Annotated in this window: 37 protein-coding genes and 1 tRNA gene (1 of these 38 cut by a window edge); 12 read left to right on the top strand and 26 right to left on the bottom strand. The window is 70.0% G+C overall.

All coding sequences use genetic code 11. From position 1 onward, the window contains the following. From guaA to guaB, 4 genes are all read right to left on the bottom strand, one after another. Nucleotides 1-1529 (bottom strand): glutamine-hydrolyzing GMP synthase (gene guaA / locus VKQ35_RS14150; protein WP_324362676.1); only part of this gene is annotated, 1529 nt, incomplete at its 3' end. 9 nt (nt 1530-1538) lie between these two features. After that, a complete protein-coding gene (locus VKQ35_RS14145) occupies nt 1539-2816 on the bottom strand; it encodes an RsmB/NOP family class I SAM-dependent RNA methyltransferase (RefSeq protein ID WP_324362675.1) in 1278 nt (425 codons plus the stop codon). Between the two features lie 6 nt (nt 2817-2822). Then, nucleotides 2823-3227, bottom strand: coding sequence for an MAPEG family protein (locus VKQ35_RS14140; RefSeq protein ID WP_324362673.1), 405 nt, complete (start codon nt 3225-3227; stop codon nt 2823-2825). A 69-nt stretch (nt 3228-3296) separates the two neighbouring features. After that, the gene (guaB, locus tag VKQ35_RS14135; protein ID WP_324362671.1) at nt 3297-4757 is read right to left on the bottom strand and encodes an IMP dehydrogenase; all 1461 of its coding nucleotides are present in this window, start codon (nt 4755-4757) and stop codon (nt 3297-3299) included. A 343-nt stretch (nt 4758-5100) separates the two neighbouring features. Between guaB and VKQ35_RS14130 the strand changes: the two genes are divergently transcribed. Continuing rightward, complete coding sequence (locus tag VKQ35_RS14130) at nt 5101-6018, top strand: LysR family transcriptional regulator (RefSeq protein ID WP_324362669.1); 918 nt, start codon at nt 5101-5103, stop codon at nt 6016-6018. Here VKQ35_RS14130 and VKQ35_RS22060 read toward each other — a convergent pair. The 4 genes from VKQ35_RS22060 to VKQ35_RS14115 form a co-directional block, all read right to left on the bottom strand. Next, nucleotides 5992-6315 carry a type II toxin-antitoxin system RelE/ParE family toxin gene (locus VKQ35_RS22060; RefSeq protein WP_414692346.1) on the bottom strand — a complete coding sequence of 108 codons (324 nt, stop codon included), beginning with the start codon at nt 6313-6315 and terminating at the stop codon, nt 5992-5994. The two genes, VKQ35_RS14130 and VKQ35_RS22060, sit on opposite strands and share 27 nt — an antisense overlap. Continuing rightward, a complete protein-coding gene (locus VKQ35_RS14125; RefSeq protein WP_324362668.1) occupies nt 6299-6577 on the bottom strand; it encodes a type II toxin-antitoxin system ParD family antitoxin in 279 nt (92 codons plus the stop codon). Before VKQ35_RS14125 ends, VKQ35_RS22060 begins: the two co-directional genes overlap by 17 nt. A 435-nt stretch (nt 6578-7012) precedes the next feature. Next, nucleotides 7013-7735, bottom strand: a complete 723-nt coding sequence (locus tag VKQ35_RS14120; protein ID WP_324362666.1) for an RlmE family RNA methyltransferase — start codon at nt 7733-7735, stop codon at nt 7013-7015. Then, a complete protein-coding gene (locus tag VKQ35_RS14115) occupies nt 7732-8820 on the bottom strand; it encodes a Ppx/GppA phosphatase family protein (RefSeq protein ID WP_324362664.1) in 1089 nt (362 codons plus the stop codon). Before VKQ35_RS14115 ends, VKQ35_RS14120 begins: the two co-directional genes overlap by 4 nt. A gap of 179 nt (nt 8821-8999) precedes the next feature. On the opposite strand from VKQ35_RS14115, the gene hspQ reads away from it, so the two are divergent. Continuing rightward, complete coding sequence (gene hspQ / locus VKQ35_RS14110; RefSeq protein WP_324362661.1) at nt 9000-9329, top strand: heat shock protein HspQ; 330 nt, start codon at nt 9000-9002, stop codon at nt 9327-9329. 3 nt (nt 9330-9332) lie between these two features. Here the strand turns inward: hspQ and VKQ35_RS14105 are convergent, their stop codons facing one another. Continuing rightward, nucleotides 9333-10208, bottom strand: a complete 876-nt coding sequence (locus VKQ35_RS14105) for a tetratricopeptide repeat protein (protein WP_324362659.1) — start codon at nt 10206-10208, stop codon at nt 9333-9335. Continuing rightward, nucleotides 10205-11656, bottom strand: coding sequence for a pitrilysin family protein (locus tag VKQ35_RS14100; protein WP_324362657.1), 1452 nt, complete (start codon nt 11654-11656; stop codon nt 10205-10207). The genes VKQ35_RS14105 and VKQ35_RS14100 overlap by 4 nt, the downstream gene beginning before the upstream one ends. A gap of 224 nt (nt 11657-11880) precedes the next feature. Between VKQ35_RS14100 and phhA the strand changes: the two genes are divergently transcribed. Continuing rightward, the gene (gene phhA, locus VKQ35_RS14095) at nt 11881-12747 is read left to right on the top strand and encodes a phenylalanine 4-monooxygenase (protein WP_324362655.1); all 867 of its coding nucleotides are present in this window, start codon (nt 11881-11883) and stop codon (nt 12745-12747) included. On the opposite strand, the gene VKQ35_RS14090 is transcribed toward phhA, so the two are convergent. Together VKQ35_RS14090 and VKQ35_RS14085 are read right to left on the bottom strand one after the other, a co-directional pair. Continuing rightward, complete coding sequence (locus VKQ35_RS14090; protein ID WP_324362653.1) at nt 12741-16826, bottom strand: translocation/assembly module TamB domain-containing protein; 4086 nt, start codon at nt 16824-16826, stop codon at nt 12741-12743. The two genes, phhA and VKQ35_RS14090, sit on opposite strands and share 7 nt — an antisense overlap. 62 nt (nt 16827-16888) lie before the next feature. Beyond that, complete coding sequence (locus VKQ35_RS14085; RefSeq protein WP_324362651.1) at nt 16889-18649, bottom strand: autotransporter assembly complex family protein; 1761 nt, start codon at nt 18647-18649, stop codon at nt 16889-16891. Nucleotides 18650-18966: 317 nt separating this feature from the next. Here VKQ35_RS14085 and VKQ35_RS14080 point away from each other — a divergent pair, with 317 nt between their 5' ends. The 3 genes from VKQ35_RS14080 to VKQ35_RS14070 are packed head-to-tail and all read left to right on the top strand — an operon-like array spanning nt 18967 to nt 22356. Beyond that, the gene (locus VKQ35_RS14080; protein ID WP_324362682.1) at nt 18967-20376 is read left to right on the top strand and encodes a circularly permuted type 2 ATP-grasp protein; all 1410 of its coding nucleotides are present in this window, start codon (nt 18967-18969) and stop codon (nt 20374-20376) included. 31 nt (nt 20377-20407) lie between these two features. Beyond that, nucleotides 20408-21355, top strand: a complete 948-nt coding sequence (locus VKQ35_RS14075; RefSeq protein WP_324362648.1) for an alpha-E domain-containing protein — start codon at nt 20408-20410, stop codon at nt 21353-21355. Between the two features lie 14 nt (nt 21356-21369). Beyond that, nucleotides 21370-22356, top strand: a complete 987-nt coding sequence (locus tag VKQ35_RS14070) for a transglutaminase family protein (protein WP_324362647.1) — start codon at nt 21370-21372, stop codon at nt 22354-22356. Between the two features lie 7 nt (nt 22357-22363). On the opposite strand, the gene VKQ35_RS14065 is transcribed toward VKQ35_RS14070, so the two are convergent. Further along, nucleotides 22364-22981, bottom strand: coding sequence for a YiiX/YebB-like N1pC/P60 family cysteine hydrolase (locus VKQ35_RS14065; protein ID WP_324362644.1), 618 nt, complete (start codon nt 22979-22981; stop codon nt 22364-22366). Between the two features lie 248 nt (nt 22982-23229). On the opposite strand from VKQ35_RS14065, the gene VKQ35_RS14060 reads away from it, so the two are divergent. Continuing rightward, complete coding sequence (locus VKQ35_RS14060) at nt 23230-24330, top strand: alkaline phosphatase family protein (RefSeq protein ID WP_324362642.1); 1101 nt, start codon at nt 23230-23232, stop codon at nt 24328-24330. Nucleotides 24331-24342: 12 nt separating this feature from the next. On the opposite strand, the gene VKQ35_RS14055 is transcribed toward VKQ35_RS14060, so the two are convergent. Beyond that, nucleotides 24343-24417 (bottom strand) — tRNA-Lys (locus VKQ35_RS14055). A gap of 119 nt (nt 24418-24536) precedes the next feature. Between VKQ35_RS14055 and VKQ35_RS14050 the strand changes: the two genes are divergently transcribed. After that, nucleotides 24537-25151, top strand: coding sequence for a hypothetical protein (locus VKQ35_RS14050; RefSeq protein ID WP_324362641.1), 615 nt, complete (start codon nt 24537-24539; stop codon nt 25149-25151). Here the strand turns inward: VKQ35_RS14050 and VKQ35_RS14045 are convergent. From VKQ35_RS14045 to queA, 3 genes are read right to left on the bottom strand one after another with little or no spacing between them, the layout of a single operon-like run. Continuing rightward, complete coding sequence (locus tag VKQ35_RS14045; RefSeq protein ID WP_324362638.1) at nt 25105-26451, bottom strand: hypothetical protein; 1347 nt, start codon at nt 26449-26451, stop codon at nt 25105-25107. The two genes, VKQ35_RS14050 and VKQ35_RS14045, sit on opposite strands and share 47 nt — an antisense overlap. After that, on the bottom strand, nt 26448-27563 hold the full coding sequence (gene tgt / locus VKQ35_RS14040; protein WP_324362636.1) for a tRNA guanosine(34) transglycosylase Tgt: 1116 nt from the start codon (nt 27561-27563) through the stop codon (nt 26448-26450). The genes VKQ35_RS14045 and tgt overlap by 4 nt, the downstream gene beginning before the upstream one ends. Beyond that, nucleotides 27563-28654, bottom strand: a complete 1092-nt coding sequence (gene queA / locus VKQ35_RS14035; protein ID WP_324362634.1) for a tRNA preQ1(34) S-adenosylmethionine ribosyltransferase-isomerase QueA — start codon at nt 28652-28654, stop codon at nt 27563-27565. Before queA ends, tgt begins: the two co-directional genes overlap by 1 nt. A gap of 62 nt (nt 28655-28716) precedes the next feature. Between queA and VKQ35_RS14030 the strand changes: the two genes are divergently transcribed. Continuing rightward, nucleotides 28717-29679: an endonuclease/exonuclease/phosphatase family protein gene (locus tag VKQ35_RS14030; protein WP_324362632.1), complete on the top strand. Its 963-nt coding sequence runs from the start codon at nt 28717-28719 to the stop codon at nt 29677-29679. On the opposite strand, the gene VKQ35_RS14025 is transcribed toward VKQ35_RS14030, so the two are convergent. From VKQ35_RS14025 to gyrA, 5 genes are all read right to left on the bottom strand, one after another. Beyond that, entirely contained in the window at nt 29676-30203 is a 528-nt protein-coding gene (locus VKQ35_RS14025; protein ID WP_324362630.1) for a peptidylprolyl isomerase, read from the bottom strand. The genes VKQ35_RS14030 and VKQ35_RS14025 overlap by 4 nt on opposite strands. Continuing rightward, nucleotides 30203-31093 (bottom strand): peptidylprolyl isomerase, encoded by an 891-nt coding sequence (locus tag VKQ35_RS14020; RefSeq protein ID WP_324362628.1) that lies wholly within the window; start codon nt 31091-31093, stop codon nt 30203-30205. Before VKQ35_RS14020 ends, VKQ35_RS14025 begins: the two co-directional genes overlap by 1 nt. 62 nt (nt 31094-31155) lie before the next feature. Continuing rightward, the gene (gene coaD / locus VKQ35_RS14015) at nt 31156-31650 is read right to left on the bottom strand and encodes a pantetheine-phosphate adenylyltransferase (RefSeq protein WP_324362626.1); all 495 of its coding nucleotides are present in this window, start codon (nt 31648-31650) and stop codon (nt 31156-31158) included. A gap of 128 nt (nt 31651-31778) precedes the next feature. Then, nucleotides 31779-32516 (bottom strand): methanethiol S-methyltransferase, encoded by a 738-nt coding sequence (gene mddA, locus VKQ35_RS14010; RefSeq protein WP_324362624.1) that lies wholly within the window; start codon nt 32514-32516, stop codon nt 31779-31781. Between the two features lie 94 nt (nt 32517-32610). Next, the gene (gyrA, locus tag VKQ35_RS14005) at nt 32611-35439 is read right to left on the bottom strand and encodes a DNA gyrase subunit A (RefSeq protein ID WP_324362622.1); all 2829 of its coding nucleotides are present in this window, start codon (nt 35437-35439) and stop codon (nt 32611-32613) included. A gap of 262 nt (nt 35440-35701) precedes the next feature. Here gyrA and VKQ35_RS14000 point away from each other — a divergent pair, with 262 nt between their 5' ends. From VKQ35_RS14000 to VKQ35_RS13990, 3 genes are all read left to right on the top strand, one after another. Further along, entirely contained in the window at nt 35702-36772 is a 1071-nt protein-coding gene (locus VKQ35_RS14000; RefSeq protein ID WP_324362620.1) for a 2OG-Fe(II) oxygenase, read from the top strand. Continuing rightward, complete coding sequence (locus tag VKQ35_RS13995; protein WP_324362618.1) at nt 36772-37860, top strand: 2OG-Fe(II) oxygenase; 1089 nt, start codon at nt 36772-36774, stop codon at nt 37858-37860. The genes VKQ35_RS14000 and VKQ35_RS13995 overlap by 1 nt, the downstream gene beginning before the upstream one ends. Before the next feature lie 74 nt (nt 37861-37934). Beyond that, nucleotides 37935-38399 carry a DUF3617 domain-containing protein gene (locus VKQ35_RS13990; RefSeq protein ID WP_324362616.1) on the top strand — a complete coding sequence of 155 codons (465 nt, stop codon included), beginning with the start codon at nt 37935-37937 and terminating at the stop codon, nt 38397-38399. A gap of 18 nt (nt 38400-38417) precedes the next feature. Here the strand turns inward: VKQ35_RS13990 and ssb are convergent, their stop codons facing one another. The 4 genes from ssb to VKQ35_RS13970 all read right to left on the bottom strand — a co-directional run. After that, the gene (ssb, locus tag VKQ35_RS13985; RefSeq protein WP_324362614.1) at nt 38418-38897 is read right to left on the bottom strand and encodes a single-stranded DNA-binding protein; all 480 of its coding nucleotides are present in this window, start codon (nt 38895-38897) and stop codon (nt 38418-38420) included. Between the two features lie 142 nt (nt 38898-39039). After that, nucleotides 39040-39426, bottom strand: a complete 387-nt coding sequence (locus tag VKQ35_RS13980; RefSeq protein ID WP_324362612.1) for a hypothetical protein — start codon at nt 39424-39426, stop codon at nt 39040-39042. Nucleotides 39427-39492: 66 nt separating this feature from the next. Then, nucleotides 39493-40170: a hypothetical protein gene (locus tag VKQ35_RS13975; RefSeq protein ID WP_324362610.1), complete on the bottom strand. Its 678-nt coding sequence runs from the start codon at nt 40168-40170 to the stop codon at nt 39493-39495. A 48-nt stretch (nt 40171-40218) separates the two neighbouring features. After that, nucleotides 40219-42639: the 3' portion of a hypothetical protein gene (locus VKQ35_RS13970; protein ID WP_324362608.1), read on the bottom strand. 462 nt of this gene lie beyond the right edge of the window; the window shows 2421 of its 2883 coding nt (coding positions 463-2883); the start codon falls outside the window, past its right edge; its stop codon occupies nt 40219-40221.

The raw sequence follows: 42639 nt of genomic DNA, 5'->3' as shown, positions 1-42639 counted from the left end.
TAGACCACGCGGTTCACGCCCTTCACCTCGTTGATGATGCGGGTGGCGCAGCGGCCCAGCACGTCCCAGGGAAATTCGAAGAAGTCGGCGGTCATGCCGTCGGTGTAGGTGACGGCGCGAAGCGCCAGCACGTCCTCGTAGGTGCGCGCATCGCCCATCACGCCGACGGTCTTCACCGGCAGCAGGACGGCGAAGGCCTGCCAGATGGAGTCGTAGAGGCCGGCCTTGCGGATCTCGTCGAGGTAGATGGCGTCGGCCTGCTGCAGCACGGCGACCTTTTCGCGGGTGATCTCGCCGGGGATGCGGATGGCGAGGCCGGGGCCTGGGAACGGGTGGCGGCCGACGAAGGCGGGGGCCAGGCCGAGCTCGACGCCCAGCGCGCGGACCTCGTCCTTGAAGAGTTCGCGTAAGGGTTCGACCAGCTTCAGCTTCATGTAGTCCGGCAGGCCGCCGACGTTGTGGTGGCTCTTGATCACCGCCGAGGGGCCGCCGCGGGCCGAGACGCTTTCGATGACGTCGGGATAGAGCGTGCCCTGGGCGAGGAACTGCGCGCCCTCGACCATGGAAGCCTGGTGGTCGAAGACCTCGATGAAGACGCGGCCGATGATCTTGCGCTTGGTCTCGGGGTCGGAAACGCCGGCGAGCGCGCCGAGGAATTCCTTTGAGGCGTCAACGTGTATCAGCGGGATGTTGTAGTGATCTCTGAAGAGGGTCACGACCTGCTCGGCTTCGTTCAGTCTCAACAGGCCGGTGTCGACGAAGACGCAGGTGAGCTGTTCGCCGATGGCCTCGTGGATCAGGACGGCGGCCACCGAGGAATCGACACCGCCGGAGAGGCCGCAGATCACCCGGCCCTTGCCGACCTGGGCGCGGATCTTGGCGACCATCTCCTGGCGGAAGGAGGCCATGGTCCAGTCGCCCGAGAGACCGGCGATCCTGTGGGTGAAGTTGCGCAGCATCAGCGCGCCGCGTGGGGTGTGGGCGACTTCGGGGTGGAACTGGATGCCGTAGAAGCGGCGGCCCTCGTCGGCGATGACGGCGTAGGGCGAGCCCTCGGAGGCGGCCACCACCTCGAAGCCCAGCGGTATGGCGGTGATCTTGTCGCCGTGGCTCATCCAGACGGGCTCCTGGGCGCCCGGTTCGCCCAGGCCCTCCAGCAGGGGCGAGAGCTTTTCGATGAGGATCTCGGCGCGGCCGAACTCGCGGGCGTGGCCGCCCTCCACCGCCCCGCCCAGTTGGGCGCACATGGTCATTTCGCCGTAGCAGATGCCGAGCACCGGCACCCCGAGCTCGAAGATCTTCTGGGGCGCCGAGGGGCTTTCCGCCTCGTGCACGCTGGCCGGACCGCCGGACAGGATCACCGCCTTGGGCGCGAAGGCGTCCAGCATCGCCTCCACCTTGTCGTAGGGGTGGATCTCGCAATAGACGCCGGCCTCGCGCAGCCGGCGCGCGATCAGCTGGGTCACCTGGCTGCCGAAATCGACGATCAGGACGCGTTCATGATCGGGAGCGTGAGCGGGCGTGGACATGGGGCTCCGTTAGCGGGGTTTCTCCAGCACGGCGACGAAGAAGCCGTCGGTGCCGGCGGTAAGTGGGGACAGGCGCAAAAAACCGTCAGGGGTGAGGTATCGGGTGAGCTTGTCGTCGGCGCTGGCCGGCGTCGGGGCGAACCCCGGCGTGCGGGCCAGGAAGGCGGCGACGCGGTCCTCGTCCTCTTCCGGCAGCACCGAGCAGGTGACGTAGACCATGCGGCCGCCGGGCTTCACGTAGGTCGCGCCGGCGTCGAGGACGGCGTCCTGGTCGGCCATGCGCTTTTCCAGGGTGTCGGGCGTCAGCCGCCATTTGGTGTCGGGGTGGCGCCGCCACGAGCCCGTGCCGGAACAGGGGGCGTCGATGAAAACGACGTCCATCTTGCCTTCGAGCCCCTTGAGCGGCTCGGGGTTCACCGGCGAGCGGACCTGCAGGTTGCGGACGCCCGCCCGGTCGCCGCGGCGGATGGTGTCGGCCAGGCGCCGCGCATCGCTGTCGTAGGCGTAGATCTGGCCGGAGTTGCCCATGGCTGAGGCCAGCGCCAGCGTCTTGCCGCCGCCGCCGGCGCAGAGGTCGAGGACCTGCTTGCCCTTCACCTCGCCGGCGCAGGCCGCCGCGATCTGCGAGCCCAGGTCCTGCACCTCGAACCAGCCCTTGGAGAACTGCGGGATGGTCTCGACGGCGCCGCTGCGGGTCATGGGGTCGAGCGCGGGCATGCGGAGCGCCGTCGGCAAGAGGTCGACCGGCTCGGCGGCCAGCGACGTCAGGGCCTTCAGGGTCCGCTCGGGATCCGACTTCAGCAGATTGACCCGCAGGTCCACCGGCGCCCGCTCGGAGAGCGCCGCGCCCTCCTCGCCCCTGGCGTCGCCGAAGGCGCGCGCGAAAGACGCGTCGAGCCAATCGGGATAGTCGCCGCGCACCGGCGGTGGCGCTTCGGCGAGGTTGCGGGGCGCCGTGAGCGCCGCCCGCTCAGCGTCCGTCAGGGGGCCCGGGCCGTGGGGTTCCTCGCCGGCCGCTTCGGCGACCCGCTCCAGCGGCCAGCCCCAGACGAACGCCAGCGCGCCGAGCGCGGCGGCGCGCAGGCTGTCGTCGCCCATCCGCCAGCTGAGCGACCGGCGGCGGCGCAGAACATCGAGGACCAGGCCGGACACGAAGGCCCGGTCCTTCGACCCTGCGTAACGCGCGGACTCCCCCCAGTTTTTCAGCGCCATCCGCACAGGGCGATGCCGCTCGTCGATCTGGGTCAGGACTTCGATTGCCGCCGCGAGGCGTCCGGCGTCACGCAAGGGACCTCACTGGAAGAACGCCACGATCACCATGATCAGGCCGATCAAACTGGCGGCCCAGATCAAGGTCCGCACCATCGAAATGCCCGCAGCGTAGACCGGCACATAGAGGGCGCGGGCGGCCACGTACAGGGCCGATCCGTAGAGCGTGAGCGACCCTAGCTTGCCGGCCGCCAGGCAGGCCAGCAGGGCGGCCGCGAACAGCGGGAAGGTCTCCAGGAAATTCTTCAGCGCCCGGTCGAGCCGGCCGGCCACCGTGCCCACCGGCCGCGGATCGTCCCTGGGCCCCGAAAGCCACGCGAAATCGCGCTCACCGCCGCTGCCGGCGGCGGCGGCCCAGACGATCTGGACCAGGCCGATGATCACGGCCGCCAGCAACAGCTTCAACTCCATCGGAACAGATGCACCCATAGTCGCCTCCCCCGTTTCGCCGCCGGCTCGGGATCGGCCGGCTGGCGTTAGAGCCTGCGGCGAGCCCGGTTAGACCGGGCTCGGATAGTTGGGCGCCTCGCGGGTGATCATCACGTCGTGGACGTGGCTCTCCCGGAGGCCCGCGCCGGTGATGCGGATGAACCGGGCGCGGTTGCGGAACTCGACCAGGTTGGCGGCGCCGACATAGCCCATGGCGGCGCGCAGGCCGCCGACCATCTGGTGCAGGATCGGCGCGATGGGGCCCTTGTAGGGCACCTGCCCCTCGATCCCTTCCGGCACCAGCTTGAGCGCGTCGGTGACGTCCTTCTGGAAATAGCGGTCGGCGGAGCCGCGGGACATCGCCCCGAGCGAGCCCATGCCGCGGTAGGTCTTGTAGGAGCGGCCCTGGTAGAGGAACACCTCGCCCGGCCCCTCGTCGACCCCGGCGAACACCGAGCCCATCATGGCGACCGAGGCCCCCATGGCCAGCGCCTTGGCCAGGTCGCCGGAGTATTTGATCCCGCCGTCGGCGATGACCGGCACGTCGGTCCCCTCGGCGGCGCGCACCGCGTCGGCGATGGCGGTGAGCTGCGGCACACCGACGCCGGCGACGATGCGGGTGGTGCAGATGGAGCCCGGGCCGATGCCGACCTTCACCGCGTCGGCGCCGGCGTCGATCAGCGCGCGGGCGCCGTCGTAGGTGGCCACATTGCCGGCGACGATCTGCACGCGGTTGGTCTCGCGCTTGATGCGCCCGACCGCCTTGGCGACGTCGATGTTGTGGCCGTGGGCGGTGTCGATCACCACCACGTCGACGCCGGCGTCGACCAGCGCCATGGAGCGCTCGAAGCCGTTGTCGCCGACCGTGGACGCCGCGCCGACCAGCAGGCGGCCTTGGGCGTCCTTGGCGGCGTTGGGATGGGCCTCGGACTTCTCCATGTCCTTGACGGTGATCAGGCCGACGGCGCGGTAGTCGTCGTCGACGACGATCAGCCGCTCGATCTTGTTGCGGCGAAGCAGCTCACGGGCCTCGGCCTGGCTGACGCCTTCCTTCACCGTGATCAGGTTCTCGTGCGTCATCAGCGCCTTGGCGGGCACCTCGGCGCTGCCTTCGAAGCGCATGTCGCGGTTGGTCAGGATGCCGACCAGCTTGCCCTTGTCGTCGACCACCGGGAAGCCGGAGATCTTGCGGCGCGCCTTGATCTCGCGGACTTCGCTGAGCGGGGTGTCCGGATGGATGGTCAGCGGGTTGATGACCATGCCGCTTTCGTAGCGCTTCACCTCGCGGACCTGATCGGCCTGCTCCTCGACGGTGAAGTTGCGGTGCAGGATGCCCAAACCGCCGTTCTGGGCCATGGCGATGGCCAGCCGGCTTTCGGTGACGGTGTCCATGGCGGCGGACACCAGCGGGATGTTCAGTGCGATCTCTTTCGTGAACCGGGTCGCGACATCCACCTGGGTGGGCATCACATCGGACGGGCCGGGTTCAAGCAAAACATCGTCGAAGGTGAGCCCTTCGCGAATCTCCATGGGAGTACCTCGTTTTGCGGGTTGGCTATACGCGTCAGAGGCCGCCAGGGGCAAGGGCTGGTGGAGGGTCATGGGAGTCTCCGGGAGGATTTGTGGTGGCGCGGGCTGAGCGCGCCCGAATAGACGGCGTAGCTGTGCCAGGCTTCCTCGCGTGGCCGAGCGCCGGCGGCCTCCCGCGCACGGCGGCCGAGCGTCATGGCGAGCAGTGAGGTGAAGAGCCGGTCGGCGGCGGCCGCAACGCCTTCACGGCGGAGGCTGAAGGGCTGCTGCAAGGTGAGGGACCGCTCCATATCCGTGCATGCCGCAATTGCAGTTGCGCGGAAATCGACATATTTACCCGAACATGTTCGATAATCTCACATCAAAGGCCCTGCCCTCGCTGAATGCGCTGCGGGCCTTCGAGGCCATGGCGCGGACCGGACGCGCGACCCTGGCGGCCGAGGAGCTGAACGTTACGCACAGCGCCGTCAGCCGGCAGGTGAAGGCGCTGGAGGCCCATCTGGGCGTGCGGCTGTTCCAGGGGCCCAAGCACCGCCTGACGCTGACCCCGGCCGGCCAGGAGCTGCTGCCGGCGCTGACCGGAGCCTTCGACGGCATCGCCGCGGCGGTGCGCCGGCTGAAGAGCGATGGCGAGGACCTGCACGTGGCGGTCAATGCCAGCCTCTCGGTGAAGTGGCTGATCCCACGCCTGGGCGATTTCGCCCAGCGCCATCCGGAGATCCGCCTGCACCTGGAGGAGTTGCCGTCGCAGGCGACCTCGCACCGGGGCGCCGACGCGGTGGTGCGCATCGCGCTGGCCGCCCGACTCGCCGACCCGCTGGTCACCCCGTTCATTCAGAACTTCACCGGCCCTGTGATGACACCGGCGCTCGCCGAGCGCTTCGCCGGCGACCCGCTGTCCGCGCCACGCCTGGGCTCGCAGTCGCACCCGCAGGGCTGGGCCATCTGGGCCGCGGTGGCCGGCTTCGAGCTCGCGCCCGCCCCGGAGCAGCCCTTCGCCCACATCCACTACGCCCTCGACGCGGCGATCGCGGGCCTGGGCGTCGCCATCATGTCCTGGCCAATGGTCGCCGACGAGATCGCCGAGGGCCGGCTGGTCGCCCCGCTCGGGTTTCGGCGGGCGGAGAGCGCATTTGCGCTGCTGGCCGCGCCGGGCGCCGAAAGCCGGGCGCTGGGGGTGTTTCGGCGATGGCTGGTGGAACAGGGGGCGAAGACGCCGGAGCCGCCCACGAGCTCAAGCGTCGTGCGGGTCTTGGCCTAGCGTCGCTTCGACGTCACGACCGCCGTAGAGCACCCGAACGATCTGAACGTCATCGCCCAGCAAGCGGAAGACAATGGTCGCCCGTCGTTCGAAGCCGATTATTCTCAAGTCGCCGCCGGGCGTTTCCAGGCGAGTCCCACGGATCGGAAAGTCCGCCAACCCGAGGCAAGCCGTTTCTATTCTTTCGATATAGCGACCCGCCACCGCGCCACCGGATCGGTCAGCGATGTAGTCATGAAGCGCGAGGAGATCGCCCCGCGCCTCAGGTCTGAATCTGACCCTATTTGCGCTCGGCATCGACCGCGCGCCGAGCCGCGTTGCGAGCTCGGAGTTCGGCGAAGACCTCTTCCGCCGGGATGTCCGGGCGGGGATCGTTCAAAGACTCCTCGATCTTTGCACGCATCCAGTCATCCACCGCCGCCTCCTGGCGCTCCAACGCCCGAAGGCCGGCGCGCACGACTTCGCTGGCCGAGGCGTAGTTTCCCCGCTCGACCTGTTGATCGACGAATTGCCTGAGCGGACCAAGGGTCACCGTAACGGGTTGGCTCATGCGCGGCATGGCGAGTCTCCTTCGGCCCGCAAAGTATGACTTTGTCATACGCCCAGCAAGTCCCACCTGCCCCGCTCAACCATGTGGCCCGGCGGGCCTAACTCCTAGGCTTACAGGGCACTCCATAGCCGGGAATGAGGCTCACGCCGAAGACATGCCGTTGCTGTCGAAGCAACATCGCATCTCCGACCGCGCACCCCTTTGCGGCCAACGGGCTGAGAACTGTCGCCGTGCCATTGATGTCGACAGTCACAAGCTGCCGCTCGTACCGGCCCCAGCCATTGTAGGGAGCGATCTTGAGGATCACGCCGCGAACCGTCGTGGCCGGGCCTAGCGGAACCCACTCGACGACGCTCCACACGAGGCCGATGACCACAAGGACCGCGAGCACGGGCAACAGAGGATGAACATCGGCCCAGGTCTCTTTCGATCCAAGGCCCTCGCTCACTTCCCCTTGAACCCCGTCGCCACCAGATAGAGCTCCGAGGAGTCCGACCGGCTGGCCTTGGGTTTCAGCGTCTTCACGCTGGCGAAGTGGCGCTTCAGCGTCGCGATCACCTCGGCGGTCTCACCGCCCTGGAAGGCCTTGGCGATGAAGACGCCATTGGGCTTCAGGACCTCGATGGCGAAGTCGGCGGCGGCCTCGATCAGGCCGACGATGCGCAGGTGGTCGGTCTGGCGGTGGCCGACGGTGTTGGGGGCGATGTCCGACATCACCAGATCCGGCGCGCCGCCCAGGAGGCGGATCAGCTCCGGGCCGCAGGCGGGGTCGGTGAAATCCATCTCAAGGATCGTCGCCGGCGGCAGGGGGTCGACCGGCAAGAGGTCGACGCCGACGATCCGGGTCACGCCGCGCTCGATGGCGACCTGGGTCCAGCCGCCGGGCGCCGCGCCCAGGTCGATCACCCGCGCGCCCGGCTTCAGCAAGCGCAGCTTGTCGTCGAGTTCAGTCAGCTTGTAGGCGGCCCGGGACCGGTAGCCGTGGGCGCGGGCCTTGGCGGCGAAGGGGTCGTTGATCTGGCGGTTCAGCCAGGCCTGTTGCGAGGGCGTGCGCTTCCAGGCGGTCTTCAGCCGCTCGGGCACGACGCGGCCGGACTCGGTCCCGCCAGTGGGTGGCTTGACCATCCGCTTGCGCACAGGTTTTTCGGGCGGCGGCTTGTCGTTCATTCGGCAGCCGCCGCGGTTGGCCGGGGACCCCGGCGGCGGCGCCGGCGATGGCGGCCGCCGCGCTCGGACATCAGGGACAACAGGATGCCTTCGCGCAGGCCCCGGTCGGCGACGCGGACGCGGCTGCACGGCCACAGCTCCTGCACCGCCTGCAGGATCGCCGCGCCCGCCAGCACCAGGTCGGCGCGGTCGGGGCCGATGCAGGGCTGTAGCGCGCGCTCCTGGGCGTTCAGCACCAGCAGGCGCCCGGCGGCGGCGTCGCAGTCGTCGCGGGTCATCCAGATGCCGTCGACCTGGTTGCGGTCATAGCGCGGCAGGTTGAGGTGCAGGCCGGCCAGGCTGGTGATGGCGCCGGAGGTGCCGATCAGGTGGGCGCGGTCGGCGTCGAACACCTCGCGCAGGCCGTCGGCGCGGCGGAAGGCGGCGATCTCGGTCTTGACCGTCTCGACCATGGCGCGGAACCAGGGGTCGGTCGCCGTCTCGCCCTCCGGGAAGCGTTCGGCCAGCGTCACCACGCCGATCGGGATCGACAGCCAGGCGCGCAGCGGCGGCATGCCGGTGGGCGGCGCGCCCTTCAGGTCGACCCAGGAAAGTTCCGTCGAGCCGCCGCCGACGTCCACCACCAGGGCCGCGTCGGCGGTCCGGTCGATCAGGTTCAGGCAGCCGGCGACCGACAGCCTGGCCTCCTCCTGCGGCGGGATGATCTGCAGGCGCAGGCCGGTTTCGGCGAACACCGCGTCGAGGAATTCCTGGCCGTTCTCGGCCATGCGGCAGGCCTGCGTCGCGATGGCGCGCAGGCGCGCGACGCGGCGGCGGCGCAGCTTCTCGGCGCTGACCTTCAGCGCCGCCATGGCGCGGTCCATGGCCTCTTCCGAGAGGCGGCCAGACGCGGCCAGGCCCTCGCCCAGGCGCACGATCCGCGAATAGGCCTCGATCACCCGGAAGCCGCCCGGCCCCTGGGGCGTGGCGATCAGCAGGCGGCAATTGTTGGTGCCCAGGTCCAGCGCGCCGTAGCACGGCGGCTCTCCTACAGGTCTCTCCCGGCCGCTTGTGGCGGCTGCGGGCGCGCGCGGCGCCTCGGTCATGGACTGCTACCCGTCCTTCGCAGGCGCAGGCCGAACGCGGCGCGCCTCACTTGGGCCCGAGCTTAGCAAGCCCACTCGCCTCTCGGAAGGCTTGGCCCCGAAGAAGTGTGGGCCTTGAACGGAAGGTATTGAACGCTACGTTCACCTCCCGGTTAGGAGAAAGGGGGTAGATTCGGACCATGGATATGCACAGCGCCAAATTCGCGATCGGCCAGGTTGTGCGTCACCGGATCTATCCGTTCCGCGGCGTGATCTTCGACGTCGACCCCACTTTCTCGAACACCGAGGAATACTGGCTGTCGATTCCGGAGAACATCCGGCCGCACAAGGACCAGCCGTTCTACCATCTGCTCGCCGAGAACGACGAGAGCTCCTACGTGGCCTATGTCTCCGAGCAGAACCTGGTGCCGGACGACACCGGCCAGCCGATCGGCCACCCGCAGGCCTCGATGCTGTTCGAGTCGTTCCGCGAGGGGCAGTACAAGCTGCGGCCGCGGATTTCGCACTAGGCCCTAAGGCGGCGGCTCGACCGAGGGGTCGATCTTCTTGGCCTGGGCCTTGTCGGCCTCGCCGCCGGGTCCATCGCCGAGCGCGATGCGGATCTCGCCCCGCGCCTCCAACGAAATCGCGTTCCTCGGATCGGCCTTCAGGGCCGCATCGTAGAACTCGCGGGCCAGCAACAGGTCGCCGAGCTGGCGGTAGGCGTCGCCCTTGGCGGCCAGCGTCATCGGGTCGCCCGGCGTCAGCCGCAGCACCGAATTGAAGTCGCGCAGCGCCCGGTCGTACTTGTTGAGCTGCTTCCAGGCCATGCCGCGGTTGAACAGGATCACGTCGTCGTTCGGATTGGCGCTGAGCGCCTTGTCGAAGTCGGCGATCGCCAGTTCGGGTTTCAGGGTCGCCAGGTAGAAGTCGCCGCGGGCGTTCAGAGCGCCGCTGTCGGTGGGCTTGATGGCCAGGGCGGCGTTGAAGTCGGCGAGCGCGGCGCCGGCCTTCTTGCCCTTGCCCTCGGCGACCCAGCTGTGGCCGCGCGCAGTCAGGGCGTCGACGTCGCGCGGGTTTTGCGAGAGCGCGCGGTCGAAGTCCTTGCGGCCCTCGTCGAAGCGGCCCTGGCGCACCAGCAGCCGGCCGTGGTCGACGAGCGCGCGGTGCGTGTCGCCGGGCCCGCGCAGGCCGCGCTCGTACTCCGCCATGGCCCCCGCCGCGTCGCCGAGCGCCTCAAGCGTCTCGCCGAGCGCGGCGTGGACGTCCGGCTGGTTCGGGTTGGCCTGCAGCTGGGCGCGGTAGGCCTGGGCGGCGCGGGTCAGCTCGTCGCGGGTCTCGGCGTGCGCGGCGCCGGCGAGGGCCATGAGCGCGAGGACGGCGGCGACGGCGCGCGAGGGCCGGCTCATTTGGCCCCCGTGGACTTGTATTCGTCGCTGGTCATCGCGGTGCGCACGGTCTCCTGCGCCAGCGCCTTGGGCGAACTGACCGGGGCCAGCGGGCCCCAGCCGGACCAGTCGCGGGCGAAGGCGGCGCGGACCGTGGCGGGCCGGGTGTCCTCCATCAGGATGTCGAAGGCGCGCAGGCCCTCGCGGGGCGTCAGCCGGGCCAGGTTGTCCAGGCCTCGGGTCAGGATCTCGGCGGCCTGGTCGCGGGAGTCGTGGCTGGTGGAGGCGATGGCCCCGCGCACCGAGGCGCGGACCTGCTCCAGGCCGGCGTCGGTCTCCTCCTCGGTCGGCCCCTCGGCGGCGAAGCGGCGAATCTCGGCCTCGATCATGCCCACCGCGCGGACCTCCTGGCCCGGCTGCGGGATGACGCCGAAGCAGGTCTTGAGCGAATCCGGCCGCACCTCGTCGTTCAGGGTCGCCTCGATGAAGGGCGCGTCCTTGCGGGATTTGAGCGTGTTGATCCGCGCCTGCAGGATCGCTTCCCAGAGGCCGCGCAGCAGCAGCGCGTGCAGCCGCTGGTCCGGCGCGGCGCTGACGTCGTCGGGGGCGGCGACACGGCAGATGCCGGCGATGGCCGGCAGGCTCGCCTCGGTCAGCACCAGGGCCTCCGCAGAGCGGCTCGAGGTCGGCGGCGTGCGGGGCGCGCGGACGCCGGCCGGGCCGCGCGGCGCCCAGTCGCCGAAGGTCGCCTTGACCTTCTGCTCCAGCACATCGATCGGCAGGTCGCCGACCATCACCACGACGGCGTTATCGGGCCGGTACCAGCGGTCGTAGAAGCTCTGCAGCCGGGCCGGCGTGAGCGCGGCCAGGCTCTCGGGCGTGCCGATCGGCAGGCGCGCGGCGGAGCGCAGGTCGCCGTCCTCGAAGGCGTCCATCTTGGCCCTAAGCGCCCGCAGGGTGTCGGCGGCCCGGCCCCGGCGCTCGCTCTCCATGGCGGCGCGTTCGCGAGCCACGGCGGCGTCGGCGAAGGCGAGGCCCTCAGCCACATCGCTCAGCCATTTGGTGGCGATTGAAAGCTCGCTGGCGTCGGTGCTGGGGAGGTCCAGCTGATAGATCGTCGCCTTCAGGTCGCTGGTGGCGGTGCGGTCGCGGGCCCAGGCCACGTGCAGCGGCGCGAAGATCAGGTCGAGCTGGTGCTCCGGGAACGAGCGGGCGCCGTCGAAGGCCAGGTGCTCGATCATGTGCGCGGCGCCGCGCTCGTCGTCGGCCTCGTCGAAGCTGCCGACCCCGATGCCCAGGCGCAGCGCCACCCCGCCCTTCGGCAGCGCGTTGTGCTGCACCGCGTAGCGCAGGCCGTTGGGGAGCACGCCGTAGCGGATCGACGGGTCCCAGCGCAGCAGGTTCGGATCGGCGGCCAGGCCGACCGCGGCCGGCTGGGCGTAGGCGGCGCCGGCAAGGCTGAACGCCACGGCGATCGCCGCCGGAAAATGTCTTCGTCTAAGCAACAAGGGCCCTCGTCCGCCGAGCCTTAGTCTGGAAGGTCCGACAGTGGCAATTGCGAGGCGCGGCCGGGCCGGCATGTGGGCGAATTATGCGCGACCGCGTCCCTGCGGAGACGATCCTTCCGCCGACCCCGGCTTTCGCGGCGAACTCAGAACGGAACTTCCCCGCGAAGGCGGCCATTCTCCCGCTCATGAGCGCCGACGGCTTTACGAGCGGCCCGCCCGCGGGGGCGAGAGCCGACTGGACGATCGACCAGGACTGGGCTGGCTATAGCGAGGCCGAGCACCAGGTCTGGATCACCCTCTATGAGCGCCAGGCCGCCCTGCTGGAGGGCCGCGCCTGCGCGCCGTTCCTCAGGGGTCTGGAGGCGCTGGACCTGCACCGCTCCGGCATCCCCGATTTCGCGCGGATCAACGCCGAGCTGAACCGGCTGACCGGCTGGAGCGTCGTCGCCGTGCCGGGCCTGGTTCCCGACGAGGTGTTCTTCGACCACCTGGCCAACCGCCGCTTCCCGGCCGGGCGCTTCATCCGCAAGCCGCAGGAGCTCGACTACCTGCAGGAGCCGGACATCTTCCACGACGTGTTCGGCCACGTGCCGATGCTGACCGACCCGGTGTTCGCCGACTACATGGCGGCCTACGGGCGCGGCGGCCTGCGGGCGATGCAGCGCGGCCAGCTCGCGAACCTGGCGCGGCTCTATTGGTACACGGTCGAGTTCGGCCTGTTGCAGACCCCGCAAGGCGTGCGGATCTACGGCGCGGGCATCGTGTCGAGCCGGGCGGAGTCGATCTTCGCGCTCGACGATCCCTCGCCCAATCGCCTCGCCTTCGACCTGGAGCGGGTGATGCGCACGCCCTATCGGATCGACGACTTCCAGCAGGTCTATTTCGTGATCCCGTCCCTGCAGGCCCTGCTCGACGCCACCCTGCAGGACTTCGCCCCGATCTATGAACGGCTGGAAGGCGCGCGCGACGTGCCGATCGCCGAGATCCTGCCGAGCGATGGGGTGATCACCCGGGGCACCCAGGCCTACGCCAGCGCCAAGGCCGCTCAGTAGTCCTTGCGCCAGCGGACGGCGAGGCGTCCGTCGCCCTGGCCGCCGATCCGACTGAGAATGGAGAGGCTCTTCTTCACCCGCCATTCCACCTGCGCGGCGCCGCCGTCGCGACCGCCGCCGGTCAGTTCCAGATAGACGTCGTTGGTCAGGTACTTGCCGCCGGAGATGCTGGCCGCGCCGGAAACGGCGTCGCCGCCGCCGAGCGCCAGCCGGTCGAGGCCGGCGAAGGTTCTAAGGTTGCCGATCACGTCGAGCCCGCCGCCGCCGGCCAGCGAGGAGAGGGCCGAGGCAAGCTGGGCGGCCTCCAGCGGCGAGAGCTGCGAGGCGGTGCGCCCGAACAGCACCTGGCTCAGCACCTCGTCGTTGGGGAGGCTGGGCGTCGAGGTCAGGGTGATCTGCGGCTTGGCGGCGGTGCCGCGGATGCGCACCGAGGCGGTGAGCGTCGGGTCGTCGCGGGTGGCGGTGAGGTCGAGGCGCACCTGCTCGGCCTTGGTGGACAGATAGACCACGCTGGCGGAGTCGAACTCGAACCGCTTGCCGGCGAAATCGTAGTCGCCGCGCACCACCCGCGCCGTGCCGGTGAGGTCCGGATGCGCCGTCGTGCCGGTGACCCGCGCGTCCAGCGACAGCTCGGTGTCGAGGCCGTGGCCTTTCAGGAACACGCCGCGCGGGGCCTTCAGCGTCACGTCGAGCGCCCAGCCGCCGCCCACGCTAGGCGGCGGCAGCGAGGCGGGCAGGTCGAGCGGGCGGTTCTTCTCCACGACGTCCATCGCCACCACGCCCGACGGCGTCGGCAGGCGGGCGGCCACGTCGGCGCGGTCGAGCCGCAGCGCGCCGGAGAGCCGCACCTTGCCGTCGGCGGTACGGTCGATGGTCGCCTGGCCGGTCGCCGACGCGGTGGCCAGGTCGTTGTCGATCAGCCGGAAGCCCTTGAGGTCCAGGCGGAAGCTGGAACTGCCCTCCCGCGCCAGGCTGATGCGGCCGGTTCCGCTCACCGAGCCGCCATGGCCGTCGACGCCATTGGCCTCGGAAACGTTCACCGCCTCCTGGGCGAAATCGGCCTTGAGCGCCACATTGCGGAGCGAGAGCCCCGTCGCCCCGTCGTCGAAACGGCCGCCCTGCACCGCGATCTGGCCGGCGGCGTTGGGCCTGTCCAGGCTGCCGCCGAGCGTGCCCTGCGCCGTCACCTGGCCGGCCAGGCTGCGCTCGCCGCCGATCAGCAGGTCCCACAGCGGCCGGACCTCGCCGGACGCGGCGAATGTCCCACGCATGGCCTTCTGGCGGGCGATGGCGATGCGGAAGGGCGCGGCCGAGCTCTCGGCGGGCAGGACCACGCTGGCGTTGGCCTTGAGCCCCTGGGCGTTGGCGGCAGTGAGGTCGAGCGTCAGCGCGCCGTCGCCGAGCCGGCCGCGCACGGTCCCGTCGATGCCGGAGGCGGCCGGCGCGCCGCGTCCGCGCGCGCCGCTGAGTTTCGCCTCCAGGATCCCGTCGAGCCGCGCGCCCGCGCCCCGCAGGCTGAGCGTGGCGTCGGTCTTGCCGGTCAGGTCCTCGTCCAGCAGGCCCAGCGTCAGGCCGGTGAGCTGGGCGCGGATGTCGGTCCCGGCGTCGGAGAGCCGGCCGTCGAGGTCGACGCGCCCGCCGTCAGAGGCCGCGAGCTTCAGGCGCGCGCTCTGCTCGGGCCCGCCGAAGCGGATCTGGGCGGTCTCGAGAGTGCGCAGTTCGCGGCCGCCCAGCCGGCCCTGCCCGTCGAAGCTCGCCGCATAGCCGGGCCTGGCTTCGGCGAAGCTCCCGCGCCCGTTGAAGCCCCAGGCGCCGCCGTCGGAAACGCCGGTCGCCTGGGCCGCGTAGGGCAGCCGCGCCATGGGCCCCTCGGCGGTCAGCTTGCCGGCGCGGACGGTGAAGGCCGCGCCGAGCGGCCGCGCGTTCTCGGCGGTCAGGTTGAGCGCGGCGCGCGGGCCGCCCGCCGCCTCGGCGAGGCGCACGGTCCCGGCGACCTTGCCGCCGTCCAGGAAGGCGCCACGGGTGACGGCGAGCTGCAGGTCGGCGGCCGAGGGCGAATTGCGGCGCAGCGACAGTGATCCGGACGCCTGGACGCCGCCCGCGTCCAGCGACAGGGCGGTCAGGTCGATCCCGCCCTCAGGGAAGCGGAAGTCCGAGCGCGCCCGGGCCGGGCCATAGGCGCTGGTCGCGGTGAGCGCGAAGGCGCCGCTTGAGCCGTCCGGCTTGCGGGCGAAGCTCAGCGTCAGGTGCGCGTCCTTGAGCGGCAGGCGCGGCACGTCGATGGCGGCCAGGTCGGCGGTCAGGTCGGCGCGGGGTGCGCTGAGCGCGCCGGCGATGGCGCCGGAGCCCTTGGCCTTGCCGGCGATCTCGATGGGGCCGGCCTGGAACGGCCCCTCGGCGCTCCAGTCGACCTTGAAGGCGAGGCCGCCGTCGGGGGCCAGCGCGCCCGCCGTCGTGGCGTTGAGCGCCGCGCCGTTGAGGCTGGCCTGCGCGACGGTCAGGCGGCGGGCCAGCAGGCTCGCCTGGGCCTTCAGCTGCGGCTTGGGCCCCAGCAGGCGATCGAGTTCCGGATAGCCGGTGGCGAAACGGTCGCCGCGGGCGTCGAGGCTGAAGGTCCAGGGCTGGCCAGCCCTGCCCTGCCCCGCCGACCAGTCCGCCTGAGCCGACCCCGTTGCGCCCGTGTGGGCCTGGGCCAGGTTGGAGATGGCCGCCTTGCCCTTGAAGGTCAGGCCGCCCAGCAGGCCGCGCCCGCCGGTGGCGTCGAGCTTCAACCCCGCGCCGGCGACCTGCAGTTCGCGCATCAAGAGGCGGCCATCGGCGAGCCGGCTCCCATCGAAGCTCGCCCGCGGCGACGCGCCCAGCAGGGCCGCCACATAGCCGCCGCCCCGGCCGCCGGCCCCGGTGAGCCTCGTCTTGATGTCCCACTGACCGGCGGCCTCGGCGATTTCCAGCGGGCCGGACGCCTGGGCGAGCGCGTAGTCGCCGACGCCCGCCTTCGACACCGCCGCCGAGCCCGCAAACCGCCAGCCTGCCTTGGCCTGGGTGATCCGGCCCTCGATCCGCGCCGGCCCCATCTGCGGACCGCCCGTGATGCGCGACAGCGCCGCGGTCTCCGCCGTGACGCTCAGCCCCTGCGGGCCCAGCGTGCGCCGGCCGAGGTCGCCGAAGCCCACCGCCCGCAGCGTCAGGTTCTCCGAGGCTGCGCGGCCGTCCAGGGCGAAGAGGTCCGGCCCCGCGCGCCGCCCGGCCAGCACGAAGCTCGCCCGCGGCCCGAAGCGCTGGGCGTAGGGCGCGGTCAGCGCGGACGCGGTGAGCAGGACCGCGCCATGGGCGTCGCCGCCGTCCTTGCTCCAGGCGCCCTCAAGTCGCAGCGGCTGGACCGCGCCGGAGTTGGCGAAGGCGGTGAATTGGCCGGCCGACAGCTTGCCGCCCGCGGTCACCTCCACCAGGAACGGCTGTTTCGCCGACAGGCCGATGGCGCCGGCGAGCGCGCCGCCCTGCGCCTCCTCGCCGTCGATGCGCAGCATCAGGGGCCGGGCCTTCGCCAGGTCGTAGTCGACGTTCAGATAGTCGCCGGGATGCAGCACGCTGGCGACGCGCGCCTGGCCGCGCATGTCGTTGTTGCGCTCGACGTCGAGGTTCAAGCCAACATCGTAGACGCCGCGCTCATAGCTGAAGGCCGGGGCCAGCTCGACGCGGGCGTTGGCGCGGTCGATGTGGAAGGAGAGCGGAAGACCGGTGTCCTCGCCCTTCTTGGTGAGCGTCGGGCGGCGCAGCACTTTCAGCGCCTGAACATCGATGCGGCTGGCATGGAAATTCCGCCGCAGGAGTTGCAGGTAAGTCCATGTCATATGGACGTTATCCGCCTCCAGCCAGACGCCGTTCTCGTCGCGCACGGTGAGGCGGCGCACCGAGACGTCGCGCCAGATGTCGCCGCTCAGCCCCTCGATCTTCAGCCGCCCGAAACGGCCGACCTTCAGCCCGTCGGCGCCGGCCTCGATCAAGAGCCGCGTCTGCGGCAGCAGCACCCCGAACCGCGCGCCGGCCAGGAACAGGCCGACCAGCGCGACCGCGATCAAGGCCCCTATTCCCAGGGTCCGCGCCCGGCGCGCCCGGCGCAGAGGAAGGGGCGTTTCCTCGGTCAAAAGCTCTGTCCGATGCTGACGTAGACCTGCAGCGGCGCCTCGCCCCTGCGGCTGGTGACCGGGGTCGCCAGGTCCACGCGGATCGGGCCGAAGCCCAGGTTGTAGCGCACGCCAAGGCCCGCCCCGACGCTGAGCTCGCGGAAGCTCGGAAACTGGGCGCCGCCCACCGTGCCGGCGTCGACGAAGGCCACCAGCCCCCACTTCTCCGTGAGCCGGTGGCGCAGCTCCACCGAGGTCTCGGCGAGCGAGAGACCGCCCTCCGGCGTGTTGTCGGCGAGCCTTGGCCCCACCTCCTGGAAACCGAAGCCGCGCACCGAGCCGCCGCCGCCGGCGTAGAACCGCTGCGGCGCCGGGATATCGCCCAGCGAGCCGTCGGTGATGCTGCCCAGGCGGACGCGGGCCGCCAGCACCGTGTCGCCCCGCACGTCGAACGGCAGATAGCCGGAGACCTGGCCTTGCAGCTTCACATAGGGCAGCACGCCGTCGCCGGTGAGCAGGGTGGGCTCGATCCGGGCGCTGATCCGCCAGCCGCGCCGGGGATCCAGCGGATTGTCCGAACGGTCCAGAGCCATGTCGGCGAGCGCGGCGAAGGTCACCAGATCGCGGCCCAGGGGCGTCAGCGTCTGAAGGCCCAGCTCATCGACCCGGCTGGCGTCGATCGAGCCGCCCCAGGTGAAATAGGTCCCGGTCAGGCCGAAGGTGGCGTCCTGGCCCCAGCGGTGGGTGACGTCGAAGCTGGCCATGACGCCCTGCTGGTCATAGGCCGGCGTATTGCTGCGGTAGACGGCGGCGCGCAGCGAAAGCGTCTGTTTCGGCGTGTCCCAGTGCGGCAGGCTGAGGTCGAGCTGCAGGCGGGAATCCAGGTTGGAGTAGCGGCCGAGCACCGAGAAGGTGTCGGCGCGGCCCAGCCAGTTGTAGCGCGTCCACTTGGCGTCGACGCCGACCCCGTCGGTGGTGTCGTAGCTGGCGCCCGCCTCGATGGTCCGCTTCTGCCGCTCCGCCAGGCTGACGACCACCGGCCGCAGGCCGTCGGGGGTGACGTCGCTGGCCGGGGCCAAGGCCACGGTCACCGACTCGTAGACCGCGGTGTCCAGCAGCCGCCGCTCCAGCTCCGCCACATCGTCGGGATCGTAGGCCTGCCCGTGCTTCCAGGGCGCCAGATGCTGCAGCCATTCGGGATGGGTGCGGCCCTTGCTGTCGAGCTGGATGGAATCCAGGTGGACCAGCGGCCCCGCCTCGATCCGGTAGTCAGGGTTCACGGTGTTGTCGGCGTGGTCGACGGTGACCTCGCGCGGCTGGGCCTTCACGTCGGCGTATCCGCGCTTCTGCACGGCGGCGACCACGCGGCCCTCGGCGGCGACCACGTCGGCGGCGCGGCCGGGGTCGCCGGGCCTCAGCGCCATGGCGGCCTGGGCGGCGGCCAGGGCGGCGGGGTCCGGGAGGGCGCCGATCCAGTCGAGCTTCGCCTGGCCCAGCTTGAAACGCGGCCCAGGGGCGATCCTCACCAGCGCCTTGGGCGCGTCGCCCTCGCCCACGTCGGGTTGGACGTCGTAGGCGTAGTAGCCTTCGGAGCGCAGGACGGTGATGGCGTCCTCGGCGGCCTCGCGGGCGCGGCGGCGGGCCTCGAAGCGGTTCTCGATCGGCCGCTCGGCGGCGCCCACGGCGCGGGTGACCGCGGCCCGCAGGTCGGCGGGCAAGTCGCCTTCGATCTGGGCCTTCGGCTCAGCGGCCAAGGCGGCGGAAGGCAGGCCCTGCAAGCAAAGGGCGGCTCCAGCCGTCACCGCGTAGAAAAGACGAGCCAAGCTCTCGAATCCTCGCGCCCCTGTCCGGATGTACCGGCGGCCCTCCTGGCTGTCACCTACGGGCCAGTACTTAGGCGCCCAAAGCCTGGGCGCCCGGCGCTGCGACGGCGTTCGACGGACGAATGGCCGCGCCCACCTTTCAGCGAAGCCTTAAGGGTCTTAAGGATCGTTGGGTGGGAAAAGGAAGATCGCGCGTGAGTGTGGAGGCCATTCAGGCCGAAGCGGCCAGCCGGGGCGGGGAAATCCGCGGCCCCGCCCTGCCCTATGACGAAATGCGCGACGGCAAGGGCGGCGTGCGGCCGCATTACGCGGCGCTGGCCGAACGCATCGACACCCTGAGCGCCGACGAATTGGCCGAGCGGCAGAAGACGCTGGAGCGCTTCTTCCTGCTGCAGGGCATCACCTTCACCGTCTACGGCGCGGAGAGCACCACCGAGCGGATCATCCCCACCGACCTGTTGCCGCGGATCATCGCGGCCGAGGAGTGGAAGGTCATCGAAGCCGGACTGACCCAGCGGCTGAAGGCGCTGAACATGTTCCTGGCCGACATCTATTCCGGCCAGCAGATCCTGATGGACGGCGTGGTGCCCCGCGACCTCGTGCTGAGCGCGCCCTCCTACCGGCGCGAGATGCAGAACCTCTATGTGCCGCACGGCGCCTACGCCAACGTCTGCGGCTCGGACCTGATCCGCCAGGAGGACGGCCAGTTCGCCGTCCTGGAGGACAATCTGCGGGTGCCGTCCGGCGTCTCCTACATGCTGGCCAACCGCGAGGCGTCCAAGCGGGTGTTCCCGGGCACGTTCCGGGGGGCTGGGGTTCGGCCGATCGACCGCTATCCGGACCTGCTCCTGACCACGCTGAAGTCCATGGCGGCGGACTGGCGGCCGAATCCGCAGGTCGTGGTGCTGACGCCCGGCGTCTACAACTCCGCCTATTTCGAGCACGCCTATCTGGCGCGGCTGATGGGCGTGCCGCTGGTCGAGGGCCGCGACCTCGTGGTGCACGACAACATGGTCTACATGCGCACGACCACCGGTCTGCGCCGGATCGACATCGTCTATCGCCGTGTCGACGACGACTTCATCGACCCCCTCACGTTCCGGCGGGACAGCGGCCTGGGGTCGGCCGGCCTGTTCAACGCCTACCGCGCCGGCAATGTGGTCATCTGCAATGCGCCGGGCACCGGGGTCGCCGACGACAAGGCGGTCTACGCCTACGTGCCGGAGATCATCCGCTATTACCTGGGCGAAGACGCCATCCTGCCCAATATCGAGACCTTCCTCTGCCGCGAGCCCGCGCAGCTCAGCCACGTGCTGGCCAATCTCGACAAGTTCGTGGTCAAGGCGGTAGGCGCGTCGGGGGGCTACGGCATGCTGGTCGGCCCGCACTCCACCAAGGCCCAGCAGGACGAGTTCGCCGCGGCCCTGAAGGCCGACCCCAACAACTACATCGCCCAGCCGACCATCCAGCTCTCCACCGCCCCCTGCCTGATCGACCATGAGATCGATTCCCGGCACGTCGATCTGCGGCCCTTCATCCTGTCCGGCGAAAAGATCGCGGTGACGCCGGGCGCGCTGACGCGGGTGGCGCTGCGCAAGGGTTCGCTGGTGGTCAACTCCAGCCAGGGCGGCGGGTCGAAGGACACCTGGGTGCTGACCGACAAGAAAGATCTGCAGCCATGATGTTGGGCATGGTTGCCGGGAAGATGCTCGCATGATGCTCGCTCGGGTGGCGGACAGCCTCTACTGGATCGGCCGCTATGTGGAGCGGGCCGAGCACCTGTGCCGGCTCTCCGACGTCATGCTGACCGCGACGCTGGACCGCACGGAATCGGCCACCCAGATCGCCCGCATCGCGCTGGCCGCCGTGGGCGATCCCGACGACGCCGGCAAGGCGCGCAACCCCTACGAGGCGGCGCTGGCGCTGGTGCTGGACCGCGACGATCCAGGGTCGGTCGCCAGTTCGCTGGGGCTGGCGCGGGAGAACGCGCGGCAGGTGCGCGACCAGATCACCACCGAGACCTGGGAACGGCTGAACCTGGTCCACCTGCGGATGAGCGACGCCCAAGCCGGCCGCGCCTTCGCCGACGGCAGCCAGGCTTTCCTGCACGAGACCATCGCCGACCTGCACCTGTTCAAGGGGGCGGCCGACGCCACCATGAGCCACGGCGAGGGTTGGCGGTTCCTGCTGCTGGGCGTCTATCTGGAGCGCGCCCAGCTGATCGGGGCCCTGCTGGAGGTCTGTTTCGGCGACCGGCGCCGCCGTCCGATCACCGATCACTCGGCGCTGACCAGCCTCTTGCGGATGAGTTGCGCGCTGGAGCCGTACCTGCGGGTCTACACCGCCGACATGCAGCCGCGCTTCATCCTGGAATTCCTGCTGCTCGACGAGGACTTCCCGCGCTCGGTGCGCTTCTGCACCGCGCGCATCGAGGAGCACCTGACCTCGATCAGCCGCCATGTGGAGGCGGCCGGCGTCTCCGGCCCCGACCGTCTGGCCGGGCGCCTGCGCGCGCGCCTGCAGTACGCCGACATCGGCGAGGTGCAGGCCGGCGGCGCCAGCGCCTTCCTGGGCGCGGTGCTGGACGAGTGCGCCGCGGTGCACCGCCAAGTCTACGAGACCTTCGTCGCCTATACCCTCGAACAGCGTCTGCCGGCGTAAGGACCCAAAACCCCGTGCTCCTCTCCGTCCGCCACTCGACCCGCTACCAGTACGACCAGCCGGTGCGCGAGAGCGTCATGGAGCTGTGGATGCAGCCGCAGAAGCGGGCCAATCAGCGGCTGGTCAGCTTCGACCTCGACATCGACCCGGCCGCCCAGCTGTTCTCCTACGCCGACACTTTCGGCAACGCGGTCTATCACTTCGACATCCCCCAGCCGCACGAGCGGCTGAACATCACCGCGCGCTCGGCGGTGGAGACCGAACCGCTGGCCGACCTGCCCGCCCAGCTCGACCGCGGCGAGTGGGACCGGCTGAAGTCCGACTTCGTGGTCGGCGAGCACTTCGACTTCCTGCACGCCCACGGCTTCACCGGCCCGACGCAGGCCCTGCGCGCCTTCATCGCCGAGCGGAACCTGGAGGAACTGCGGGTGCGCGACCCGTTGCGCGCGGTGATGGACCTCAACCAGGTGATCTACGAGGCCTTCGCCTATGAGGCGGGCGTCACCCGCGCCGACAGCCCCATCGACGACGTGCTGAAGGCCCGCAAGGGCGTCTGCCAGGACTTCGCGCACGTGATGCTGGCGATCTGCCGCGGCTGGGGCATCCCGGCGCGCTATGTCTCCGGCTACCTGTTCACCGACCGCAAGGCCGGCGACCGCTCCGACCCCGACGCCACCCACGCCTGGGTGGAGGTGTTCCTGCCGAGCCTGCGCTGGGTGGGCTTCGACCCGACCAACAACATCATGTGCGCCGAGCGCCACATCGTCTGCGCGGTGGGCCGCGACTATTCCGACGTGCCGCCGTCGCGCGGCGTCTACAAGGGCGACGCGGAGAGCGAACTCGCGGTCGGCGTCACCGTGCGCAAGGCCCGCGCCGCGGTCTCCGAGCCGGAGTTCCTGCGCATCTCGCAGCCGGCGCCCAAGCCCGGCCAGCGCCGCGCCCAGTACTCGGGCCTGGCCTACGACCAGCAGCGCCAGCAGCAGCAACAGCAGCAGCAATAGCCGCCGGTCAGGTCTTGATCTGAGCCACCGCCTCGACGCGCGGATCGAGGGCGAAGTCGCAGGGGGCGATGAAGCCTAGACCGTCCCAGGGGATCTCCAGATCCAGCTCCTTGAAGCAGCGGGCGACGTATTCCGAGCAGATGAACGCGTTCCGGGCGCCCAGGCTGCGCGGCATCCTGCGCTCGAAGCGGCCGAACGCGATGCGCAGCGCGATCCTGGCCATGTCGCGGGTGGAGAACTTGTCGCCCAGCCGGCCGAAGGCGAATTTCGCCATCTTCTTCATGGGTTGCCGGCGGGACTTCGCCGACATGCCCTTGTGGCGGGCCAGCAGGATCTGTCCCGGATAGGGGCTGACGCCGCTGCTGGTGCGGCTGATGAAGCTGGACAGCGGCACGGCGCGCACGCCGATCTTCTCGACGCTCTCCAGCACGATCACCCGGTCGATCTCCTCCAGGCGGTAGGCGATGGCGACGTGGCTCCACGGGCTCTTGGTCGCCCAGCGGATCAGCCGCGAAAAGCCGTCGGTCGCCGAGCAGAGCAATAGGTCGCCGTCGCGCACGGTCTCGCGCACCTCGGCGTAGGGCCTGGGCGCCAACGCGCTCAGGATGTTGGGATCGATGGTCATCGCCAGCCTAACGCAAAGCCAAGCTCTAGGCTCAACGGCCTGGCGCGGAACAAGGCGCTGCGGCGGGAAGGCGTTCTTGCGACGACGCCCTGACCCTCCGTCCAAACGGGGCCGAGATGGCGCACCGGAGGGCCGTCGTAGCCCGCCGCAGCCCGGTTATTCTAGGCGCAGAGGCGCAGCGCAACAAACTTGCCACGCAAGGGGTGCATAGGGCGGGGAAAGGGCGACTTTCGGGGAGTGAGTGGATGATGTCATTTCGGATCTTGGCGGCGACGGCGCTTTCCGCGGCCCTGGCCTTGCCGGCTGCGGCCGCACCGCCGATGGCGTCCGGCGCGTTGGAAGGCGTGCCGCGCTACGACCACGTCTTCGTCATCGTCGAGGAGAACAAGGACTACAGCCAGATCCTCAATCCCGCCGCGGCGCCCAACATCGCGGGCCTGGCCGCCAAATACGGCGACGCCGCGCAGTTCTTCGGCGAAGGCCATCCGAGCGAGGGCAACTATGTGGCGCTCCTGGGCGGCGACAATCTGGGCATGCATGACGACGACGCCTTCTACTGCACGCCCGGCTCGACCCAGCCCTACTGCGGCGGCGCGGCCAAGCCCGGCTACCGCGACCACACCGCCCACACCCCGCACCTGGGCGACCAGCTGGCCGCCGCCGGCCTGACCTGGAAGGGCTACTACGAGAACCTGCCGGAGCCCGGCTCACTGGCCATCGTGGCGGGCGACCCCAAGTCGACCAACAGCATGAAGACCGCCTCGCTCTACGCGGCCAAGCACACCGGCTTCACCAACTTCGAGAGCACGCAGAAGGACCCCCATCGGGCCGAGCGCCTGGTGGATTTCGGGCAGTTGGACCGCGACCTCGCCGCCGACGCCCTGCCCAGCTTCGCGCTCATCGTGCCCAACCAGTGCAACGAGATGCACGGCCTGGGCGTCCCCGATGCGCCGGCCGATTGCCAGAGCGGCAACACCGCGGGCCTAATCCGCCGGGGCGACGCGGTGACGGGCGAGCTGGTCCGCCGCCTGCAGGCGACGAAGGCCTGGAAGGGCGCCGGCAACGTCGCCATCGTCATCACCTTCGACGAAGGCGTCGGCGGCTCGCACGAAGGCTGTTGCGACGGCGCGCCCGCCGGGACCAGCCTGGGCGGCGGCCACATCCCGACCATCGTCATCACCAACCACGGCCCGCGCGGCCTGCAGGATCAGACGGCCTACAACCACTATTCGCTGCTCAGAACCCTCGAGGACGCCTTCGGGATCGCCGAGCACCTGAGCCACGCGGCCGACACCGCCAAGGGCGTGCGGCCGATGACGGCCTTGTTCGCGGTCAAGGACGCCCGCTAGCGATCGGAAGATTGGTAGGCCGGGTGAGGTTCGAACTCACGACCATTCGATTAAAAGTCGAATGCTCTACCACTGAGCTACCGGCCCACATTCGCATGGCTCTGATGGCCCGGGCGAAGCGGCGCGGACCTTAGGCGCCGCACCCTCTCGACGCAAGGCGCCAAGGCGCCCAGAACTCGCCAGGATTTCGGTTAAGCTGGCCGCCGATGCGTTACGCGACCATCCTTGCCAGCTGCGCCGCGGCTTTTGTGCTGCCGGCCCTCATGCTGGCCGCCTGCGTGACCGCGCCTGAAAACGGCTCGCCGAAGGTGCAGACCACCGCCGAGGCCGACCGCGAGGGCGTCAAGGGCGTCGCGGAATCGCCGCTGCGCGACCTCAACGTGCTGCGCACCAAGATCCCCGAGGTGCTGCTGCAGGCGATGGCCGATCCCTACGAGCGCCCGGCGGGCGGCCGCTGCATCGACCTGGTCGCGCGGCTGAACCCGCTGAACGACGCGCTCGGCGACGATCTCGACCTCACCGCCAAGGCCGCTGAGGATGGGATGATGGCCAAGGGCAAGACCACGGCGTTGACCCTGGCCTCGGGCGCCGCCAGCGACGTGATCCCGTTCCGCGGCTGGATCCGCAAGCTTTCGGGCGCCGAACAGCACGACAAATACGTCCAGGCGGCGATCACCGCAGGCGCGGTGCGGCGCGCCTATCTGAAGGGCCTGGGCGAGGCCAAGGGCTGCAATCCGCCCGCCACGCCGTCGCACGAACTGGCCGGCGCGCCGATCATCGACCAGGCGATGAAGCCGAAGTACCCGATCCGCCAGCAGTAGGCGGATCGCGCCGCAGTTCGCGCTGATAGCGGCCTTCGCGGCGCAGCTGCGCCGCCTGCGCCGCGCGCAGGGCAAGATCCGGCCCGATGGCCGTCAGCATGGCCGGGCTGCGTCGGCCCTCGCGGAAGTCGGCCACGACGCGCAAATTGATGTCGGCGGTGCGGACGGCGAAGAGGCCCATCAAGCCCTGGTGCCCGAGCATGGCGACCGCGACCGCGATCACTGCGGCGTCCCTGGCGCGCGGGCGGCGGGCCCGGAACCTGCGCATATACGGCAAGGCCAGAACCCAGAGGCCGACATGCAATGGGATCATGAAGGCCGCGTAGCGCATGGGCACAAGGCTCGGCGCGGTGGCGCCGGTCCTCGCCAGACCGGCCATGGCGGCGGTGCCCAGCGAGAACAGGATCAGGGCGCCGGCGATCCGCGCTGTCCCCTGCGCCTCCTGCCGGAAGGCGCCGGCCAACGCCACCAGCGACACCGCCAGCACGACGACGCCCAGCGGCAGCCCAGCCGCCGGAACCGCCCTCACCCACGGCAGGGCCAGATAGTTCAGGATCAGCTCGACCGACTGCAGCCCCCCGCCGTGCACCGCCAGGCCGCTGGTCGCATAGCTCTGGCCGAACAGGTAGATGGCGGCGAAGCTCACGCTCATGGACGCCAGCGGCAGCACGTGGCGCGGCTTGTCCGACCGCCAGAACACAAACAGCAAGGCGGGCCAGACCGCGAGACCGGCGGCGCTGCCCAGGCCGGCGGCCGGCGCACAGACCAGGAAGCTGAGGAAGAGCCTCCACCTGCGCCATCGGACCTGCCTTTGCACCAGCAGGATCGCGGCGACCGCGAAGAGCAGGGCCTGGACGTAGGTGATGTTGATGTCGGCCGTGGCGTCGAGGATGTCGCAGCCCATCAGGCTGAGCGCAAGCGCCACGCCGCCGCCGATCAGCCCCAGGCCAGGGCCGGCCGCGCGGCTTGCGAACCGCGCCAGCATCGCCGCGGTCGCGGCCAGGCAGATGACGCCGACCGCGAGGAACAGGTAGCCGCTGGCCCCGAACGCCCGGATGTCGAGCGCCAGCACCGTGAAGGTCCAGACCAGGTGGTGGAAGTTGTGCGGCGCCCAGAGGTAGCGGCCCAGGTTCCCGTCGGCCTGCCAGGCCCGCCAGCGCGCCAGCCAGTCGTACATGTCCGAATAGGGCTCGAGGATCGAAGTCCGCCAGACCAGCCAACCCGCAACCCCCAAATAGATCGCCAGCGCGCCCGCGAAGGCCGCCCGCGCCGGTCGGCTCAGGCGCTGGCCTTCGCTCAAGGCCTGGCCTGCCGCGCGTGGAAGTCTTTGCGGAAGGCCTCCAGCCTCCCTTCGCCGATGGCGGCGCGCAGGGCGGCCATCAGCTGCTGGAAGAAGGCCAGGTTGTGCCAGGAGAGCAGCACCTGGCCGAGGATCTCCTCCGACTTCACCAGGTGGTGCAGATAGGCCTTGGAATAGTCGCGGCTGGCCGGGCAGGCGCTTATGGGATCGAGCGGCGCCTCGTCGTCGGTGAAGCGGGCGTTCTTCAGGTTGATCGAGCCCTCCCAGGTCCAGGCCTGGCCGTGCCGGCCAGATCGGGTTGGCAGCACGCAGTCGAACATGTCGACGCCGCGGGCGACAGCTTCCACGATGTCGATGGGCTTGCCGACCCCCATCAGATAGCGCGGGCGATCCGCCGGCAGCATGCCCGGCGCATAGTCCAGCACCTCCACCATGCCGGCGTGCCCCTCGCCAACCGCCAGGCCGCCGATGGCGTAGCCGTCGAAGCCGGTTTCGGTCAGCCGCTCAGCGGACTCGCGACGCAGCGCTTCCGACATGCCACCCTGCTGGATGCCGAACAGCGCCTGGGTCTCGCGCTCGCCGAACGCCGCCTTCGAGCGCTCGCCCCAGCGGGCCGAGCGGCGCATGGCGTCGGCGGCGCGATCCTCGGTGGTCGGCAGGGACACCAGTTCGTCCAGCTGCATGACGATGTCGGACCCCAGCAAGTCGGCCTGGATCTCGATGGAGCGTTCCGGGGTCAGCACATGCTTGGAGCCGTCGATGTGGCTCTGGAAGGTGACCGCGGCCTCGGTGACCTTGGAGATCTTCGACAGGCTCATGACCTGGAAGCCGCCGCTGTCGGTGAGGATCGGCTTTTCCCAACGCATGAACCGGTGCAGGCCGCCCAGCCGCGCCACCCGCTCCGCCGTCGGCCGCAGCATCAGGTGATAGGTGTTGCCGAGCAGGATGTCGGCGCCGGTCTGGGCCACCTGTTCCACGGTCAGGGCCTTGACCGTCCCGGCCGTGCCCACCGGCATGAAGGCGGGCGTGCGGATCTCGCCGCGCGGGGTGGCGAGCAGGCCGGTGCGCGCCTTGCCGTCGGTGGCGGCGATGGTGAAGGGAAAGGCCGCCATCAGGCCGCCCGCCCCAAATCTGCACGCCACAGCAGGCTGGAGTCGCCGTAGGAATAGAACCGGTAGCCGGTGGCGATGGCGTGCTCATAGGCCGCGCGCATGGCCGTCTGGCCGGCGAAGGCGCTCACCAGCATGAACAGCGTCGAGCGCGGCAGGTGGAAGTTGGTCATCAGGCCATCGGCGGCGCGGAACCGGTAGCCGGGGGTGATGAAGATTGCCGTCTCGTCCATGAACGGGCGGATCACCCCGTCCTCGCCGGTCGCCGACTCCAGCAGGCGCAGCGAGGTGGTGCCGACGCAGACGATGCGCCCGCCCGCGCGGCGAATAGCGTTCAGACGATCCGCCGTCGCGGCGTCCACCTCGCCCCATTCCGGGTGCATGCGGTGCTCCGCCACCACCTGCGTCTTCACCGGCAGGAAGGTGCCGGCGCCCACATGCAGGGTGACGAACGCGGTCTCGACCCCTGCCGCCGCCAGCCGGTCGAACAGCTGCGGCGTGAAATGCAGGCCCGCCGTGGGCGCGGCGACCGAGCCGTCCACCTCAGCGTAGACCGTCTGGTAGTCGGCCCTGTCCCGCTCGTCCTGCGCCCGCTTGGCGGCGATGTAGGGCGGCAGCGGCATGGCCCCGCGCTCAGCGATGGCGGCGTCCAGGTCAGGGCCGGAGAGGTCGAAGCTCAGCGTCACCTCGCCGCCCTCGCCCTTGGCGGTGATCGCGGCGTCCAGCGCGCCCAGCAGGCAGGCCCGGTCGGAACTCTCGCCGAACACCACCCGGTCGCCGACCGCCAACCGCTTGCCGGGCCGCATGAAGGCGGTCCACTGATGCGGCGAAAGCCGGCGGTGCAGCGTCGCTTCGCAGATCAGCCGGTGTTCGCCGCGATGGCGCATACCTTTCAGCCGCGCCGGGATCACCCTGGTGTCGTTCAGCACCAGCACGTCGCCCGCCCGCAGCAGGCCCGGCAGGTCGCGGACGCTGAGGTCGCGCATCGCCTCCCCCGGCGTCACCAACAGCAGGCGCGCCGCGTCGCGAGGGCTCACCGGCCGCAACGCAATGTTTGCGTCGGGAAGATGGAAATCAAAATCGCTTAGCTGCATGAAGGCCCGGTGAAGCGCATGCGACTGGGCGCGCGTCAAGCAGGGCTCGCGGAATGCGCCTGATGCAAAGGATCCTCGGCGGCTGCGGAGTTTTGCTGGCGGGCGTCTGCGCGGCGCTTGCGCTGCTGGCCCAGGGCGGCCGGTTCAGCGCCACGCTGGACCTGATCACCCACGTCGCTCCGCTGTTGCTGGCCGCTGCCGTTGTCGCAGCCCTCCTTTCGACCCTCGGGGTCGACCGGACCCGCCGGACCGGTCTCGTCCTCGCCGCCGTAGGCGTGGTCGCGGCCGGTGCGTTGATCCTGCCCGAATTCCTGCGTTCGACCGGTCCGGTCGCCCCTCCGGACGCGCCTAATCAGATCAAGGTCATCGAGTTCAACGCCTGGCAGGAAAACCGCAACCCGAAGGCCGTCGTCGACTGGCTGCAGCGTGAAAACCCCGACTTCTTCTTCCTGACCGAACCGACCCCCGTGCTGCTCAATCTGATCAGGGTCCGGACCGGCTGGAAGACCATGGGGTCGCAGAGCAACACCATCGGCTTCGCGCATGACCGCTACCTGATCATGGACCGCCCCATCGAGCCGCCGAAGGGCGTGACCTTCGTCAACGCCACCTTCCCCAACGCCACCGGGCCCATCGAAATGGTGATCACTCACCTCAGGTGGCCCACCGAAGTTCGTCTCCATGCGCTGGGCGACGCCACCTTGCGCGATGTTTTGGCCCAGCGGCCGCGAGATCGGATGGTTCTGGCCGGCGATTTCAATTCGACGCCCTGGTCCTTCGCGCGGCGGCGCGACGACACGGCCTACGGCCTGATCCGCCGCGACCGGGCGCTCGCCACCTGGCCGACCGGACACGCGGGCCCCTGGCCCTTGCCCGCGCCCTTCCCTTTCCTGCCGATCGACCACGTCTACGCCGGTCCGGGCTGGGCGACGGTCAGCGTGAAGCGCGGCCCGCCGCTAGGGTCCGATCACTATCCGATCGTGGTGATGCTGGCGCCCGTGGCGCCGCGCCCAGCCGCGCCCTAGGCGTCCGCGGCGACCTTCATCGAGACGATGTGGCCGGGATCGCGCGGCGGCTCGCCCTTGGGCAGGGCGTCGACGTGCTCCATGCCCTCGGTCACCTCGCCCCAGACGGTGTATTTGCCGTCGAGGAAGCGGGCGTCGTCGAAGCAGATGAAGAACTGGCTGTTGGCCGAGTTCTCGCTGGCGCTGCGGGCCATGGAGCAGACGCCGCGCACATGCGGCTCGCGCGAAAACTCCGCCGGCAGGTTCGGCTTCTTGGAGCCGCCCATGCCGGTGCCGGTCGGGTCGCCGCCCTGGGCCATGAAGGCCGGGATCACGCGGTGGAAGACCACGCCATCGTAGAAGCCCTCGCGCGCCAGTTCCTTGATTCGCGCCACATGCAGCGGGGCCAGATCCGGGCGCAGCTTGATGGTCACGAGACCCGTCGAGAGCTGCAGCAGCAGGGTGTCTTCGCCCCCTTTGGGCTTGGCCGGGGCCTTGCTGGCGGTCTTGGCGGTCGCGGCTTTCGCCTTGGCTTTGGGAGCCATCATTTCACCTCTACTGGAATGTCGACGTCGCAGGCCGTGAAGTCGGAGCCCTTGGCCGCGCGCACGCGGTCGATCTGCGCCCTGAACCACGGCCCCTTGGGATCGATGACCCGCACCTTCGGCCGGGTCGCCTCGGGCAAATCGGCGAGCAGGCGGACGTGTTCCATATAGTCCTGCGGCTGCTCGACCGGCTCGCCGGTCTTGATCGCGCGCACCACGTCCTCACCGGCGATCACCCGGCCCCAGGCGGTGTATTTCCGCTCCAGCGAGGGATAGGGGTAGCGCATCAGGAAGAACTGGCTGTTGCCGCTGTCGGGGTTCTCGTCGCGGGCCATGCCCATCACGCCCTGGCAATAGAGCGCCCAGGCGGTGACCTTCTGGTCCTTGGTCATGGCGGCGAGTTGCATCGACTGGCTCTCCACCGGCAGCGACTTGGTGAAGCCGATCTCGGCGACCGTCTGGTCGACCGCCAGCACGAACGGCAGGTCGGCGCCGCGGCGGAAGGTGAACTCGGCGGGGATGTTCGGCTTGGACGAACCGCCCTGGCCGTTGTTCTGCGGATCGCCCGTCTGGGCCATGAACCTGTCGATGACCCGGAAGAATTTCAGGCCGTCGTAGAACCCTTCGTGCGCCAGCGCGCGCACCTGGGCGACGTGCTGCGGCGCGACCTCGCCGACCATCTCGACCAGAATCCGGCCCTTGTTGGTGTCGATCACCAGGACGTCGTTCGGGTCGGGGGTGCGCCAATCGGCGGGACCGGGGCCGCCGGGCGCAGCGGGCTGGGCCGCTGCGGCGGGCGCCGCGGCCGGCGGGGCCTTGGGCTTGGGCGCGGCCGAGGCGGTGACGGCGACGGCCGCGGCGCAGGCGGCGAGCAAGAGCGTGCGGTTCATGCAAATCCTCGTAGCGGGCCTCAGGCCCGGACGCCAGCGCTCGGTCGAGCCGCCGGGCGCGCTCAGCCGCGGCCCGCCTTGGCCATCAGGCGATCCTTGACGCTGGGGCTGACGAAGCGGGTCACGTCGCCGCCCAGGATCGCGATCTCCTTCACCAGCTTGGAGGCGATGGCCAGGTGGCGCGGGTCGGCCATCAGGAACACCGTCTCGATGTCCCGGTCGAGCTGCTGATTCATGGCGGTGATCGAGAACTCGAACTCGAAGTCCGACACGGCGCGCAGGCCCCGCACCATGATTCCCGCGCCGATCTCGCGGGCGAAATGGGTGGTCAGCCCCTTGTAGGGCTGCACGACGATCTCGGTGGAGGCGCGGAACGGCGCCACAGCCTCCTCGACCATCGCCACCCGCTCCTCAAGAGCGAACATCGGGCTCTTGCCGGTGTCGATCGCGACGCCCAGCACCAGCTTGTCGACCAGTTTCACCGCGCGGCCGATGATGTCGGTATGGCCGTTGTGGATCGGATCGAAGCTGCCCGGATAGAGCCCGACACGGGTCATGCGGCTTGGTCCCCAAACAACCGAGCTTCGCCTTTCGCCGCCGGACGCGGTTCTGGCAAGGGGAAATCGCCGCAAGCCTCTGAAATTGGGGCGGCCGAACTCAGGCCCGCGGACTCAGGCCCGCGAACTCAGGTTCCGGACCCTGGAATCCACGGCAGGATCATCGACACCCGCTTCTGGTAGCCGCGGTAGGTGTCGCCGAACACGCCGATCAGGTCGTGCTCCTCGAACTGGATGGCGATCAGGATGTAGCCGGTCGTGGCGACGGCGAACACCAGGTGGCCGAGGCTCATGGTCGGCGCCGCCCAGAAGGCGACGATGAAGCCGGCGTAGAGCGGATGGCGCACGACGCGGTAGAACAGCGGGGTGTGGAACTCCGGCGGCGGGATCTCCTTGCCCGAGGCGTAGGCGAAAACCTGCCGCAGGCCGAACAGGTCGAAGTGGTTGATCAGGAAGGTGCTGGTGAGCACGATCAGCCAGCCCAGGCCGCTCAGCGCCAGGAGCGCGGTCGCCGCCGTCCCGCTGGTCGCCCAGATCGCCGGCGTCGGAATGGGACGCCACTGCCAGCAGATCAGGATCAGCGCGAGCGACGAGAGCAGCACATAGGTCGACCGCTCGGCGGCCGGCGGGACGATCCTGGTCCACCAGGCCTTGAAGGCCGGGCGCGCCATGACGCTGTGCTGGAGCGCGAAGACTCCGAGCAGCAGGGCGTCGACGATCAGGCTCGGGACGAGTGGGCCGGCCGCGCCGGAATCGATGGTCTTAGGAACCACCAGGCCGTCGACGAAGCCGATGGCGTAGAGGAACGCGCCGAAAAAGATGAAATAGCTCACCACGCCGTACAGAACGGTGACGATCTTGCTCATGGCTTCCCCCCGGAAATTCCGGGCGGGAACCTGAACGCCAGCAGGCAGTCTGTCAAACGGAGCTGACAGCGTTCACCGGACCGTGTTTTTCAAACTAGGTCTCGGGTGGAGTCTCTGGCGGAGTCTCTGGCGGGGCCTCATCGCTGCCTGCGCCGCCCTCGTCCGCCTGATCGGCGGCGGTGTCGTCAGCCTCATCCTCGCCGGTGTCGGCCAGCCGCTCGACCGAGACCACGTGCTCTTCGTCGGAGGTGCGGAAGATGATCACGCCCTGGGTGTTGCGGCTGGCGATGCGCACCTGGCTGACCGGGGTGCGGATAAGCTGGCCCTGGTCGGTGACCAGCAGGATCTGGTCGCTGTCCTCCACCGGGAACGAGGCGGCCAGACGGCCGCCGCGCTTGCTGAGGTCCTGGGCCAGCAGGCCCTGGCCGCCGCGCCCGGTGCGCCGGAAGTCGTAGGCCGACGAGCGCTTGCCGTAGCCCTCGGTGGAGACCGTCAGGATGAACTCCTCGGCGCCGCCCAGTTCGGCGATCCGTTCGACGCTGAGCGTCACGGTCTCGTCGGCCTCGGCATCGTCCTCTTCCGGCGGCGCGGCGGCTGTGTCCTCGCCCTCGCCCGGTTCGCCGTTGGCGGCGGCGCGCATGGCGGTGGCGTGCTTCAGGTACGCGCTGCGTTCGGCCGGCGTCGCATCCACCGAGCGCAGGATGGCCATGGAGATCACCCGATCGCCCTCGGCCAGGCGAACGCCGCGCACGCCGGTGGAATCGCGGCCGGCGAACACCCGCACCTCTTCGGTCGCGAAGCGGATGCAGCGGCCCAGCGCCGTCGTCAGCAGGATGTCGTTGACGCCGGCGTTGCAGGCGCCCACGCCGATGATCGAATCGCCCTCGTCCAGCTTCATGGCGATCTTGCCGTTGCGGCGGACGTCGACGAAATCGCTGAGCTTGTTGCGTCTTACGCCACCCGAGCGGGTCGCGAACATGATGTCGAACTGTTCCCAGGTCGCCTCGTCCTCGGGCAACGGCAGGATTGAGGTGATGCTTTCGCCCGGCTCGATCGGCAGGATATTGACCCAGGCCTTGCCGCGCGAGGTGGGCGTGCCGACCGGCAGGCGCCAGACCTTCAGCTTGTAGACCTTGCCGCCGGAGGAGAAGAACAGCATCGGCGTGTGGGTGCTGGCCGAGAAGACCCGGGTGACCGCATCCTCGTCCTTGGTCGACATGCCCGAGCGGCCTTTGCCGCCGCGGTGCTGGGTCCGGTAGATCGACAGCGGCGTGCGCTTCACATAGCCGCCGTGGGTGACGGTGATGACCATGTCCTCGCGGACGATCAGGTCCTCGTCCTCGACGTCGGCGTCGCCCTCGACGATCTCGGTGCGGCGCGGGACAGCGAAGGCCTCGCGCACCTCGACCAGCTCTTCGCGGACGATCGCCATGATCTTCTCGCGCGACGCGAGCAGCGCCAGGTAGCCGGCGATGGCCTCGGCCAGCGACTCCGCCTCGCCGAAGATCTCGTCGCGGCCCAGGCCCGTCAGGCGCGAGAGCGTCAGCGCCAGGATGGCGCGGGCCTGCTCGTCGGAGAGCCGGATCTTGTCCCCGTCGATCACCAGGGTGCGCGGGTCCTGGATCAGCTCGACCAGCGGCAGCATGTCGCCCGCCGGCCAGTCCTTGGCGATCAGCCGCTCGCGCGCTTCCGCCGGGTCCTTGGACGAGCGGATGATGTGGATGAACTCGTCGATGTTGGCCACCGCGATGGCGAGACCCACCAGCACGTGGCCGCGGTCGCGGGCCTTGGAGAGCTCGAACTTGGTGCGCCGTTCGACGACCTCTTCGCGGAAGTCCACGAAGCAGGTGATCATCTCGCGCAGGCCCATCTGCTCGGGCCGCCCGCGGTTCAGCGCCAGCATGTTGACGCCGAACGACGACTGCAGGGGCGTGTAGCGGTAGAGCTGATTGAGGATCACGTCGGCCGAGGCGTCGCGCTTCAGCTCGATGACGATCCGCATGCCCTGGCGGTCGCTCTCGTCGCGCAGGTCGCTGATGCCCTCGACCCGCTTTTCGCGCACCAGCTCGGCGATGCGCTCGACCAGCGCGGCCTTGTTGAGCTGGTAGGGGATCGAATGGATGACGATCGCCTCGCGCTCCTTGCGGATCTCCTCGACCGAGGCCACGCCGCGCATGATCACCGAGCCGCGGCCGGTCATCAGCGCCAGCCTGGGGCCGGTGCGCCCGACGATCTGGCCGCCGGTCGGGAAGTCGGGGCCCGGCACGATGTCCAGCAGAGCCTCCAGCGTGACCTCGGGGTCGTCGATATAGGCCAGGCAGGCGTCGACGATCTCGCCCAGGTTATGCGGCGGGATATTGGTGGCCATGCCGACGGCGATGCCGCCGGAGCCGTTCACCAAGAGGTTCGGGATGCGCGACGGCAGGACGACCGGCTCGCTCTCCGAGCCGTCGTAGTTGTCCTTGAAGTCGACGGTGTCCTTGTCGAGGTCGGCGAGGATCGCCACCGCCGCCTTGGTCATCCGCGATTCGGTGTAGCGCATGGCCGCGGGCGGATCGTTGTCCACCGAGCCGAAGTTCCCCTGCCCGTCGATGAGCAGCAGGTTCATGGAGAACGGCTGCGCCATGCGCACCAGGGTGTCGTAGATCGCCTGGTCGCCGTGCGGGTGATACTTGCCCATCACGTCGCCGACCACGCGGGCCGACTTCACATAGGAGCGGTCGGGCGTGTGGCCCTGCTCGCCCATGGAGAACAGGATGCGTCGGTGCACGGGCTTCAGGCCATCGCGCACGTCGGGCAGCGCCCGGCTCACGATGACGCTCATGGCGTAGTCGAGGTAGGAGCGCTTCAGCTCGTCTTCGATGGCGATAGGGGCGATGCCCCCATGCCGGTCAGCCGGCGGGGTGGTGTTTTCGTCGGTCAAGGCGGGGATTTAGCCGTTAGAATCGGACGGGTTAAGTGGGGTCCATAGTTAGCATTCGGAAGCGCCGGACGCCAACTTTCGTGCGCGCGTGCGCTCGCGCACGCACGAGCGCGCATGCGAGCGCGCCGGCCAGCGCCCGCACAGGTCCCAAGGACAGCCGCAAAACGGTCGCTTTCGGCGAACATCGATCCGCCGTTTCTGGGCGGTGACCGCGGGCCCGCGGCGTCCTATGAAGCACGCGCGACAAGGACCTAAGCTGCCCATGGCCCTATCCCTTGGCGAGCCCGCGCCGTGGTTCACGGCGCCGACGCCCAGCAACCCCGCCTTCGTGTTCGACACGGTGGGCGGGCGCTATGTGCTGCTGGTCTTCCTGCCGAAGGACGATGTGGCCGCCGCGGCCGATGCGCTGCGGGTCATCGCCCAGCAGCGGAACCAGTTCGACGACGAGCGGGTCAGCGCCTTCGTGGTGGTCCGCGATCCGGCCACCGCGGCCAGCGCCCAGGACATGCGCGGCCTGCGCTGGTTCCTGGACGAGGACGGCGCGGTCAGCCGGCTCTACGGAGCCCTGGGGGCCGACGGGGCGGAATATCCCATGTGGCTGCTGCTCGACCCTGCGCTTCGGGTCATGGGCCGCGTGCAGCTTTCCAACGCCCAGATGCTGTTCGACACCCTGGCGCGGCTTAGGCCCCCGTCGGAGCACGCCGGGGCGCCGCTGCATGCGCCGGTGCTGGTGGTCCCCCGGGTGTTCGAGCCGGAGCTCTGCGAGAAGCTGATCGGCCTGCATCAGGCCGACGGCGGCGCCTTCACCGGCGTCATGCGCGACGAAGGCGAACGCACGGTCGTGGTGATGGACGAGCTGAAGAAGCGCCGCGACATCCTGGTGGAGGACGCCGGCCTGCGCGACCTGCTGCGCGAGCGGCTGGAACGGCGACTGTTTCCGATGATCGCGCGCGGCCTGGGCTTTGCGGTCACCGAGGTCGAGCGCTACGTGGTGAGCTGCTACGACGCCGCCGACAGCGCGGTGTTCCACGCCCACCGCGACACCACGACCTTCGGGACCGCGCACCGGCGCTTCGCCTGCTCGATCAACCTGAACGCGGGCTTCGAGGGCGGTGACCTGCGCTTCCCGGAGTATGGGCGCCGGACCTATCGGCCGCCGCTGGGCGGCGCGGTGGTCTTCTCCTGCGACATGCTGCACGAGGTGACCCCGGTGACGGCGGGCCGGCGCTACGCCTTCCTGCCGTTTTTCTACGACGCCGCGGCCGCCGAAGTGCTGGACGCCTACCGCCGGCGCGTGGGCGAGCCCGCAACGCCCGCCGAGCCCGCCGTCTGATGGACGCCGCCGCCTCGCCCCTCGCCTGGACGCCGCCCTTCGCGCCTGGCGATCCGGCGCCCTGGTTCCAGGTCCCGGCGCCGCATTCGCCGAGCTTCCACTTCAGCACGACCGTGGGGCGCTACATCCTGCTGGGCTTCCTGCCCTCCCCCGGACCGGCGCGCGAGGCGGCGCTGCTGGCCTTCCAGCACCATCGCGCGCTGTTCAACGACGCCAAGGCCTCCGCCTTCCTGGTGCTGCGCGACGCGGAATCGATCGCCATGGCGCGCAACCAGCTGCCGGGCCTGCGCTGGTTCCTGGACGCCGACAGCGCGCTCAGCCGGCTCTACGGCGCGGTCGGCGAGGGCGGCGAGGCGCGGCCCTACTGGCTGCTCATCGACCCCGCGCACCGGACGATCGGCGCCTTTCCGATCGAGGCGACGGGCGAGCTCTTCGCCGCGATCGCCGCCCTGCCGGACGTCGCCGACTATGCCGGAGTCGAGCTCTTCGCTCCGGTGCTGATCCTGCCGCGCGTATTCGAGCCCGAGCTCTGCACGCGGCTGATCGCGCTCTACGACGCCGACGGCGGCTCGCCGTCGGGCGTAATGCGCGATGTCGATGGCCGCACGGTCGGGGTCATGGACGATTTCAAGCGCCGCCGCGACCTCGTGATCGAGGACCAGACCCTGCGCGCCGAGCTCTTGTCCCGCATCAGCCGCCGGATCGCCCCGCAGATCGCCCGGGTGTTCCAGTTCCAGGTCACCCGCCTCGAGCGCTACTTGGTGGCCTGCTACGACGCGCAGACCGGCGGCTATTTCCGCGCGCACCGGGACAACGAGACGCTGGGGACCGCGCACCGCAAGTTCGCGGTCTCGATCAACCTCAACGCCGAGGGGTTCGAAGGCGGCGACCTGCGGTTCCCGGAATTCGGCCCGCGCACCTACCGGCCGCCGACCGGGGGCGCGGTGATCTTCTCGTGCTCCCTGCAGCACGAGGCGACGCCGGTCACCAAGGGCCGCCGCTACGCCTTCCTGCCCTTCCTCTACGACGAGGCCGGCCACCAGCTGCGGGCGGCCAACGGCGGCTTCGTCGGCGGCCCCGAGGCGTGAAACCATCGGCGGTGGCTTGCGCCTTGCAACACTCGCCCCCAACTCCGCCGCAATCGCGTGTTTCAGGTGTGACCATGACCAGATCGCTTCCCCGGCTCGCCCTCCCGCTGACGATCGCCCCCCTGCTCGCAGCCCTGGCGGTCGCCGCGCCCGCCGCCGCCCAGAAGGCCATCAGCCCCGGCTACTGGGAGACCACCAGCAAGGTCACCTCGCCGTTCCCGACCCAGAAGACCGAGAAGAAGTGCATCCGGCCCGCCGACGTCGCCAAGTTCATGGAAGGCCGGATCAACCACATCTACACCTGCACCTACCCGACCAAGCAGGTGGGCGACGGCAAGATCAGGCTGGCCGGCTCCTGCGCCACCAAGGACGGCGCACCGGTGCCGATCCAGGGCGAAGGCGTCTTCACCAGCGACAGCATGCACATCGATGCGCGCGTGTCCCTGCAGGTCGGCGGCCTGAGCGTGCCGGTGCACGCGTCCACCGACGCGCACAAGCTGGGCGAGACCTGCCCCGAACCCGGCGCGCCGGCGAACTAACGGCCCTAAAACCGTATTCTAGAACGGAATTTCGTCGTCCAGGTCGGCGGAGAAATCCTCGCGCGGGGCCGAGCTTTGCGCCTTCGGGCCTGACGAGAAGCCGCCGTTGTAGCCGCCACCGCCCTCGCCCGCCTCGGCGTTGTCGCCGCGGCCGTCCAGCATGGTCAGCTCGCCGCGGAACTTCTGCAGCACGATCTCGGTGGAGAACTTTTCCACGCCCGAAGCGTCGGCCCATTTGCGGGTCTGGATCGCGCCTTCGATGTACACCTTGGCGCCTTTGCGCAGGTACTGCTCGCAGACCTTGACGATGTTCTCGTTGAACACCACCACCCGATGCCACTCGGTCTTTTCCTTGCGCTCGCCGGACCCGCGGTCGCGCCAGGTTTCCGAGGTCGCAACGCGCAGGTTCGCCACCCGATCGCCGGAGTTGAGCGAGCGGATTTCGGGATCGGCCCCGAGGTTGCCCACCAGAATGACCTTGTTGACGCTGCCCGCCATGTCGATTGTCCTAAGCTTCCGTGTTTGCGGGCTTGTCGCCCCATTCAAGTCGAGGGCCGCAAATCTAGCGAGCCGTTAACCGGCGGGCAAGGACTTTGTTCCTGTTTCGTTCAGGTCTGCGCCGTTCCGTCCACAGCCGATTTCACTTGGGCTGCATGGGCATGGCGCCGGGCACGGCCAGGCGGCCGTCGCCGGTCCGCACCAGGGCCGTGTAGCGCGGGCCTTCGAGGCTGGTGGAGGTCTGCACGCCCTCGGCCTCCAGGAACAGGAAATTGGCCTGATAGGCGCCGTAGATGTTCTGCTGGCTGCCACCCATGCGCAGGAACTTGATCCGCATGGCCTCGAGGTTGGCGGCGCAGGTCTCCAGGTTCGGCGCGTTCACAAGCTTGAAATACTTAAGCTTTCCGTCCTTCTGCGGCACCACGTGGTAGCAGACGCCGGTATCCCCCGGCGGTTCGGTGCGCGCTTCGCAGGCGGTGAGCGCCAGACCGGCGGCGGCGGTGACGACAAGGGCGATCAAGCGGTTCATGCGCCAAATCCTACACAAGTAAATCGCGATGCGCGAGCGGTCAGCCACTCCGGCTATCCGGCCGCTTCAGCCGGCCGCCGGACAGCCCGGCTGGTCCATCAGGGGGCGGAAGTTGCGGTTGTCGGCGGAGGCCTCCACCCGGCCCGGCACCAGCCGCAGGGTCTGCTGGCCCCAGCGGCCGTAGGCGGCGTCGCCCTGGCGCACGCAACGGCCGGCGAACAGGGTCTGGGCGCAGGCGGTGAGCGCCAGGTCCGGCGTGAGCTTGCGCCACTGGCCGGCGGCATAGCGCCAGCAGGCGTCGGCCGGTCCGCTGGCGGCCTGCGGCGCGGCGCTCGCGACCGTCACGGGCTCCGGTGCGGCCTCGACGGCCGGCTTGCCCTCAGCCGGCGGCAGGGGCGTGATCGCGGTCCCCGCCTGGCCGCCGGCGGCCAGGGCGCCGGACTGGTCCAGACCCACGTCCAGGGCGTCGGTGGAGACGCCGTTGCGCTTGGCGCACTCGGCGATGGTCATGTCGCCGACCGACTGGCCGGCCACGAAACAGCGCAGCGGCTTGGCCGGATTGATGTGGCCCTCGCTGGCGCCGGCGGCGTCGATCACCAGCCCGCCCTGTGAGGCGGGCGGCGGTGGCGCGGTCTCCCCGCGATGCTGCGCCACCAGCGCCCAGGCGATCGCCAGGCCCGCGACAAGCGCCACCGCGGCGCCGCCCAGCGCCAGCGCGATGCCGCGGTCCTTCAGGAAGTCCATGGCTTTCGCTAGACCTCGGGCGCCACGGTTTCAAGCGCCCCCGAGCGATCAGGCGAAGGTGCTGGTGCTCGGCGCGCTGTTGCCGCCGGTCAGGCGCGCCAGGCCGGCCTGCAGGTTGGCCAGCTCGTTGCTGAGATATTGCGGCACGGTGCCGCCCGTGCCGCCATTGGCCGCGGCCGAGGCCTGGGCCGGGTTCACCGGCGTCGCCGCGGTGACCAGCGCCTGGTAGGCCTTGCGGATAACGCCCTGGGCCGAGGCCACGACGGCCTTGGCGTGGCTGAGCTGGGCGGCGTTGTCGATGTTCAAGGTGCTGGCCAGGCCCAGGCCGAAGATCTGGGTTCCGCCGTCGGCCGGCGAGGTCGTGCTGCCCACCGTGACGGTGCCGCTGATCAGCCCTTCGGGAAGGCCGAGCGTCGGCAGCGCGTTCTTGTCGCCCGGGCCGCCGGTCAGGGTGACCAGCGAGGAGCCAAAGGCGGGCGTGAGCTTGAGCTGAGACTGGGTGCCGGTGTTCACCACCGTGGCGGTGAGTTGCGAGCCGCTGGCCCGCTGGATCTTGGTCGCGAGCGTCTGCAGGGTCTCGCCCGGATCGATGGTGACGGTGACGCCCGGCCCGGTAAGGCCGCCGACCACGAACTGTTCGCCGGCCCGAAGCGTGCTCTGCGAGCTCAGCTGCTGCGAGGTGTCGAAGGTCAGATTGCCTTTTGGCAGGCCCAGGCGGTCCAGGATGCTGGAGCCGGTGGTGTCGACGGCGATGGCGGTGGGCGCGGCCATGCCGTCCTTGCCGGTGAACCGCTGCGAATTCAGGATCGTGCCGTTGGCGATGTCGAGTTCGGCGAGGAAGCCGTCCTTGGTCCCGACCGGCGCCTGGCCCGGCAGATCGGTCCCGGCCTGGCCGCCGATCCACACCTGGCCGTTGGAGACCGAGAGCGCCGTGGCCCGGTCGTTGCCGGTCCCGCCGTAGTAGGCGATGGCGTCACCGGCGGTGGGGTTCAGGCTTTCGTCGACCTGGGCGGCGAAGGCGTCGCTGCCCCCCGACGCCGCCAGCGTGACGGTTCCCGCCGAGAGCGCGGGATTGGAGGTCGTGCCGGCGACCACCAGCTGACCGTTGTTCACTGCCAGGCCGCTGATGCTGCCGCCTTGCAGGTCGCCCAGGTCGCGGGTGTTCGACAGCACCGGGGTCCCAGACGAGATGTCGAAGCTGCGCAGCACCGCGTGTCCGCTCTCGACGCTGGCGGTGAACAGCGTGTTGCCGTCGACCGCCAGGCCCTTGGGCGTGTCCTGTCCCGCCGTGCCATACGACTGGGTGAAGACGGCGTGCGGCGTCCCGGTCGCCGAGGTCTGTAAGGCCTCGATATAGCCGTCGTAGCCGCCTTGCGGATTGACGCTGCTGCCCGGCATGGAACTCTGCGACTGGCCGGCGACATAGACCGTGCTGCCATCGGCGCTGAAGGTCACCTGGTTGGCCTGGTCCTGCAGGGTCGCGCCGCGACGGTCCGTCCACACCTCGTTGCCGCTGGCGTCGTAGAGGGTGGTGAAGCTGTCGGTCTGATCGGCCTCGCCGGTTTCGTTGGAATTCAGGGCGCCGTTGGTCGCGCCGTTCAGGGTGCCGGTGACCTGGCCCACCACCGCCACCTGCCCGGTCGACGAGACGGCGAGCCCGAGGCCCGACGCGCTATCCGAGGCGCCGAGCGTGCGCGTGTAGATCAGGTGGCCGGCGGAATCGTACTTCAGCAGCGCGACGTCCTGCGTCCCCTGCACGGACTGCCCTTCCACCGATCCGCTGACGTCGGCCAGCATGTACACCGACCCGTCCGCGCCGGTCTGCATGGCGTGGATCGTACCCACGCCGGTGTCGAGGTTCTCGGCGAAGACGCGCCCTGGCGTAAAGTTCGCCTGGCCCGGAATCTGCGGCGGGGCGGCGACGTTGGCGGTGTCGGTCTGGAACTTCACCAGCTGGTCGCGGGTGTCCGAGTCGCTGGTCGCGGGATTGTTGTCGGGGTCAGGATTGCCGACCGTCTGGCCCACATAGACCGCGCCCGCGGTCTGCGGCGCGCTGAAATTCACGGTCTCGCTGGTGCCGACGTTGATCTTGAGCGCCCACTGGTCGGAGGTCGGCGGCAAGGTGACCGTGGTGCCGCCCGCGGTGATCGTCTGCGCCTGGCCCGGGATGCGGTTGGTGGCGACCCTCGTCTGCACGCCAGCCGCGGCGAGCTGGCTGTTGATGTAGCCGATGACGTTGGCCAGGCTGCGCGGCTGCGCGCCCAGGTTCGACAGGTCGATCGGGACGTTGGTGGTCACCTTGTTCAGGGTGACGCCGATGTTGAACACCACGTTGCCGTCGAACGCCGGAACGTCGGCGGTGAGCGAGTTGGTCAGTGGCGGGGTGATATAGCTGCTCGTCGGCTTGTTGATCGCCAGCGTCGCGGTATCGCTGGTGGCGGTGGTTCCCTGCGTCACGCGCAGACCGCT

Origin of the sequence: Phenylobacterium sp. (genome assembly GCF_035309685.1) — a bacterium.
GTDB lineage: Bacteria > Pseudomonadota > Alphaproteobacteria > Caulobacterales > Caulobacteraceae > Phenylobacterium.
This window is presented reverse-complemented; position numbering and strand designations above follow the sequence as displayed.

Excerpts from the sequence above, each read along its gene's own strand:
- tgt (WP_324362636.1), bottom strand. The coding sequence starts at position 27,563 with ATGGCGGCCTTTCCCTTCACCATCGCCGCCACCGACGGCAAGGCGCGC.
- guaB (WP_324362671.1), bottom strand. The coding sequence starts at position 4,757 with ATGGAGATTCGCGAAGGGCTCACCTTCGACGATGTTTTGCTTGAACCC.
- ssb (WP_324362614.1), bottom strand. The coding sequence starts at position 38,897 with ATGGCGGGCAGCGTCAACAAGGTCATTCTGGTGGGCAACCTCGGGGCC.
- VKQ35_RS14050 (WP_324362641.1), top strand. The coding sequence starts at position 24,537 with ATGCGTTACGCGACCATCCTTGCCAGCTGCGCCGCGGCTTTTGTGCTG.
- coaD (WP_324362626.1), bottom strand. The coding sequence starts at position 31,650 with ATGACCCGTGTCGGGCTCTATCCGGGCAGCTTCGATCCGATCCACAAC.
- VKQ35_RS14060 (WP_324362642.1), top strand. The coding sequence starts at position 23,230 with ATGTCATTTCGGATCTTGGCGGCGACGGCGCTTTCCGCGGCCCTGGCC.
- VKQ35_RS14125 (WP_324362668.1), bottom strand. The coding sequence starts at position 6,577 with ATGCCGCGCATGAGCCAACCCGTTACGGTGACCCTTGGTCCGCTCAGG.
- VKQ35_RS22060 (WP_414692346.1), bottom strand. The coding sequence starts at position 6,315 with ATGCCGAGCGCAAATAGGGTCAGATTCAGACCTGAGGCGCGGGGCGAT.
- VKQ35_RS14140 (WP_324362673.1), bottom strand. The coding sequence starts at position 3,227 with ATGGGTGCATCTGTTCCGATGGAGTTGAAGCTGTTGCTGGCGGCCGTG.
- VKQ35_RS13975 (WP_324362610.1), bottom strand. The coding sequence starts at position 40,170 with ATGGACTTCCTGAAGGACCGCGGCATCGCGCTGGCGCTGGGCGGCGCC.
- VKQ35_RS14105 (WP_324362659.1), bottom strand. The coding sequence starts at position 10,208 with ATGAGCCGGCCCTCGCGCGCCGTCGCCGCCGTCCTCGCGCTCATGGCC.
- VKQ35_RS13995 (WP_324362618.1), top strand. The coding sequence starts at position 36,772 with ATGGACGCCGCCGCCTCGCCCCTCGCCTGGACGCCGCCCTTCGCGCCT.
- VKQ35_RS14120 (WP_324362666.1), bottom strand. The coding sequence starts at position 7,735 with ATGAACGACAAGCCGCCGCCCGAAAAACCTGTGCGCAAGCGGATGGTC.
- VKQ35_RS14000 (WP_324362620.1), top strand. The coding sequence starts at position 35,702 with ATGGCCCTATCCCTTGGCGAGCCCGCGCCGTGGTTCACGGCGCCGACG.
- VKQ35_RS14080 (WP_324362682.1), top strand. The coding sequence starts at position 18,967 with ATGCGCGACGGCAAGGGCGGCGTGCGGCCGCATTACGCGGCGCTGGCC.
- phhA (WP_324362655.1), top strand. The coding sequence starts at position 11,881 with ATGAGCGCCGACGGCTTTACGAGCGGCCCGCCCGCGGGGGCGAGAGCC.
- VKQ35_RS14025 (WP_324362630.1), bottom strand. The coding sequence starts at position 30,203 with ATGGCTCCCAAAGCCAAGGCGAAAGCCGCGACCGCCAAGACCGCCAGC.
- VKQ35_RS14130 (WP_324362669.1), top strand. The coding sequence starts at position 5,101 with ATGTTCGATAATCTCACATCAAAGGCCCTGCCCTCGCTGAATGCGCTG.
- mddA (WP_324362624.1), bottom strand. The coding sequence starts at position 32,516 with ATGAGCAAGATCGTCACCGTTCTGTACGGCGTGGTGAGCTATTTCATC.
- hspQ (WP_324362661.1), top strand. The coding sequence starts at position 9,000 with ATGGATATGCACAGCGCCAAATTCGCGATCGGCCAGGTTGTGCGTCAC.
- VKQ35_RS13980 (WP_324362612.1), bottom strand. The coding sequence starts at position 39,426 with ATGAACCGCTTGATCGCCCTTGTCGTCACCGCCGCCGCCGGTCTGGCG.
- queA (WP_324362634.1), bottom strand. The coding sequence starts at position 28,654 with ATGCAGCTAAGCGATTTTGATTTCCATCTTCCCGACGCAAACATTGCG.
- VKQ35_RS13990 (WP_324362616.1), top strand. The coding sequence starts at position 37,935 with ATGACCAGATCGCTTCCCCGGCTCGCCCTCCCGCTGACGATCGCCCCC.
- VKQ35_RS14020 (WP_324362628.1), bottom strand. The coding sequence starts at position 31,093 with ATGAACCGCACGCTCTTGCTCGCCGCCTGCGCCGCGGCCGTCGCCGTC.
- VKQ35_RS14030 (WP_324362632.1), top strand. The coding sequence starts at position 28,717 with ATGCAAAGGATCCTCGGCGGCTGCGGAGTTTTGCTGGCGGGCGTCTGC.
- VKQ35_RS14115 (WP_324362664.1), bottom strand. The coding sequence starts at position 8,820 with ATGACCGAGGCGCCGCGCGCGCCCGCAGCCGCCACAAGCGGCCGGGAG.
- VKQ35_RS14065 (WP_324362644.1), bottom strand. The coding sequence starts at position 22,981 with ATGACCATCGATCCCAACATCCTGAGCGCGTTGGCGCCCAGGCCCTAC.
- VKQ35_RS14075 (WP_324362648.1), top strand. The coding sequence starts at position 20,408 with ATGATGCTCGCTCGGGTGGCGGACAGCCTCTACTGGATCGGCCGCTAT.